Raw genomic sequence first — 57,671 nt, forward strand, 5'->3', positions numbered from 1 at the left:
TAACGAAGCCTTGTTAAATGAGCTAGAGCGACTGGATATCAAAGCCACCTTTTTCCCAGAACCGCTGGCCCGAAAGAGTGACAAGATGAGCGGGCAGAAACGCGGCAAATGTAAAAAACACCGGGAAATCGCCTCCGCCCATGCGCGCCGGGAAATTGATGGCGCCAAGCGGATTTTGCGCAATCTGGGCGAACGCAATCCCAGTGTTCTCATCCCGTCATTTACCCGACTACCTGAAAAGCTCGGACCGGACCTGGCCGACACCGGCTACTGGAATTTCCCCGGCGACAATCTGACAGAGCCGGACGACCCACAGGAAATCGCCGACCTTTTGGCCGAAAATGCCTTCCCCGGTGCGGTGGTGATCCTGCATCCGCTGTACAATCAGCGCGAACACATTCTCCAGGCGCTGCCAATCATCAGTGAGCGGCTGAAGGCGGAGGGATATGAATTTGCCACGCTCTCCGAACTGATGGAGCCCAAAAAGCCGTCGATACTGACCACCTGAGTACTACCTCAGCGCAAAAAAAAGGGCTGCATCCGCAGCCCTTTTTTTTGTGATTAATTCAGACCAAGCGGCGACGTCCCTTCTGCCGCACCACATGTAATGATTTTCACGCCAAACCAGAGGAATAATATTCACTTTCCCAACCTAGGCATAAATAATTCTTGACTGCACAAAATTTGCAAAATATTTTATTCCCCGCGATAGCGCTGTCTTTCTGTCGTAAATAACTCCATAACAAACGCGCGAGGGATAAGGATGCTCAAGCTTCCTCAGGCCATACAATCGGCTAACCGTTCTCTTATTCGCCTGGGCTCATTGAGCGCCCTGGCTATTGTTTCCACCGGGGCGCTGGCACAAGGCACTAGCGAAAGCCTGGAAGAAGTCGTTGTTACCGGGATTCGAGCCAGCCTGGAACAGAATATCGATATGAAACGCAACGCCGATTCGGTGGTGGATGCGATTACTGCCGAGGATATCGGCAAGTTTCCGGATAAAAACGTGGCCGAAGCGCTGCAACGTGTGCCCGGGGTATCCATTGACCGCGATTTCGGTGAAGGCGAGAACGTCTCCATTCGCGGTACCGACTCCTCCCTGAACATGACCCTGCTGAATGGCCAGACTGTTGCCACTTCACAGTGGAAGGTGTTGAGCGCGCTATCGCGCGGTTTCAACTACGCCATGCTGCCCTCGGATCTGATCGCCAGTGCCGAGGTGTACAAGACACCACAGGCGGATATTGACGAAGGCTCCGTAGGCGGAACCGTTATTCTGCGTACCCGTAAGCCACTAGACCTGGATTCCGGCACCGCATCGGTGAGCCTGGAAAGCCAGTACAGTGAGTTGCCGGATGTCTGGGACCCTTCCGGTTCTGCATTCGCTTCGTGGAAAAACGAGGCGGGAACATTTGGCGTATTGGGTGCGGTGGTATTCCAGGACCGCTCCGTGGAGCGCCATGGTGCCGAAGTACTTAGTAACTATGTACCCACGAATGCGCAGGATACCGGTGAAGAGGTCTACGTACCCTGGGGCCTGGGATCTGCGCTATTCCAGCAGCAGCGCGAGCGCCGCGGTATTGACCTCAACCTGCAGTATGCGCCGAACGAGCAGTTCGACGCGACCCTGCACTACCTGGCTTCCGAGCTGGGCGCGTCCAACATGAACCAGAATTTCCTGCCGTTGTCCCGCAATGCGGTGCGCGACGGTGGCACCAATACCCAGACTAACGGCAGTGTGGTGACGTCTTCCGATATCGATGGGGCACTTGCCGGCGGTCACGTCGCTTACGATGTGATTTATCGCGATGGCTCCAGTATGGATACGGACGTACTGGATCTGGAAGCCAACTACGATTTGGGCTTCGTTCGCCTGCACGGGCAGATAGGCCGCACCACCTCAGAGGGCAATGCTAACGACTGGTTCTATGAGTGGTTCAATCAGGCGAACGATGATCGGGTCAACTGGACCTATACCAACAATGGTCGCCCCAGCGCCAGCTTCGAAAACAGCGATTGGATTACCAATCCTACCGATGAGCTGGTGTTGAACGGTTACTTCGAGTCGCAGATCACCATGACCGATGAGGAGGCCTATGCGCAGATCGATGCGGAGTTCGATGTGGAGGTGGGCCCGATCAACCTGATCAAGGTGGGTTACAAGACCCGCGATCGGGACACCGGTCAGGACCGGGTCCGCACCTACGCTTCCAACTTGGGAGCGAACGGTAACGATGCATATTTCGGAACTGCCGCGGATTTCTGGAGCGGCGCTGTAGTAAGTGGTTTGCACGGTGAAACCGGCTTCGGTCCGGCGGCTTACTTCGATCCTGATCGCAGCAAGCTTAATGCGTACTTCGATGCACTGCCCGATTGCGCCGCCGGCAGTACTGAAATCTGTTCGAACCGCGACACCACCTGGTATCCCTCTATCTTCGATATCAACGAAAAAGTGGATGCGCTCTACGTGAAGGCGGATTTTGCCGATGATACGACTGGCCTGCGCGGCAATCTGGGCGTGCGCTATGTGACTACAGATACCACCTCCGGTGCCTGGAGCTTCTCTAGTGCGCAGGGCGAGTATGCGTACGATGAAGTGAAAGCGAAGTACTCCGACGTTCTGCCCAGCCTGAACCTGGCGTGGGATGCCAGCGACGACGTGGTATTGCGTTTCGCCGCAGCCAAGGTGATTGCCCGCCCAAGTCCAAGCCAGCTGACGTCTTCGGTATCGCTGACCCCGGAATCAAGTTCCGGCTCTGGCGGTAACCCGGAATTGGAACCCTACCGTGCGACACAATACGACCTTGGAGCGGAGTGGTATTTCGCCGAAGGTGCCATGGCCGCGGTGACTCTGTTTACCAAGCAGATTGACGACTATGTTTTCGATGAGATCCGCTCAGAGCAGGTTATCAGCCCTGACGGTGTACTGCAGATTGACTCCATGCGCCGGCCACAAAACGGCCCCAGTGTTGACCTGAACGGTGTGGAAACCCAGCTGCAATACAGCTTCGATAACGGCTTTGGTCTGGTGGGTAACTACACCTATACCGATGTCAGCGACGCGGAAACACAGAGTGGCCCGGTTACCCTTCCGGGCAATAGCGAGAATATGTTCAACATCAGTGGTTTCTATGAAAACGAACTGTTCAGCGCGCGTCTCGCGTACAACTACCGTTCGGAATTCTTCCGTGCGAAGACGGCCGTCGGCAGCCTGTACCGAGATGAGCAGACTTCGCTGGATGCCCAGTTCAGCTACTACGTTAACGACAAGCTGAGCCTGCGCGCCGAAGCCCTGAACCTCACCAACGAGACGGTGAACGATGTCTTCGCGCTGGATGGTGGCCCCACCCTGCAAGCGAGCGAATGGGAGAATGGCCGCCGTTTCTTCCTGGGGGCCAACTACAAATTTTAAGGGCATCCGTTGCTGAGGCTACGGGCTGATCTCTTGTTAGGCCCGTGGGTAGTCCTCTCGTTGTTTTCCTTGCCGGCACTTTTGTGCCGGCTTTTTTTTGCCAGAACTGGCCTACCCGGTGTTGGCGTTTCGCCCCCCACTACTCCTGACAATCAGTCGTGCACAAGCGAACCAGTCAGGTGTGCCCGCTTTCCGCCGACACTTGTGACCGAAAATACGGTGGTGTGGTCGCCTTGCTGCGACTGGAAACACACCTCTGTGGGAAGAAAAACCGGTTTGATAAATGCAACGTCCAGCGTAAATCTGTCCGGCAGGGCTCCAGCAAAGGTCTCGGTTTCCAGTGCTGCCAGGCAGCGCGCCTTGGTCCACATACCGTGGGCGATGGCACGGGGAAACCCGAACAATTTTGCCGTCGGTGCGCACAGGTGGATGGGGTTGCGGTCGCCGGAAATACTCGCATAGCGACGACCGGTATCGGCCGCTACCCACCAGGTGGTGCTGGTGGCCTCGCTGAGATCCGGTACGCCGCCGGCCTGCCCCGCAGAAGCGCCGCGCGACTTTGGTCTCTGCTGATGCTGCGCCCGGCTCAGCAGAGTGCTCACACACTCCCACACCAAATCACCGGCCACACGTACGCTGGTAATAAGTTCAAATTCATACCCCCGCTTTACCGCCACCGGTGGGCACAGGTCGCAGCGGATTTCCATCACGTCATCATCCCGCAGCGGGCGGTGCTGTGTGATGCGATTGCCGGTATGGACCACCCCCAATACCGGGAAGGGAAACGCCTCACTCACCAGCAGTTTCAGCTGCAGCGGCATAGCCAGAACAAAGGGATAGGTCGCCGGCAGGTACTGGCCGGGAGCAAAGCCGCAGACCTCGCGGTAAGCCCGCAGCAAAGCGCGGTCAATTGGCTGGTTGTGCAGAGTGACGCTGGCGAGAACCTGCTCCTCATCACCACTGAAGCTACCGGGCTTGCGGGCAGTCAGGGCGCGGAAATACAGTGGCAATATGGCCGGGCGGGTACTGAGATCAAACTGTAACGGCATGTGTGTATTTGCTGCGCGGGGCGCAGTGGCAATCCTGTGCATCTTAACAACGGGCTCCGCATGATAATTCGAATGGGAACGGGCAGGTAGCCTACTCCGACGCCATTCTGCCGCTCGATCATGCCGCATTAATGACAAAACCCGGCGATGGCCGGGTTTTGCGTAGAAAAATGCGAAAACGGATAAAGCCCGCAATCAGCTCTGGGGCAACTCGGTCACACCCATGTTGTACAGGGTGAATCCAAAGATATCCGCATACTGCTCAATGGACTTGGACACCGGGGTGCCGGCACCGTGGCCCGCATTGGTTTCGATGCGGATCAGGGTCGGCGCGTGACCTGCCTGCTTGGACTGCAACTCGGCGGCAAACTTGAACGAGTGCGCCGGTACTACGCGATCATCGTGATCCGCAGTGGTGACCAGGGTCGCCGGATAATTCACACCGGCTTTCACGTTGTGCACCGGGGAGTAGCCCTTCAGGTACTCGAACATTTCCTCGCTCTGCTCGGCAGTGCCGTAGTCGTAGGCCCAGCCGGCACCAGCGGTGAAGGTGTGATAGCGCAGCATGTCCATCACGCCTACCGCGGGCAGCGCCACTTTTACCAGGTCCGGGCGCTGGGTCATGACCGCACCCACCAGCAGGCCACCGTTGGAACCACCGCGAATCGCGAGGTAATCGCTGGAGGTGTAGCCCTGCTCCACCAGGTATTCACCGGCGGCAATAAAGTCATCGAACACATTCTGCTTCTGCAGTTTGGTGCCGGCATCGTGCCAACGCTTGCCGTACTCACCGCCCCCGCGCAGGTTCGGCACCGCGTACACACCGCCCAGTTCCAGCCACACCGCATTGGGGATGCTGAAGGACGGGGTCAGGCTGATATTGAAACCGCCGTAGCCGTACAGGATGGTCGGATTCTTGCCGTCGAGCTTGAGGCCTTTTTTGTAGGTGATCAGCATCGGCACCTTGGTGCCGTCTTTGGAGGTGTAGAACACCTGCTTGGATTCATAACCCGCCGGGTCAAATTTTGCACCGGACTCGCGGTACACGCTGGACACACCCTCTTCCACGTCAAACGCGAAAATGGTGGATGGGGTCTTGTAGTTGGTGAAGGTGTAATACAGTGTTTTGTCTTCGCGCTTGCCGTCCGGAGAGCTCACACTGCCCGGTCCCGGCAATGCGATTTCACGCACCTGCTTGCCGCTGTAGTCGTACTGATAAACCTTGGAGAGTGCGTCCACCATGTACTCGGCAAAGAAGTAACCACCGCCGGTGGAGGCCGTCAGCACATGCTCGGTTTCAGCAATGAAGTCTTGCCAGTTTTCCGGTGCGGGATTGGTCGCATCTACGGTCACGATTTTTTTGTTGGGCGCGTCGCGGTCGGTCACCAGGAACAGCTTGCTGCCCTGATTGTCGATCACGTAAGTATCGGAATCAAAATCGGTTACCACCGGCACCAGCGGTGCATCAGCCTTGGTGAGATCGACAATAAACAGGTCATTACCAGAGGTGGAGGTGGCTCCGGAAATCATCAGGTAGTGGTCGTCTTCGGTCACGGTACCGGAAACATAGCGGCGCTTCTGCGCTTCGGTGCCGCCGAATACCAGCACATCTTCAGACTGAGCCTGGCCCAGCTTGTGGTAGTAAAGCTTGTGCTGGTCAGTTTTGGCAGAGAGTTCGCTGCCTTCCGGTTTGTCGTAACTGGAGTAGTAGAAACCTTCGTTCCCTTTCCAGGAAATACCGGAGAACTTCACATCCACCAGCGGTTGCTCGAGAACCTCTTTGGTCTCGGCATTGATGATGTAGATCTTGCGCCAGTCGCTGCCACCTTCGGAAACCGCGTAGGCGGCGATGGAGCCGTCTTTGGAAAACTTCAGGGTGGCGAGTGAGGTGGTGCCGTCTTCACTGAAGGTGTTGGGGTCCAGGAATACCTCTGCTTCACCGTCGCCCTTCTTGCGCCACACCACGTACTGGTTCTGCAGGCCGTCGTTGCGGTAGAAGTAGGTGTAATCGCCTTCCTTGAATGGCGAACCCACTTTTTCATAGTTCCACAGGGCTTCCAGGCGCTGCTTCAGGGTGTCGCGGTAAGGAATTTGCTCCAGATAATCGAAGGTGACCTTGTTCTGGGATTTCACCCAGGCTTCGGTCTCCGCGCTGCGATCGTCTTCCAGCCAGCGGTAAGGGTCGGCAATCTGGGTGCCGAAATAAATGTCGCTAATATCGCCCTTGCGGGTCTGCGGGTACGTCAACGCCGCCATTTGCACCGCGGGAGCCGCCACTGCGGTTTCACTCATGGACTTGGTTGCCTCCGGGGATTCTCCCGAGCAGGCGGCCAGTACGCCGGCCACTGCCAGTGCGGAAAGTTTTTTCATTATTCGGGTTCCTCCGGGTTGTTCCCACTGTATTGAATGGATTTTGCAAAACCGATAGGAAACCCAATTCCGGCGCCCAGATCAAGGAAATGCCAGAAAGCGGGCAGTTACCATAGATTTATCGGGAGGCACAAAAAACCAAAAGATAATTACCTGCCAAACTTCAGGAGCACCAATCAATCGACTACGCCAGCATCACCCCGCACACCCCGGCAATCACCAGGGAGGCGAGCAGGCTCAGTACCGCGCCCTCGCGCACCATTTCCTGTATCCGCAACTTGCCGGTGCCGTAGGCGATGGCATTGGGGGCAGTGGCCACCGGCAGCATAAACGCGCAGCTCGCACACATGGCTGCGGGAATCATCAGTACCATGGGATCAAGCCCCGCACTGGTGGCGACCACCGCAAGAATCGGCATCAGCAGCGTGGCGGTGGCCGTATTGCTGGTGATTTCGGTAAGGTAAGTGACGGAAAGGCATAGCAAGAGCAGCATCAGCCACAGCGGCATCGTGGTGAGGAAGGTGAGCCCCTGCCCCATCAGGTCGCTGAGACCGGAAATTTCAAAGCCCTTGGCGATGGCAATACCGCCGGCAAACAGCAACAACATGCCCCAGGGAATGCTTTCCGCAGTGGGCCAGTCCAACAGGCGACCGCCCTTGCCATTGGGAATCAAAAACATCAACACCACCGCGCCAAGCGCTACGGTACTGTCCCCCGCGCCTTCCACCCCCAGCAATCCGCTCCAGCCACCAAACGGCTCGCTGCGCGTAACCCAGAACACGATCGCCAGCGCGAACACCAGCAGGGTCCGCACTTCTTCCGGTCGCCAGTCGCCGACGGCTGGGGATTCCAGGGATTTGTGCAGGCGGATTCCACGGGTAAGCCATATGGCCATCAGAGGCAGCGTGATCAGCACCACCGGCAAACCGATTTTCATCCAGCTGAGGAAACTGAACTCGCGCCCGGTAACCTCTTCATATATCCCCATAAAAATCACATTTGGCGGCGTGCCCAGCGGGCTGCCGACACCGCCGAGGCTGGCGGCATAGGCAATGCCCAGAATCAGCGCCACACTGAGGCGATGATTGTCCGCGCGGGAGAGGATCGCCAGCGCAATGGGCAGCATCATCAGGGTGGTAGCGGTATTGGAGATCCACATACTGAGCAGCCCCGAGGCCAGCATGAAACCCAACACCAGCTGGCGTCCGCTGGAGATACCCACCAATTTCAGCATATAGAGTGCCAGCCGCTCGTGGGCACCACTTTTTTCCAGCGCCTTGGACAGCATGAACGCACCCATCAGCAACAGGATCACATGGCTACCCAGTGACGATGCCACCAGCTTGTGATCCCCCACCCCGAACAACGGCAGCAGCACGAACGGCACAATAGAGGTCGCAGGAATCGGCAGCGCCTCGGTGATCCACCACACCACCGTCAGCAGGGTGATCGCCGCAGTAACTGCCGGCAGGTAGGACATACCGAGCGAGGTCAGCAGAAAATATCCGCCCGCCGCAACTGCGGGGCCAAGGAGCACAAACAGGGTTTTGGACATGATCAATCCTGGGTTTCTGCAACGAGTTCCTTAACTTCACGCGGCAGCTCGCCAATCGGTTCTGCAACCGGTTCGCGGCCCGGGGAAGCAGTCATATTTGAAGCTGGGGTGCGCCGTCGCAGCAGGAAATCCTCCGGTTCCCAGTCATGCTTGGGTATACCATCGTCATCCCGCTGATTTACGCTCCAGCAGCGAACGTGCACGTTGATTCCGTCTTTTACACGGGAAAAATTCAGCGTGGCGAAATTGTTATCGGAGATATGGCCGACGAATTTTTTGCGCGCGTTTCCCACTCTCAGGAAATCCACCGCTGTGCGAATCCCTGCGATGGGTCGATCAGGAAAAATTACAGGTTTCTTTTCCGGCTTGCTACCCGCGCTCGGCAGGCAGGAGAGTGCGGTGGATACCACCTCAACCACCTGCTTCCCGTTCAGTTCCATCTGGGCGAGGCGACTATAGTGCACATCCCCTGCCAGAATCAGAATATCCTGTGGGCAATCGTTCAGTGCCTGCACCAGAGGCTCGTATTGACTGGTGTCCGCCAGCGAGTGATCGCCAAACCCCATCTTCACTGCCAGTGCGGAAATTGTTCCCTTGAGATTGTCCTTGAAGCTCTTGCCCTGGCGCAGGTGCCAGTTGGTCAATAGCGGCGCGGGCAATACCAGTACTCCGGGACATGTTAACTCCCGCAGCCAGGTACACACCCGTGCAAGGGTGACGGCATCAGTAAACTCGGTGTCGTACCCCGGCTGCCGTTGCAGACAGGTGTCGAGATAGAAAAATTCCAGCTCATCACCAATAGCAAACTGACCCGAGGCGTTGCCCGCGGGCAGCTGATAAGCGTCAAACATCGCCTGTGCGCACTCACGCCAGGTCTGCTGCAGATTTTTTTGCTTTAGCCCGCCGAAAAAACCCGGAGCATTCGGGTAGTCGTTCCAGAATTCGTGATCGCCGGCGAGGAAATGGTGATTACCAGAGCGCAGTACCCGATACAGTCCTTCGCCCCAGTTGTTGCGATACTCCTCGGAAAAAATCCTGTTCAACTCCGCCTTACAGGCGCTATCACTCATACGGGCGAGACGCTGGGACTTGAACAGGCTGAGCCCTGGAATCGGCCGGAACCCCCAACCTGAGGTGGCGACAGCGGTATCCAGGTACACCTGGTCGCCCCCCAGAAACGATACATCCGGTCGGCAATTTGGCGGGAGCGCGTCGAACGCTGCTCCCAGCGCCCCCCCGTCCTCCTTGCCGTAAAAACAGGAGCCATACCAGACATTGAAACCGTCTGCGAGATTGTCCGGGCGGGCGCGACACTCGGCGTCGGCGAGTTTTGCCGCTTCCCCGATTTTTTCCTCGCCCCACAGGGAAAGATGGTAACGGCGGCCGGCTATAACAGGTAAATGCAGCAAGGTGTAGCGCAGGGATGGCACCGCGCGCTCCAGCTCCACCGGGATATCCCCGTTGCTGGACTCGTGAGCTGGCACCGGCCCTGCATCCTGCGGTGTGCAACGCAACCACATCCGCTCGGGCAACAGCTCGCGGTGCGCCCCGATCCAAAGCTGTAACCTGCCCTGCTCACAATAACCGTGCGGCACCAGCATAAAACCTGAAGTTGTCGCATCCATACCCTGACATTCCTGCCTGTATTACATTTTTGTTGTGTTTTTCGCCCTGTTTAATACAGGCGCGCCACATGGTCGCAGAATATCACCAGAGGTCAACACAAGCGCCAACTGGGATAAACTGCCGGGTAAGTGATCTTTGCAGGGACTTGGTTTTGGAGACTGAGGTTTGGGAACTTTCTTCGCGATTATTCTGTTCGCCATCCTGATCTGGGTGGTGCCTATGATGTGGCAGCGCACACGCCGGCGCTACCTGCGCTCGCGTCCGCTGAGCCGCCAGCAGATAACAATCCTGGCGAACCGGCTCGCGCTGTTCCCGTACCTCCCGAAAGCAAGGCAGGAAGAACTGAAGCGCAATATCAGCCTGTTTTTGCGAGACAAGGAATTTGTCGGCTGCGACGGCCTCATTATCACGGAAGAGATGCAGGTGGTGATTGCTGCCCATGCGTGCCTGTTGCTACTCGAACGGGACAACAACTGCTATCCCGATCTGCGCACGGTACTGGTTTACCCCGGTGCCTATGTGGCAGAGGAAACCCACTACGATGGCCACATTCGCTCCACTCACACGAGTGCCCGCGCCGGCGAGGCGCATTACCGCGGGCCGGTGGTGTTGTCGTGGCATGACTTGCAGCAGGGACTTGCGCACCCCGAACGGGGGCACAACGTGGCGATTCACGAGTTTGCCCACAAGCTCGACGAAGAGGATGGCTATGTTGACGGGCGGCCGCCGTTTGCAAAAAGTGCCGACGGCAAAACCTGGGCACCGGTGATGCGGGAAGCCTTCGAGGAGTTGCGCCAGCGGATTCACGCGCTGCGCGGGGAAATTACTTCAGATAGTGGGGGCATAGATACCCCACCGTCGGTCCTGGACACCTACGGCGCCCAGTCCCCGGCGGAGTTTTTTGCGGTGGCAACCGAGGCTTACTTCGTTATTCCAACGGCGATGGCTGCGACTCACCCTGCGCTGTATCGCGAGATGCAAAAATTTTACCAAACAGATCCTGCCGCACTGCTGCATGGAAGTCGTCCGGGCGATTGATATCACAGTTGATCGCCGGGTCTGGAACTTCCACGTCGTACACCGCATCACTGTAGATACGCAGCACCTTTTCCACGCCGGTGCGACGGAGGCGTGAAAGCGCGGTGAGATAGCGGCGGCCGATGGCGATGGGATAGCCGCGGGTTCCGGCACACACCGGCACACAGATGCGGTCTTCCCGGACCGCTTGCAGCAGTGTCACCATGGTTTCCGGCTCGACGAAGGGCATATCCCCGAGGCACACCAGCACGGCCTTGGGATTTGCCCCCTGTCGCTGGATCTGTTCGACACAGGACGCGAGACTGGCGCCGATACCCACGGGCCACACCGGCGCATGGAGAACCTGTACCGGCATTTTGCTGAGGCCGTTGGCGATCACCGGGTCGCGGGCGCGAATAACCACTTGCACCCGGGTATTTTCAAGGATGGAGGCTGCCGCCAGGGCGGTCTGCAGGGTGCGCAGCAACATGGGTTCACCCTGAATGCTGGCGAGGCGCTTATCACCACCGAATCGATGGGAGTAACCGGCGGCCAGGACGACAATCGAATATTCCATTTCGTTTTCTCCCATCGTTTTTTATCACGTATTTTTAACGTTCATTTTTTATAGACGGTCAGTAATCCTTCTTCCACTGCAGTTCCACACTTCCGCCGCCACTTTCCTCGTTGTCTGCGGACTTGATATCCAGGCGCAAATTTTTGCGTAATTCGATCTGCATTTCCGCCCGCCAGGGGTTCAGCGGGTCGGTGCTGCGCTGCAGTTCGAGGTAGATACGGCTGGTGATGTACTTGCCGAGGCTCAGGGAGTACTGGTCCCCTTCGTCCGTGGCTTCCGATTCGAAATCCAGGGTATCGAGCCCTACCAGATCACGGGTACTGGCAAGCGGGTCGAATCCGGTGCCACCGGTCTGCAGAGTGCGTACCACGGTGACCAGGCGCACCGCCTGCAGCGGCGAGATATCCGTCAGGGACTTGCCAAACAGCAGCTGTGCAAAGATCTCGTCCTGGGCCGCATCCGGGCTGGAACTGAACTCGATTTTCGGGTTGTCGGTGGTGCCGGAAATCTCCGCAGTGATCTCCCCTTCCGGATAGGTATGCACCCCCTTCACATAGATGACCGCGACATTGTTCTGGAACTGCACCTGCCCCTCCTGCAGTTCGAACTTCTTGCCCAACAGGTCGAACTTGCCGCGCACGATGGTGAGGGTACCGGACGCCTGTGGATCGGCGGCAGTACCGGCGATCTCCACCTTGCCCTTGAGATTGGAATCGAGCCCGAGGCCGCGCACGTAGGATTGCTGGTCCAGCACGATTTCCAGCGCCAGGGCGATATTGCCCATGAGCGGGGAAATCTCCTCCTGCTCGCCACCGTCTACCTGCACTTCGATCACATCGATTTCCGGCACGCTGCTGCCAATAAAGTGCTCCACCTGCACTGCCAGCGGCCGCAGGTTCAGGGAGCCTGCCAGCAGGGCATCTTCGGTGTTGCCGGTAAGGCGCAACTCACCGGAGAAGGCACCCTTGGCGCCTGGCATATTGAGCAGATGCGCATTGCGTGCGGTCACTGAAAAATCCAGTGAGGGCGGCTCTGGCGCGTTGAAGGTCACTTCACCGGCGAGATCCACGCGCCCGCGGTCGCCATCGCGCGCGCCGGCCTCCACCACCCGCCAGGCTTCCGGAGTTAGATCGGCAACGAAAACGATATTGGTCAGGCGTGTATTGCTGGGGCGGTGCTCGTAGGAGCCCCCCTGCAGGTTGATCTTGCCGCGGGCGTTGGGTGCCGCAGTGGTGCCATCCGCCACCAGGTTGAAGTCCAGCCGGCCACGCATGGTGTGAATTTCCGGGTCGAAGAAGGCACCCAGTGCCGCCAGATCGGCGGTGCCATTGGCTTCCAGGTCGATGGGCAGTGGTGGCGATTCGCCCGCGGGCTTCTCGCGAAACAGCTGTTCGAGGATCGGGGCGATGGCGAGGGTAGCCTGGGCATCCGCAGCGGTGCGGCTGCCGTGGCTGGCATCCAGGTTCATTTCCAGGTCGCCATCCCGCGTCTGCCATTCCAGCGCCAGGGTCAGGGGCGACTGCACCAGGGCGTCATCGCGCAAAGTGGGCGCGCGGCCACTGATGCGCAGTTCACCAGCAAGGTCCGGATCTTGCGGGGTACCGCGAGCGGTGGCCCACAGGTTCAGCTCGCCGCTGTCACTGATATCGGCGCTCAGCCACTCCTCAAAATCCGCCAGCACCGCCTGGGCGCGCAGTTCGAGGTCCAGTGAATCCGCACTCAGGCTGCCGTCGGCGGTCAGCTGGTTGCGGCCAGCCCACAGCAACTTCACGTCCGACAACTGCACCTGTGCCTTGCCGTAACTCACGTCCCCCTGCGCCTGCCAGGGCTCGCCGCGATACTCCCCCAGCCCCAGGATATTGGCGGTGGCCTCGGGATCACTGAAGGGCCCTGTAAACTGGCCGTCGATACTGAGCTCGCCGCGCAGGGACGGCGGCAGGTTCACCCCCGCAAGGCGCGCAAGCCGCAGTGGAATATTGCGCCCGGCCACACTGCCGTTGGCGCGTTGGGCCTTGGGTTCCACCACGCCGTTCAGCTCGAGCCAGGCATTGCCGCGCTGGCGCGCCTGCTCGGACTCGGCCGCCAGCGCCGCAGTGCCGACTACACGCTCCGGTGATTGCGCCAGAGGATTTTCCGGGGTGGTCTCGGGCTTTTCGTCTGGCAGCAGTGACTGCTCTGGAGTTTGCGGCGAACCCACACCAGCACTGGCGACGGCTGCCGCCGCAGCACCGGTGAAAAGATCCAGGCGCAAGTGATCGAAGGTGATGGACTCGGCATTGCCGGCGGCGCCACCGCGCAGGCGATAGCGGTACTCGCGGTACTCGCCATCAGATGACAGGCGCGCCGACATTTTCGGGTTATCCCAGGGGCCGCTGACCGACACCACCGCATCCATACTGACCTCGGTGCCCTCGTCCACCGGCAGCCCGAACTGTTCGGCGGGTCTCAACCCGCGCGCGGCCACATCCAGCTGGAACTGCAGCGCCTTGCGCTCGACATTCACCTCGCCGCTGCCGCCTACCCTGAGCCCTTCACCCTCCAGCAGCAGATCACTCACGACAAATTTATTCAGGTTGCCCTCGGCCCTGCCCTGCAAGCGCGTCTCCAGCTCCTGATACTGCACATCACCTGCGAGCTTTACCCCAAGGCGCGGGTTGTTCCAAGGGCCGACGGCGGTCACCTGCAAGCGCTCGATGGTGCCATCCAGTTCCGGGGGAATCTCCAGTTCGCGGGTTTCCTCGAGAGACGCGAGAATCCGGCGGATTTCCATAAACGGCAGTTGCGCAATCTGCCCTTTCAGATCGATGGACTCACTGCCAATGTCCACGCTGCCGCTGGCATCCAGTTGCGCCTTCGCCAGCCGCAGGCGCGCCGTGCGGAGGTAGATCTTGTCGCCGATGGTTTCCACTTCACTGGTAAGGTGCAACGGCTGCTTTTGATAAGAGGTCTTGAGCTCCAGGCTGCCGTCCGCATTGGGTAACGCCAGCGGGCCTTTCACCGCGAGGTCGGCGCTCAGCCACCCGCCCTGAACAAAGTCCTGCCACGGCTGGGAAATGGCGACCGGCAGGCGATTCAGCAGCACCTTGAGGTCCATCGCCTCGCCGTCGATGCGACCGCGAATGCTGTGGCGGGTGTCGTCCACCGTAAGCGTCAGGTCGTCGGTAGTCACGGACCAGGGCGCCAGCACCACATCGCTGTGCCCACTCAATCCGAAGCGGTGCTCCACCAACGGCAGAGAAAAGCGCTCGGCGGTGACTTTCAGATGATTATCACCGACAAGCTCCAGCAGGAACTTGCCGTCCGCATCGAGGTTCTCCCCCTCCGGCAGCAGCAACATACGCGGCAGGAAGCCCCCCGCCATCTCACTGGCAGACAGGGTGAGTGCATACACCGTATCGCTCTGCATCTGACCCTTGAGCTGCAGGTGCAGCTGATGCCCCGTCCCATTGCCGGACTCACTCACTGAGACTTCGGCAACATCCAGGGTCAACGCGGATTCACGCCCGGGCCAGTGGTAACTGCCCTCACCGTTGACCGCCACCACAGGGAAGTCCTTCAGGCCCTTGTCGATGACCGTGAGCTGCTGCACCGCCAGGCGCTCGAGCCAGATGGCCGGGATCGAGGGGGCTCGCGCCTCTTCCACCACCTCTTGCACGTCGTCTTCGCTGATGTGAGCTTGCAGGTATTCCCCCAGCAGCGTGTTGTCGAACAGAAAGGTCTGCGCGCTCAACTCGGGAATATGAATCTGGTATTGCCGCAGGCGCTGCATATCAAGGTGCAAGGTAAGCTTGCGCCCCTCCACCATGGGCTGGTCCTTGTAGCGCACCTGTAACAGTTCGAAGTACCAGCGCCCCAGTTGCGGGCTGCCGATGCCCTCAGCGTCGATGGCAAGATCCGGCAGATAGTGGCGGGCGATGGCGAGACCACCGTTGGTCAACGCCACCCTACCGTTCTCCGTGCCCACCAGGAAAATCGCCCCTAACAATGGCAACAGCAGAACAACGGCGATCAAAGTAAGGCGTGGCCAGTACCGGCTTCGGCGCCGGTTGCCAGGTCCGGGCTCGTGCGGGGTGGGCGTGGACTGCTCGGACATCATCAGAATGCCTGCCCCAGGCTCACGTAAATCTGGTAGCTGCTGTCATCCAGATCGTCGCGGCGGTCCAGCGGAAAGGCGATATCAAAGCGCAGCGGTGCGAAAGAAGTCATGTAGCGCACACCCAGGCCCGCGCCCCAGTAGAGATCATCAAAACTCGGTTGCGGATCCGCATAGGCATTACCGCCATCCAGAAACAGCACGCCGCCCCAGGTCTCGGTAAAGCGGAAACGGCCCTCGAACGACACTTCGCTGAGCGCCCGCCCGCCGATAGGGTCGGAAAGTGTCGGCGGTTCACCGGGGACGGTGGAAGGTATCAGCCGCCGCGGTCCCAGGGCCTGGTAGCTGTAGCCGCGCACAGAGCCGCCGCCACCGGCGTAGAAGCGTTCGTCCGCGGGAATATCCAGGTTGTCGATGCCGCTGATCACACCGGCCTTGATGCGCACCGCCAGGGTCGGATCAAAACGGGTCTCCTCGGCGGTGAGGTAGCCGGTGGCCACCAGGGTATTTTTTACAAAGCGGGTGCCGGTGCCCTTGAGGTCAAAATAGGGTTTGACCTCCATCGCCACGGTGGCGCCGCGATGGGCGTCCAGCAGGTTGTCGGTGGTGTCGATCTTGATGCCCAATGGAAACGCCAGCAGGTTGTAGCTTTCGCTTTCCTGCCCCTCTTCCTGCACATCACTGAACTTCAGCTCGCCACCGACACTGAACGTGCGATTTCTCGTATGGCGACGGGAAAGAGTACCGCCAAAGGTAATGGCCTCAGACTGGTAGGAATCGCGGTCTTCATTGGAAGCTTCGGCCTTGGCGGTAAAGTCCTGGTCATCGCGGAAAAAGCGCGGTACCAGTAGCTCGCCCTTTAAGGACTGTTTCACCTCATTGACCCGGGTTTCCACCTCGATTTTTTCACCGCGCCCGAGAATATTGCGGTGCTCCCAACCCGCGGAGACACCTGGTCCCTCATCGGAGGTGTAACCCACACCGAGGCGCACGGTGCGATGTTTGCGCTCGATCACCAGAAAGGTAATGTCGACGGTCCCCTCAACGGGTTCGGATACCTCAGCGTTCACACCGGCAATCAGGTTGGTGCGCAGCAAGCGCAGTTTTGCGGTATCCAGCTTGTTGCGACTAAAGCAGTCTCCCGGCTTCATTTGCAGGCGCTTGCGCAGGAACTCCTCGTTTACCGTTTCCACCCCTTGCACGTGCACCTGCCCGATATGAACTTCGGGGCTCTTCGCCACCCGGTATTCCAGACGCGCCGCGTGCTCACTGTGAATGACGGTCGCCTGGTATTTCACATCCACATTGAGCAGGCACGCGTTTTCCGCGAGATAGGTCTCTATCTTTTTTACGCCGGCGGTGACCTTTTCCGCTTCCAGCGGATCGCCTTCCTGTAACCCCACCCCGGGAAAACCCGCTTTCAGGTGTGCCGGCATGCGCACATTGATGGATTTGATGCGGAACTGCTCCCCCGGTACCACCCGATAAAGGATCTCGCCATCGGTCACCGACTGGCGCACACGCCCATCGTAGTAGCCGCGGGAGCGCAGTAATTTCTCCAGGGTGCCGCGCTCGTAGCGCGCCACATCCACTGGATCTTCATAAGATTTGAGAACACTGCTCGTTTTGCGCTGTTCGTTCAGCTGCTCACGCAACCAGTCCTGCAACGTGCGATCTTCGGCCACGCGAATTTTGAATTTGGGAAGATTGTCAAAAAAAGGCAGCGCGAAGCCGTCCTGTGGTAGCAGCAATAACATCGCCGCCAACAGGATCGCGGTAAATATCGAAGGGAATACCGCTCTTCGAGCGAACTGGAAATCGCGCAACTCTACAACCCACTTGCCAATCATCACCACTGCGACGCTATTGGAGAAAGAAAGTTGCCAACGTTTTGACAACTTTACCGGTCTTTACACCCGCGCAATGGTTATTGTGCACAGGCGCGACCTCCCTCACCGATCCGCCAGTAGCCTCAGCGCCCCGGCGCTACCGGGCTACCCGCGCGCTCCATCAGCGGATTGCAGTTTTTGATGATGACCCGGCCTTCCAGCAGATTGCCCTTGGAGTATTCGCTGAAAATGCACTCGTTGGTGCGCGGATCGTAGTTCTCCACCCACAGGTTATCGTCTTTCCAGGTGGATCCCAGGTGCCGCTGCCCCTCCGGCACGCTGATACGCATGACACCACCAAAGCGTTTAACGAACACCTGTTCGAAGTGAAAGTAATAAGCGAGCCAACCAACAAGAAAAATGATGGCGGCGACGATGGCACCTTTACTGAGGCTGCCCAACCGACTGCCGGCAAACAGGCTCAAAATGACAAGAGCGATAACGGCGGCCCAATACAGGTATGTAATCATGCTTATCTTCCGTGACGTTATTGGTTTACGGGCACTGTTTTTTGCTACCAACAGGGTAGCGCAGATTGGCTGGCGCGGCATAGCGCCGATGGCAGGGAAACCGCTCAGGGAAAGGCTACGGAGTCTACACCGGTAGACGTTCGGCTCTACCTGAAGGATGAGCCGGGACCACAAAATCTACCACCGGCTTGATTTGGGTCAAGGGCGCCAGCGGGCGCCACTCTACACTGGGGACATGTAAAAACAAGTGATTATTTTCAACTCAGGAGGCCGTCATGGACGCAATGATCGATCTTTTCACCAGCTTTTCTGGCCTGTTGAGCCTGGGCATTATCGGGTTCGTATGTGTCATGGCCGGGTACTTTACCCGCATGGCCCTGAACAAAATGAACAAGGAGCTGGAGCAGCAGGCCAAATAGCCGTTCGCTCGCTCAATGACGGAGGTTACCCCTCCGTCAGTTCTGCCAGATTCTCATACAGCTTCAGCGCCTCAGGATTCGCCAGTGCCTCCTGATTTTTCACCGGCTTGCCGTGTACCACATTGCGCACCGCAAGCTCGACAATCTTGCCGCTGATGGTACGGGGAATATCCGCTACCTGGATCACCTTGGCGGGCACATGGCGCGGGGTGGTATTGGCGCGGATGGTGGCGCGGATCTTCTGGGTCAATTCGTCGTCCAGCGTCAGCCCCTGTCGCAACACCACAAACAGCACCACGCGCACATCGTCGCCCCAGTCCTGGCCGATACAGATGCTGTCCAGCACCTCTTCCACCTTTTCCACCTGGCGATAAATTTCCGCGGTACCAATACGCACACCGCCGGGGTTCAGCACGGCGTCGGAACGGCCGTAAATGATCACACCGCCGTGTTCGGTGATTTCTGCGTAGTCGCCATGGGCCCAGACACCAGGCCAGCTGTCAAAGTAGGCACCGTGGTACTTGCTGCCGTCGGCATCGTTCCAGAAACCGATCGGCATACAGGGGAAAGAGCTGGCGCACACCAGTTCGCCCTTCTCTTCCAGCACTGGCTTGCCGTCGTCGCTCCACACCTGTACCGCCATACCGAGGCCACGGCACTGCAGTTCCCCCGGGTATACCGGCAGGGTGGGGTTGCCCAGGGCGAAACAGGAGATGATGTCGGTACCGCCGGAGATGGAACTCAGGCAAACGTCGGACTTGATATCCCGGTACACATAGCGGAAGCCCTCATGAGCAAGCGGTGAACCCGTGGACAACACTGCACGCAGACGCTCGAGTTTGTGGCTCTCCCGCGGCTTGCAATCCGCCTTTTCCAGCGCGGCGATGTATTTGGCACTGGTGCCAAATACGCTGATGCCTTCCTCGTCCGCCATATCCCACAAACTCTGGGCTGCCGGGTAAAACGGCGAACCGTCGTACAGTACCAGCGTGGCACCACAGGCGAGACCGCTCACCAGCCAGTTCCACATCATCCAGCCACAGGTGGTGAAATAGAACAGGGTGTCGTCGCGGGAAATATCCGTGTGCAGGCGGTGCTCTTTGATGTGTTGCAGCAACGTACCGCCCACCCCGTGCACGATGCACTTGGGAACCCCGGTCGTTCCGGAGGAGTACATGATGTACAGGGGATGGTTGAATTCGGTTTGCGCAAAGGTGAGTGGGCGCGCCGGCGCCTTAGCGACAAACTCGTCGAGCTCAATCGCGCGATCCAGCCCGGCGATACTCTCTGCGGTCTGTTGTGCGGAGCGGGCTACGGGCACCACTACCAGCTTTTGGATCGAGTCGATCTGCTCGACGATCTGCTGGAGGCGCGGCAACGAGTCGATGACTTTGCCGTTGTAGAAATACCCTTCGCAGGCAAACAGGATTTTCGGTTCAACCTGGCCGAAGCGGTCCAGCACACCGTTGATACCGAAATCCGGGGAACAGGATGTCCAGATGGCGCCGAGACTGGTAGTGGCGAGCATGGCCACCGCGGTGTCGATGATATTCGGCATAAAGCCGGCAACCCGGTCGCCCTTGGCCACACCGGCAGCTGCCAGCGCAGCAGCGAGTCGCTCCACATTTTCAAACAGCTGGCCATAGCTCAGCTCGCGGCGACGGCCATTTTCCAGCCGCTCGACCAGCGCCGGCTTGTCATCGCGGAAGCGCAGCAGGTTTTCGGCGAAATTCAGTCGCGCCTCGGGAAACCACTCGGCACCCGGCATGGTGTCACGCCCCAGAATCTGCGAACCGCGAACACTGGCGACAACCTCACCGAAATCCCACAGCTGGTTCCAGAACTGCTCACGGTTCTCCACCGACCACTGGTACAGGGCGTGATAATCCGGCAGTGACTGCTGGTGCTGTTCGTTGACCTGGCGGCGAAACTGATCCATTTGGGTGGCGGCGATGGCCGCATCCGTGGGTTGCCACAGGGGTTGCACTGGGTTGCTCATCTCGGCTGGCTCTTCTCTTATTGTCGGTTTAGCGATCGGGCCTGTGGGGATTCACTGAAGAAATCATGCCCGTCTGAATGGTTGACCATTATTGGCCATCTCGCCATGTAGACAATCATGCCTTGGTCTAACACTTAAGACTAATTTAAACTTGTTAACATTCATTAAATTTTTCTTAAGTAAAAATCCAGGGTGAGCCCAGTGAGTACAACCGTCAAACAGTTGCGTGCCTTTGTGGCAGTAGCCAGAACGCGCAGCCTCGCCGAGGCCAGCGCCCAGCTACACGTATCCCAGCCGGCCATCTCCATCGCCATCCGCAGCCTGGAAGATTCCCTCGGTGGCCCCCTGTTCAGCCGCGACGCCCGCCAGCTGGTTCTCACCCCGGAGGGCGCCACCTTTGTCGAGCGCGCCCAACAATTGCTACACAACTGGGACAACACCCTGGACGCGGTACAGCAGCGTTTTCGCCTGCAACAGGGGCAGCTGTCTATTGCCGCCATCCCCGCTTTCGCTCTGAACCAGTTGCCGGAACTCTTGCGGGAATTTCACCAACGGCATCCCGATATCAATATCGTGCTGGAAGATATTGTGATGGAGCGGGTGGTACATGCGGTACAGCAGGGGCGCGCGGAACTGGGTATCAGTTTCCGCCCGGACGATCTCGGCAACCTGAGTTTTACCCCCATCGGCGACGACCGCTTTATCGCGGTACTGCCCGCCGGCCACCGGCTACAGCGCAGAAAGGCCCTGCGCTGGCAGGATCTCGCCCGCGAACCGTTTATTGCCATGAACCGGGGATCGGCAGTGCGCCGCTGGACGGATATCGCCTTCTCCCAGAATAAGGAAGAAGGCGCACAACCCCGGCTGCTGTGCGAGGCAAACCAGCTCAGCACCATCGGCAGGCTGGTACAGACCGGGCTGGGAGTGAGCGCCGTGCCCAGCCTGTGTGAAGCGCAAATGCAATCCTACGGGCTGATCTGCAAACCGCTGACCGAGCCGGCTCTCACCCACCAGGTGGGGGTTCTGGTGCGCGAATCCGGCACACTGTCTGCGCCGGCGCAGGCGTTTTTATCCGTGGCGCTCGGCAGCCCGCAAGCCGCGGAAAAATCCAAATAAACACCTGACAAATATGAACGGCTTACCGACTAAAAAAAACCGGCCAGAGGCCGGTTCTTGATTCGGTGCAGGGGCTCTGCCTACTGCGCAGTAGCCCGAAGCATCCATGCGGTTTTCTCGTGTACGCGCATACGGTCGGACACCAGCGCCGAGGTGGATTCATCATCGCCGTCCTGAGCTGCTTTTAGTACCTCGCGACAGGTTTTCACTACCTGCTCGTGGCCCTGGGTAAGGATACGCACCATGTCTTCCGCAGCCGGCACATCTTCCACCTCCTTGATGGAGCTGAGTCCCGCAAACGCCTTATACGTACCCGGCGCCACCACATCCAGGGTGCGGATACGCTCGGCAATATCGTCAACCGCCGTCGCCAATTCGGTGTACTGCTCTTCGAACATCAGATGCAATTCACGAAACAGACGACCGGTAACATTCCAGTGGAAATAGTGGGTCTGCAGGTACAGGGTGTAGGAATCTGCCAGCAGTCGCTTTAGCCCATCCGCGATTTTTTCACGATCCTTTGCACCAATTCCGATATCAATATTGCTCATCAGCAACCTCTTTTTCTGGCTCGGTTCAATCCTTTAGCGGAACTGGTCTGCCCGCAGATACTCTGCTTGGAGCAGTCGTTTTCCAGCCCGACAAACATTACCGGATGATGTCACTGGCATCAGTGGCATCATCTGATTTACATCAAGTCGTGCGTAATACTAACGTCAGTAATCGTTTTTCAAACCCCCGGCGCGATTGAGTATGAATATGCGGTCAATAGCCACACCCAATCGCCAACAGTGGATTACCAACCGCATTCGCGATCTTTGTTCTGCTCCTGCAGGTAAACCATCAGAGGCTGGAAGTAATCCACGATCGCAGAAGCGTCGAGTTCGCGCTGGCCGGTGAGAGCCTCCATGGCATCCGGCCACGGCTTGCTTGCGCCCATTGCCAGCATGTTGCGCAGTTTTTTACCTGCAGCTTCATTTTTGAATATGGAACAGCGGTGTAGCGGGCCGGTTTCCCCTGCGGCTTCGCACAGTGCACGGTGGAACTGGAACTGCTGGATACGCGCAAGGAAGTAACGCGCATACGGGGTATTGCCCGGAATATGGTATTTGGCGCCCGGATCGAAGTTGGCTTCACTGCGCGCGACTGGAGCCTGAATGCCCTGGTACTCTTCCCGCAGTTTCCACCACGCCTTGTTGTAGTCACCCGGCTGCACTTCACCGTTGAAAACCTGCCAGCGCCACTTGTCCACCAGCAGGCCAAAGGGCAGGAAGGCAATCTTGTCCAGCGCCTGCTGCATCAGATAGCCGAGATCCTTGTCCTCACCGGGGATTTCGTCCATCAGGCCGATTTGCTTCAGGTATTTCGGCGTGATGGACAGCGCAATAGTATCGCCCACGGCTTCGTGGAAGCCGTCGTTAGCGCCTTCTTTATAGAGGAAAGGTTGGTCGCTGTAGATGCGCTGATAAAAGTTGTGCCCCAGCTCGTGGTGGACGGTGATCAGGTCTTCGCCTGTTTTGTTGATGCACATCTTGATGCGGATATCGTCCTTGCCATCCAGATCCCAGGCACTGGCGTGGCACACTACATCGCGATCCCGCGGCTGCACAAACTGCGAACGCTCCCAGAAAGTTTCCGGCAGCGGCTTGAAGCCCAGGGAGGTAAAGAACGTCTCCCCCGTCTTCACCATATCCTTCTCACTCATGCCGGAATCCACCACCAGCTGGGTGAGGTCGTAAGGCGCCTGCATATCGTCATCTTTGACGATGTCGTAAATGTTGCCCCACTCCTGGGCCCACATGTTACCCAGCAGGTGCGCGGGGATCTTGCCGGTAGCCGGGGCCACTTCATCCCCATAGTGCTCGTTCAGTTTTGCGCGCACGTGGCAGTGAAGCGCCTCATACAGCGGCTTCACCTTGTTCCACTGATTGTCCATATCCGCGGCGAAAGTATCCGCCGGCATGTCGTATTTGGAGCGCCACATCACACTGAGGTTGTCGTAGCCGAGCTCGTTGGCACCGGCGTTGCCGATCTCCACCTGGCGCTCGTACAGCGGCTTCATCGGCGGTGCTACCTTGCGCCAGCCTACCCACAGGTCCTTCAGCTGTTTCGGGTCGCGACTGTTGGCCATGATCTGGCCCATTTCGGTCAGGGTGTAACACTTGCCCTCGGTTTCAGCGCTGCCCTCCCCTTCCTGCTCAGCAGCCTTCTGGTCGGGGCAGTATTTGCCGGCGCCGTACATGCCCTGCAATTTTGAACCGATCTGGGCTAGCTCCGCGGTCAGCTTGGGATCTTTCGGCGCGGGAAATACCAGCCCCTGCTTCAGCATGGTAAGCATGCGGCGGGTTTCCGGGTCCAGGTCGGCGCCGTCAAACTTCGCAGCCTCCTGTGCCAGCTCCACTGCAAGCGCGGTATAGCGCTCAACCGCCAGCGCCTCGGTGTACTGGGAGTCCATATTGATATAGGTGGAAGCTACCCAACTGGCATGGCTGACCTCCTCCGCCATTTTCTCAAGACGCTCCTGGGCGCTGTCGAGAAATGCCTTGGCATCGGCGCCGGAGGTACCGGTCGACGCAGACTGGGTGCCGGCCGCAGCGGGGGCCGGGGCGGCGGCTGCGTCGGCAGAGGCATTATCGGCAGTCGTGGCGACTTCCGTTTCCAGCACTTCCGGTTTGTCGCTTCCACGATCACATCCCGCTACCGCCAGGGTGGCAGCAGCAATTACCAACGCGAGCTTTTTCATCGGCATCCTCTGGTCTTTTTTCGAATTATTTACGGAGTCAGCCCCAAATACGGGGAGGAACAAATTGAATGACTGTCGCGGTTTATAGCACATGCACCGGATCCGCCGGGACGACGCCACAGCACAAGCGAACACATCGGCACAATATTCCCCATATCACCGAGGGTCTGGGGAATAATGTTGCACGATCAGGCGACAGGCACAATCAACGCGAAAGCGGCGGCGAGCGGAATCTGGTCAGACTGCCGATCAGTGGCAAAAGAGAAAAGTTTGAACGAAAGAAAGGGAAGGAAAATTGGAGGCAGCCCAACCAGCACACCCTCGGCACATGATGTCACTGCTACCGTTGCTCCCTTCCGGGCCTGGCGGGGTTCACAGCTAATCATTGCGAGGAGACCGGAAGGGCCGCCATCACGCTCGAGCACTCAGATTAGCGCAGCCTGTTGCTGGTGCAAGAGCTGCTCTGCGGTCGGTAACTGCCTTGTGGCATAGACCGCCGTACTCGAAGAGGGCGCGATTATAGAGACTCAAGGCGCCAGGTGCCAGCCCCAATTCCACTTTGTTGACGCGACAATGCAAAATCCTGGGTCAAAAGGTCAATTTGGGCCCTCAAATGGCTATACTGTGCCGCGCCCAAAACCGGGCGAGATGTCACTGTTACCGGAATCAATATGCACCTGTTTGTCGACAGCCTTACCAACGTGGACTTCAGCTATCTCCACCACAGCCGCGGCATCGTGGGTGAAACCTGGCTCGCCAACGCCGCACTCGACGGCGCGCTGGATCATCAGGGCATGGTGTGTGATTTCGGCATCGTAAAAAAGACCCTGCGCAACTGGCTCGACAGCGAGCTGGACCACCGTTTGTTAGTACCTACGAACGCCCCCAATCTGAAACTTACCGAAAACGGCGGACAGATTGAGCTGGAATGGAAACTGGAAAGTGGCAAAACCATTTCGGTCAGCGGACCTGCGCAAGCATTCGCACTGGTGAGCGCCGACAGCATTGCCCCTGAATCCGTGGCCGCCTGGTGTGTGCAGCAGCTGGATGGCGTTTTCCCCACCAGCGTCGATCGCCTGCGCCTGGATTTCACCAGCGAAATTATCGACACCCCCTACTACCACTACAGCCACGGCCTGAAAAAACACGACGGCAATTGCCAGCGTATCGCCCATGGCCACCGCTCCCGGATTCGCATCGACCTGGATGGCGAGCGCAACAGTGCGCTTGAAGCCGAGTGGGCCGAGCGCTGGAAAGACATCTATCTCGGCACCCGTGAAGACCTGGTCAAACAGGATACCGACACACTGCACTTTGCCTACCAGGCGCGGCAGGGGGATTTCACCCTGAGTATTCCCGCAAGCTGCTGCGAGCTGCTGGACTGCGACACCACGGTGGAACAACTGGCCCAATATATTGCCGAACAACTCGCCGCGGCCAATCCCGGACGCGACATATGTGTGCGCGCCTACGAGGGTATCGGCAAGGGCGCCGTGGCCAGCGCGAGGCGCTGAGGCCATGAACCTGGTCATTCTTGAGCCCGGGGATTTTTTATCCTCCGCGCCCACGTCCCCGCAGATCGCTCTGCTTCGCGGCCGGCGCCTGCAGCATATTCTCGAGGTACACCGCGCCGAGGTGGGCGATGTACTGAAAGTCGGGCTGCTCGATGGCGACATCGGTGAAGGCAGAGTCCTGAAGCGCGAAGAAGGCGGAGTCACCCTGGAGGTTACCCTGCACCGCGCGCCGCCTCCCCCGCTGCCCCTGACCCTGATTCTGGCGCTGCCGCGCCCGAAAATGCTGAAGCGCACCATCCAGCACGCGACAGCGCTCGGCGTAAAGAAGCTTTACCTGATCAACAGTTACCGGGTAGAAAAATCTTATTGGCAGAGCCCCTGGCTTGCCACCGAACAACTGCGCGAGCAGTGCCTGCTGGGATTGGAGCAGGCTGTGGATACCGCCATGCCACAGCTTGAGCTGCGCAAACGCTTCAAACCATTTGTGGAAGATGAGCTGCCCGCAATCGCTGCGGACTCCCTCAAGCTGGTCGCCCACCCCGTCACCGACACACCCTGCCCGGTGGACATTCAACAACCGACCACCCTGGCAGTGGGCCCGGAAGGCGGGTTCATTCCGTACGAAGTGGAAAAGCTGCAGGAAGTCGGATTCCAGTCGGTGCACCTCGGGCCGAGAATTCTGCGAGTGGAAACCGCACTGCCGGTATTGCTGAGCCGGCTTTTTCCAGGGCGTTAATGGCGTTTTCCGGGGCGCCAGGAAAGCCGCACACGGAAAACAAACAAGACATAAAAAAGCCGCGCTAAAAAGCGCGGCTGCAAAGGCAGATAAGACACTGCCGGGTCTCACAGAGCGGGGCGTGGGGACGCCCCGGAAGAGAACCTGTATGAAAATGTTTTGGCGTAGTTACCGCGATCAGGCGGCCGCGTCGGAGGCGATCGCGGACTTCTGCAGTGCCAGTTTCGGGTCTACGAATTCGTAGCCCAGTACATCGGCAACCGCCTTGTAAGTCACCATCCCAGCGTGCACGTTCAGGCCTTCCAGCAGGTTGGCGTCGTCCAGCAGCGCCTGCTTGGCACCTTTGTTCGCCAGCGCAACCGCAAACGGCAGGGTCGCGTTGTTCAGCGCCATGGTGGAAGTACGGGCAACACCGCCGGGCATGTTGGCCACGCAGTAGTGCACCACGCCGTCTACGACGTAAGTCGGCTCCTGGTGAGTGGTCGCCTTGGAGGTTTCGAAGCAACCGCCCTGGTCGATGGCCACGTCCACTACCACCGCGCCTTTCTTCATGCGGCTGATATGATCGCGGGTCAGCAGTTTCGGTGCGGCCGCACCGGGGATCAGAACCGCGCCAATCACCAGATCCGCTTCCAGAGCGTGCTGCTCAATGGCGTCATTGGTGGAGTATTCAGTGCGCACTGCACCGCCAAAAATATCGTCCAGCTGACGCAGACGCGGCAGCGAGCGATCCAGAATGGTCACATCCGCGCCCATGCCCAGAGCCATCTTGGCTGCGTTGGCACCAACCACACCGCCACCGATAATCAGTACTTTTGCCGGCGCAACACCAGGCACGCCGCCCAGCAGTACACCCAGGCCACCCTGAGCTTTTTCCAGGTGGTGAGCACCGCACTGCACGGACATACGGCCGGCCACTTCAGACATCGGCGCCAACAGCGGCAGGCCGCCAAAGCGATCGGTTACGGTTTCATAGGCGATGCAGGTCGCGCCGGACTTCACCAGCAGTTCGGTCTGCTTGGGATCGGGCGCCAGGTGCAGGTAGGTATACAGCAGCTGACCCGGGCGCAGCATTTCGCACTCGTGGGGCTGGGGCTCTTTTACCTTCACGATCATATCCGCAGAGGCAAAAATTTCTTCGGGGGTGTCGATAATCTTGGCACCCGCCTGCTCATACATTTCGTCGGTAAAGCCAATGGCTGAACCGCCATCTTTCTGCACGATTACTTCGTGGCCATGGCCTACCAGTTCACGGACGCTGGCCGGAGTCAGACCAATACGATACTCGTGGTTTTTGATCTCTTTCGGGACACCGATCAACATAGCAACTCTCCTCAATACTCTGTTTAGTGAGCGCAATCTGGTGCGCCCCTTCTTTGTTGGATTTGTGCAGTATAAGAGCGCTTAACGAGTGGATTTCAGTACATTTTCAACTGTTACCAGTTGAATCAACTGGTTAATTGGCGCAAAGTACGCTTTTTCGCCAAAAAGAACCCATGTCGGGGGTTGAGACATGTCAAGTAGGCAAACCGCGACCATCCCGTCACCAAAACAAACAGTGATTGACGGCCGATGGCCAACTTACGGAGCAATACATGAAACGGCGTGCCAATGAGCTCAGCACCATTGATCGCAATATTCTGCGCGTCCTGCAAAAGAACGGGCGCACCAGCTATGCAGAGCTGGCCCGTCAGGTGGGGCTCACCCCCACACCCTGTGTCGAACGTGTAAAAAGAATGGAATCCGATGGTGTGATCCAGGGATATACCGCCCTGATCAATCCGGAATTTCTCGATGCCGCACTGGTGGTGTTTGTCCAGATCAGCCTGAATCGCTCAGCCCAGGACGCCTTCGAGGCATTCCGCAATGCCGTCTCCGCGCTCCCAGAGGTGCAGGAGTGCTATCTGGTGTCGGGAAATTTTGATTACCTGATCAAGGCACGGGTGGCGGATATGAGCGCTTACCGCAGATTTTACGGTGAAACCCTGCTGACCCTGCCGGAAGTGCAGGAGTGCACCAGCTATGTGGTAATGGAACAGGTGAAGGAAACCCTGGAGGTACCGGTCCACTACAACCGCTAAAACCGCTAACTCCCATCAAAGTGGCGCTGACCTTGTCCTCGCAAAATGAAGCGCCACCACTACATTGCAGCCCTTGGCGCCACACCAAGCGCCGATTTCATGAAATGTGCGCCGAAACAAGAATCTAGCGCCAACTATCATTCCACTCCGCAACGCTTAACCCCATACCCTCTAGGATTAAGGGAAGTAGGTTTATTGACTCAAGTTGCGGGAAATGATGTACCAATCTCTACGTAACCTCTTTCACTGGCGGAATGTTTTATTTGCGGCGTGCCTACTTCCAGCTGGCTGCGGAGATAAAGAGGCCGCCAAACCCACGCCGCCCCCGAAAAAAGTCGAAGTTGTTGAAGCCAAATTCATGAGCTTCAGACCGAGCTTTGAAGTACCCGCCGTGGTAGAAGCCGTGGAGACCGCGCAGATTTTCCCTCTGGTCGCTTCAAGAATCCTCTATCAAAACATCTCACCCGGTAAGTATTTCAGGCAGGGGGAGGAACTTGTAAGACTGGATCCGTACCCCTTCGAAACGAAAGTTGCCACGGCGGAATCCAGCATCGCTGAAGCGATGTCAAATTATGAACAGGCGAAGGCCAACTTTATTCGCGCACGGAACCTGCGCCCCCAGGGTTATATATCCGCTAAAGATTTTGACACTGCAAAATCCGCCATGCAGGCAGCGGAAGCGCAACTCAACACAGCGCAGACCTCGCTTTACCAGGCAAAACAAGACCTTTCACACACTTCGATTGTCGCGCCCTTTTCCGGACGTGTGGGGCATCCCAATTACGCCGTAGGCGACTTTTTCATCCTCCCCAACTCGGTGCCAATTACCCAGCTGGTCAAGGTAGACCCGGTGTACGTACTTGCCCACATCGGCCAGAAAGCCTACAACGAGTTTTACAGTGCAGTGGAAAAACTGAAGCAACAGGGCCGCGCAATTCCGAATATGGAGCTGTATATCGTCCTGCCGGGCGATACCGTATATCCGTTCAAGGGCGAGTTCTTTTCCTGGGACGCCACGGCCGCCGCCACCCGCGGTACCGTCGCTGCTCGTGTGCTGTTCCACAACCCCGATGGCCTGCTTCTCCCCGAGGAAAACGTCACGCTACACGGCAAACTCCTCGAAGAAGTTCAGCGTATTGTCATCCCCCAGAAAGCCGTATCGCAGGACCAGCAGGGGCACTTCGTCTATCTGCTCGACAAGGAAAACAAGGTCAAACGGGCCAATATTGAAGTCGGCATGCGCATCGGACCCAACTGGGCCGTGCCAAAGGGCCTGAAAGTCGGTGACAGGGTGCTGGTGGAAGGCCTGCAGAAAGTGAGCCCAGGGGATGAGGTCGAAGTCACCCCGGTTGAAATCAAGCAATTCGAAGAGCAGACGCCTCCGAGTCTGCGTCCCCCGCCCCACTCCCTGCGCGAACAGCTGCGCAGAGAGCGGGAGGCTTTCCAGGAATATCAGAAGTCGAGCATGGAAGTGAATCAGGGGAACCAACCCGGCGACGTCTATATGCCCGAAGACATCGGCAAGTAACACGGACGGAAGCGTTGTGAGCGAAAACACACACTTGTTCATCCGCCGCCCGCGATTTGCCTTTGTAATCGCCATCCTGATTACCTTCCTCGGCCTGCTCTCAGCACTCGTGATGCCGGTGGATCAGTACCCGGATATCGCGGCGCCAAAAATTTCCGTGGTTGCGGTTTACCCCGGTGCGGATGCCGAAACGGTAAAAAACGCGGTCGCGATACCCATTGAAGAGCAGGTAAACGGTGCCGAGGGTATGGTTTACATGACCTCCAACTCCGGTAGTGATGGCACTTACACGCTGTTCATGACGTTCGACATGGATACCGATGACGACATGGCGCAGGTGGATGTGCAGAACCGGGTGGCACTGGCAGAGCCATCTCTCCCTCCAGAAGTATTGAAGCGCGGCATCAAGGTCCGCAAACGCTCCTCCGACATGCTGATGGTGGTCAACCTGTTCTCTCCGGACAACCGCTTCGACGGCGTATTCCTGTCCAACTTTGCCTCGCTCAACCTGCTCAACGAACTTGCCAGAGTACCGGGTGTAGGGGAGGCAAATATCATCGGCCCGCTGGATTACGGTATGCGGATCTGGCTCGACCCGGTGAAGATGGCGAATCTTGAAATTTCCGTGCCCGAGGTCCTGGGCGCGATTCAGGAACAGAACATCCAGGCCGCGGTCGGCCAACTCGGTTCACCGCCGTCGCCGGAGTCCACTCAGTTCCAATATGTGCTCACCACCAAAGGCCGGCTGAACTCGGAGGAAGAATTTGGCGAGATCGTACTGCGCGCCGATGAAAAAGGCGGTGTCGTGCGCATCAAGGACATCGCGCGTGTTGAGCTAGGTGCCCAGATATACAAAGGCTACGGCGAATACAACAATGGCCCCGGTGTTCTGCTGGCGATTTACAAATTGTCCGATGCCAACGCGTTGGAAGTGGCCGAGAATGTCAAAGCGAAAGTGGAGGAACTTTCGCAATATTTCCCCGAAGGGGTTGAAGCGGTCATCGGTCACGACACCACAGAGTTTATTGCCGTATCTCTGGAAGAAACCGTTTTCACTCTGATTATGACCATCATCCTGGTCATCATCGTCACCTACCTGTTCCTAGGTAACGTGCGTGCGGCGTTAGTGCCTACCCTGGCGGTGCCAGTGTCTATTATCGGCACGCTCGCGGTACTCAATGCGATGGGAATGACGATCAACACCGTGACACTGTTCGGCCTGATCCTCGCAATCGGCGTGGTGGTCGACGATGCCATCATCGTCGTCGAGGACGTAGAGCGGATCATGCATGATGAAGGGCTGGATAAGCGCGCCGCCACCGCCAAGGCCATGAAAGAAGTATCCGGACCGATTGTGGCCACGTCCATGGTGCTGGTGGCCGTATTCGGCCCCACCATGTTACTGCCGGGCATGACCGGGCGAATGTTCGGCCAGTTCGGCACCACCATTACGGTTTCGGTACTGATCTCCATGGTCAACGCACTGACCCTGAGCCCGGCGCTGTGCTCGACCATTTTGAAGGAGGGCCACAGCAAGCCCAATCCGGTGATTCGCGGCTTCAACTGGGGCTTTGAAAGGGTTTCCAGGGGTTACCTTAAAATCGTGGACTGGCTCGCCCGGCATATATTGATCAGCCTGGCAGTTATTGCCGGCCTGTTCGTCTGCCTGTTCCTGCTGTTTCAATCCGTGCCGCGAAGCTTTATCCCGGATGAAGACAAGGGCTACTTCATGATCGACATCTCACTGCCGGAAGCCGCGTCACTGGAGCGTACCGCCGCGGTCGTCGACCAGATCAATGAAGTTCTGATGCAGGATCCCGCCATCGATAAGGTGCTGTCAGTGAATGGTTTCAGTGTGCTGAACGTCATGCTGCAATCGAATGCCGGCATGGTGATCGCCAAGCTTAAGCCCTGGGACGAACGCAAATCACCGGATGTGTCTCAGCAGGCATTGCAACAAAAATACCAAGCGCAATTCGCGCAGCTGCCGGAGGCCCAGGTGCTGGTATTTGGCGCACCCGCCATTCCCGGTCTCGGTACCATGGCCGGCTTCTCATTTATGCTCGAAGATACCCAGGGGGTCGGCGCCCAGGAACTGTTCAAAGTGGTACAGGATTTCTCTGCGGCCGCCACCGAACAACCGGAAATTGCGCGCGCCTTCTCGATTTTCAAGGCTGGCTCACCGCAGATTCGCCTGGATATCGATCGGGTAAAAGCGAAGACCCTGGGGGTAAAAATCAGCGATATTTTCCTGACGCTGCAAACCCAGCTCGGCGCCATCTACGTCAACGATTTCAACCTGTACAACAAGACCTTCAAGGTCATGGTGCAGGCCGATTCCCGATTCCGCCAGCAGGAACGGGATCTGGAGAAAATCTATATCAGCAACAACAAAGGCGAACCGATACCGCTACCCGCCATCCTGAGTACCGAGCCGATTCTGGGGGCGGTGACCCTCAAACGGTACAACACCTATGACGCGGCGAAAGTCAGCGGTGGCCCGAATGTCGCCGGGGGCTTCAGTTCCGGAGACGCCATGGACGCGCTCGAACGCGTGGCCATAGAAACACTCCCCGAAGGTTTCAAATACGACTGGTCCGATTCCAGCTTCGAGGAACGCAAAGCCGGCAATGCGTCCACCATCGCCCTTGGGCTCTCTCTGATTTTCACTTTCCTGTTCCTCGCGGCGCTGTATGAGTCTTTCCTGACCCCGTTCGCGATTATCCTGTCGGTGCCAATCGCCATCGTCGGTGCCATTGCGGCACTGCTGATAGCCCGGGAGCCCCTCAGCCTGTACGGCCAGATTGGGCTTGTGCTGCTGGTAGCCTTGGCCGCGAAAACCGCGATCCTGATCGTCGAGTTCGGCAAAACCCAGCGCGAGATCGAGAGACTGCCATTGCACGACGCCACGGTGACCGCAGCCCGCCTGCGTTTCCGTCCGGTCATCATGACAACCCTCTCATTCGTGGTGGGTTCCATCCCGCTGGTGATTGCCTCCGGCGCCGGCGCTGCCAGCCGTATATCCCTGGGCACCGCGGTTATGGGTGGCACAATCATGGCCTGTATTGCCGGCACTCTGCTGGTGCCGATCTTTTTCAAGATCGTTCAGGGCCTGCGTGAAAAAGTGCACGGCGGTGAAACCGGACCCAGCGCGAGGAGTTCGCGGGACGAAGATTCGTTGGGCACTGAAAGCTGATACTTTCGCGGGCAACGCCAATAGATTGGGATTACGGTACTGATCAAAACAAAGACCGGGCAATCGCCCGGTCTTTGTTTAATGAGAATCGCAAATCAGTATTTGATACCGAGCTTGCGGTAGAGAAAGGCAATCACCCAGGCCGGGCCGATTAGCAAGAACTGGATATCCTTGAAAAAAGAAGGCTTCTTGCCCTCGACGTGGTGCCCGATAAACTGAAACACCCACATCACCACAAACACCCCTACAGACCACCACAACACGCTCTGTCCAGCCGCCTGCAACGCACTGCAGACCCACAGACACAGTGCGGATATCCCCAGCATCCCGAGCGCCAGAGGAAGGGACATCAGCAGGTAAAACAGAATCGTCGGCACCATTGCCACCACCGCCCAGTTCAACCAGGACAACTGCGCCATCCATTGGGGCTGCGGGATCGACCATAACAGTCCGACTACGGTCAGATAGATCAGGGGGACGGCCACCCAGTGGATGGCCTTATTGGTGGGGTTCTGGTGGCTCTCGCCATATTCGCTGAACCACTGCTCTGCGCTGCGCATGGTTTTCCCTCGCCTTGGCTGTTATTCGGGTTGTTATTGGGATTGGCTCTGGGACGATGGTACTTCAAGTGAAATACAAAACCGAGCAGTCAAAATGCTCAAAAAACCATACCGAAATTTTCAATCGCACCGCCGCCGGCTTCACCTGCGCACACAGGCATCCAACTGTGCCCGGTACAGCTCGGCCATGCTGTCGTCATAACAGCAGAAAATAATATGGCGCGGTCCACCTTCTCGCTCCAGGTGATGCTGCACCTGCTCTACCGCAATTTCCACGGCCAGTTCGGGGGGGTAATCGTAAACCCCGCAGCTGATGGCGGGAAACGCGATGGAGTGGACATTTTCACGGCGGGCGAGATTCAGGCACTGGCGGTAACAGCTGGCCAGCAACTCCGGCTCACCCAGATTACCGCTTCGCCAAACCGGGCCGACCGTGTGATAGATACGTTTGACTGGCAGGCGGAACCCGGGAGTGGCACGCACTTCGCCCACCGGACAGCCACCAATCTGGCGGCAGGCTTCGAGCAATTCCGGTCCCGCCGCACGGTGGATGGCGCCATCCACGCCACCGCCACCGAGGAGCCTCTGGTTGGCTGCATTGACGATTACATCTACATGCAACCGAGTGATATCACCGAGGTGTACTTCGATCACTCCAACTACTCCAACCGCGGCACCAACCGTCAATTCCGCATCGCTGCGTCAGTGCCGCAATCAGACTGCTGCTACTGCCCCATTAACTGACGGTGGCGCGTGGATATTCCTTCGGGGCAATGTGTCACGGCACTAACTAAAACAATAGCAGCTGCGGAGAGTACAAAGCCCGGCAGAAGCTCGTATATGTCGAAGATTCCTCCGGAAAGCTGCTTCCACACCACCACGGTTGTACCACCCACCAGCACCCCGGCGATGGCACCGGCACCGGTCATGCGCGACCAGTACAGACTGATCAGGATCGCCGGGCCAAATGCTGCACCGAGTCCTGCCCACGCATAGGCCACCACATCGAGCACCTTGGAATCCGGGTCCATCGCCACGCCGACGGCAATCAGCGAGAGCGCAACCACCGCCCAGCGACCGACCTTCACGATGCTCTCGGAACTGGCCTTTTTACCGAACCAGACGTGGTACATATCCTCCGCGAGCGCCGCGGATGACACCAGTAACTGGGAATCGGCGGTACTCATGATCGCCGACAGAATCGCGGCCAGCAGAATGCCCGCTACCAGTGGGTGGAACAGAGCCTCGACCAGCGCCATAAACACACGCTCGCCGTCCGGCAGTGTCTGCGCCAACTCCAGATGCCCGAACAATCCCACGCACATGGCGCCGAGGAAACCGGCCAGCGACCACACCGCGGCCACCCCCGCTGCGATGGGCATATCATCCGGGTGCCGCAACGCCTTGAAACGCGCAAGGATATGCGGCTGCCCGAAATACCCGAGCCCCCAGGCGAGCGAACTCAGAATCGCGGCGACGCTTAATGTGGCGCCGGTATTGTCCATCATCCAGTGCATCAGCTCCGGATGCTGCTCCTTCATCGTTGTCCAGGCAGTGCCCAGACCGCCTTCATCGGAGATCACCATCACCGGTACGATCACCAGCGCCAGGCTCATCAGCAACCCCTGGATCACATCCGTCCAGGAAACCGCGAGAAAACCACCGAACAGCGTATAGGAAATCACCGCCAGCGCGCCGATGATCACCGCCCACTGGTAGTCCCAGCCGAACACGGTTTCAAACAGCTTGCCGCCGGCAATCAGACCGGAAGCCACGTAAAACAGGAAAAACAACAGGATAAAAAAGGCACAGATGGTGCGCAGATACGGATGCCCGAGATTAAAACGACGGTGCAGGTAGGCGGGCACCGTGAGCGAATCGTCCAGCGCGTAAGAATATATCCGCAGGCGCCGAGCCATCGTCGTCCAGCTCAGCAAAATGCCACTGAACAAACCGATCGCGATCCATCCGGAAGAGAGGCCAACCGTATAGGCCGCTCCCGGCAGGCCGAGCAATAGCCAACCACTCATATCCGAAGCGCCAGCGCTCAGTGCCGCCACCGCCGGCGGCAGCGAGCGCCCGCCGAGAAAATAGTCGCTGGCATCCTTGGTGCGCAGGTATGCGTAAACACCGATTGCAAGGATCAAGGCCAGGTAGGCGATAAACGTTAAGGCGATTACCCATTGTCCGGACATGTAGGATTCCCCGTCAGAATTGGCAGACCCGGCCATCTTTGGCGAAAGAATAGGCTGAATCCGTCGTTATTAGTCTTTATTGCGCGCAAATCTACCTATTTGCTGGCGGTTACTCAATCGGCAAACTAAACCAAGGGTTAAGAACAGTAACTGGAAGCTACCACGGATGACGTTTCCAGACTGAGCAGTAAGGGAATAGCAAAGAAATATGGGTATTTGTCTCGACGAACTGCGCCTGCTCGTCGTTCGTCCCACACTCAAACAGTTGCGTGCCTGGTCACCGGGGATGGAATCACTGCTCCTCGGAACCGCAGCACAGGAATCCGAACTCGGATTCCACCTCAAACAGGGCTCGCGCCACGGTATGGGCATATTCCAGATTCTGCCCAGTACCCACCGACAGGTATGGGACAGATACCTGATCAACTTCCCCGCGCTCGCCTCAAAAGTACGCGGGCTCGCCAGCCAGCGAGACTTCCTGCAGCACCCCCACGCCGAACTCGCCACCAACCTGCGCTACGCCACCGCCATCGCCTGGCTGGTGTACCGCGCCGCTGGAGTGGAAACGGTCGAGAGCGGCGATCTGCCGCGTATGGCCAAACTCTGGAAAAAACACTTCCATCACGGCCCCAGTGCCCGCCTGCGGGATTTTGTCGACAGCTACTGCAAACTGATTAGACCTTCAGAAGTTTCGCGGCCCGAAAACAAAACAGCCGCGGACAAAACCGCGGCTGCATCGAAAACGGACACGTTGCTGTTAGAGGACGAGGCAACTACAGATTGCGCGCCTCAATATACAGCGGCCGCGACTCCTCAGCAGGAGCCAGCTCACTCTCCAGATCCTCATCGCGGGCATCTTCGGGAATCCAGGAATCCACATACTGCTCGATCGAACGCGCGTCCGCCGCAGGTGCGGGTTTAGAGCGGTCGAGCTCCAGGCTCTCGAAGTCGTACAGATCCCGATCCGCCAACTGTGACGGAGACACGCGTGTGAGCGCGGCGAAAATATTGTCACTGCGACCGGGGAATTTCCGCTCCCAGTCATTCAGCATGCCCTTGATCGCTTGGCGCTGCAGATTCTCCTGACTGCCGCACAGGTTGCACGGAATGATCGGGAACTGCTTGTGGTCCGCAAACGCGATCAGATCCGTCTCACGGCAGTACGCCAGCGGGCGAATCACAATATTGCGCCCATCATCGGCACGCAGTTTCGGCGGCATCGCCTTGAGACGGCCGCCGTAAAACATATTCAGAAACAGGGTCTCGACGATATCGTCCTTGTGGTGCCCCAGCGCCACCTTGGTGGCCCCAATCTCCTCGGCGAAACCGTACAGCGTGCCGCGACGCAGGCGTGAGCAAAGGCCACAGGTGGTCTTGCCCTCCGGTATCACCTCTTTCACCACACTGTAGGTGTCCTTGTTCACGATGTGATAAGGCACCCCGATAGACTGCAGGTACTCCGGCAGAATGTGCTCCGGAAAACCCGGCTGCTTCTGGTCCATATTCACCGCAACCAGCTCAAAATTTACCGGCGCGGTCTTTTGCAGATTCATCAGGATTTCCAGCATCGCGTAGGAATCCTTACCGCCAGACAGGCACACCATCACCTTGTCGCCCTCTTCAATCATGTTGAAGTCGGCGATCGCCTTGCCCACATTGCGGCGCAGGCGCTTTTGCAGCTTGTTGAACTCCAGCCGGTCGCGGCGGTTTTCCAGATCAGACATGGGTAAATCTCGAAAAATCTTCAGGCTCCCCTCGCAGGTCAGCAGGGAAGGAATACTACGATGCGAAGGCGCTGTCGGCGTGGAAGCCTTTGCGGGACCTTCCGCGAGAGGGACCTCGCGGAAGAGCCCCCATGGATGGGTTCACGGCGTGTCCCGCGAAGGCTTCCACGGCGACAGTGCCGCCTCGAACCCGACTACGGAGTTCCCCCCGAGGGTCCAAAGAAAATCAGGGCGCGATTGTACGCTTTCCGATCAAGAAGTGCACAGGCTATTGGACCGGGTGTCCACATTGCCTTTCATTATGGATTCCAGACACGGCCACACATGCTCCAGCAGCGCCGGCTGGGCCTTGGCGGTGGGGTGTATACCATCGTTCTGCATGGCCCCCTCCACCAGCGCCACCGTCTCCAGGAAGAACGGCACCAACGGCACCTGCTCTGCAGCCGCCACCTGCGGATATACCGCCGCAAACGCCTGGGTGTACGCCTTGCCGTAATTGGGCGGCATCTGCATACCCAGCAGCAGTACCTCAGCCCCCTGCTCCCGCGCCAGTTGCACCATCCGCACCAGATTCTGTTGCAACGCCCGTGGCGGATAACCCCGCAAGCCGTCATTGCCCCCCAGCTCCACCACCAGCCACTTTGGCCCGTGCTCGCTAAGCAGTCGCGGCAAGCGCGCCAGGCCACCGGCGGAAGTCTCCCCGCTCACACTCGCATTCACCACCTTCACCGCAAGATCTTTCTCCTCAAGCCGATCCCGCAGCAACTGCACCCAGCCCTCGCGCTCGTCAATGCCATAAGCCGCGCTGATACTGTCCCCAAGAATCAACAGTGTCTTGCTACCGTCTGCGGCCCCCTGTGCATCCGCTTTCGCCACACCAGCGTAAACAAGTGCGATCAACAGCAGACCACGCGGGATAAAACCGGTGGTGAGATACCGGAAAAGAACTGCCGTCATGTCATACTCTCCAACTCACAATCAACGTGCATTTTGCAGGAAATCCAGGGACTTGCCATGTCAGTGATGCTCAAAGCCGAAAACCTACACCACCGGGTCAATACCAGCGAAGGCCCGCTGACACTACTGAATGACATCTCCCTGCAGCTTCCCGCCGGCCAGAGCCTCGCCATCACCGGCGCCTCCGGCTCTGGCAAATCCACCTTGCTGGGCCTGCTGGCGGGGCTCGACCGCCCCAGCGAGGGCAAGATCTGGTTGGCGGGAGAAGAAATTACCGCCATGGACGAAGAACAGCGCGCAGCCCTGCGGGCCCGCTGTGTGGGCTTTGTGTTCCAGACCTTCCAGCTGCTGCCCGGCCTTACTGCCCAGGAAAATGTCATGCTGCCCAGCGAACTGCGCGGAGAGCGCAACGCCGGCAAGCGCGCGCAGGAATTCCTTGAACGGGTCGGCCTCGGCCACCGCCTGCACCACTACCCCCGCCAGCTCTCCGGCGGCGAGCAGCAGCGGGTGGCCATCGCCCGCGCGTTTTGCAGCATCGCCAACACCGGTTCGACCACCGGCAGCGGCATCCTGTTCGCCGACGAACCCACCGGCAGCCTCGACGCCCACAACGGCGAAAAGGTCATCGACCTGCTGTTTAACCTCAACGGGGAAATCGGCACCACCCTGGTACTGGTCACCCACGAGCAGCGCCTTGCCGCGCGCTGCGGCGCCCACCTGCGCATGACTGCGGGAGAGATCACCGCCGGCGACCTTCCCGGCTCACTGGCGGAGGTATCCGCCTGATGCTGCCGCTAAAACTGCTGGGCCGTGACTGGCGCGGTGGCGAACTGGCACTGATCGCCACCGCCCTGGTGCTGGCGGTGAGCTGCGTCACCGCCATCGCCCATTTCTCCGATCGTCTCACCCGCGCCATGTACATCCAGTCGCAGAGTTTTCTCGCGGCGGAGCGGGTGGTGCAGAGCAGCACCGAAGTCCCTGCGGAATGGCTGACCAAGGCGGGGGAAATGGGCCTGCAGCAGGCAGAGACCGTCGAATTCGCCTCTATGCTGTCTGCCGGGGACGAATTCCAGTTCGCCTCGGTAAAGGCGGTCAGCGACCGCTATCCGCTGGTGGGCCATCTGGAGATGCGCACAACTCCGGACGATGAACCCCGCGAAACCCGCCAGGGCCCCGCCCCCGGCCAGGTGTGGCTGGAAGCACGCCTGCTGCCGCTGATGAACCTTGCAATCGGCGACCCGTTGCAGTTGGGCGACAGCAATTTCACCGTGGCCGGCATTCTTGACCACGAACCGGACCGCGGTACCAACCTGTTTTCCATGGGCGCGCGGTTGATGATGAACCAGTCCGACCTCGCCACCACCAATATCCTGCAACCCGGCAGCCGGGTCACCTACCGCTATCTGTTTGCCGGCGATGACGCCGCACTGAAGCAATACTTCCAGTGGCTGAAGCCCCAGCTCACCGACCACCAGCGGGTGATCGACCTGGAGGAAGGCCAGCCGCGGGTTGCGCGCACCCTCGACCGCGCCGAGAGTTTCCTGTTCCTCGCCGCCAGTCTCGCGGTATTGCTGGCGAGCGTCGCTGTCGGCCTCGCCGCCCGCCGCTACGGCCTGCGTCACGCCAACTATGTGGCGGTGATGAAAAGCCTCGGCGCCGGCAAAAACAAAATCCTCGGCATCTACCTCGGCCAGATGACCGCGCTCGCGCTGATCGCCACAACCGTCGGTCTCGCCATCGGCTCGCTGATCCAGTCCCAGGCAGTAAACCTGCTGGAGGGCTTCTTCCCGGTCACCCCGCCCCCCAGCGGCTGGCAACCGCTGCTGGTCGGTCTCGCCACCGGCATCGCCTGCGTGATCGGCTTTGCCCTGCCCCCACTGTTCCGCCTGGCCCAGACCGATCCAATGCAGACCCTGCGGCAGGACTGGAGCAACCCGGACAAACGCGAGTGGCTGGGGCTGATCCCCGGCCCACTGTCCATGCTGCTACTGATCTGGTGGCTCTCCGGCAGTATCGCCATCACCGTGGCCCTGCTCGCGGGACTTGGCTTGCTAGTGGTTGGTGCCGCCGTAATCAATCGCGTGCTGGTGCGCGGCAGGCTCGCGGCCCTCGGCGGCAGCTGGCGCATTGCGCTCGGCAGCCTGCAGCGCCGCGCCGGCTTCAACACCCTGCTGATCGCCGCCTTCGGCACTGGTCTGCTCGCCATGCTCGCCATGTTCTACGCGCGCACCGCGTTGATCGACGAGTGGAAAATGCAGCTGCCGGAAAACGCCCCCAACCACTTCCTCATCAACATCGCGCCCTACGAACTGGACGGTGTTAAACAGAAAGTCGAAAGCAGAAATCTCGAGGGCACCGAGTTCTACCCCATGGTGCGCGGCCGCCTGATCGCCGTAAACGGCACCCCGGTGGAGGAACGGGAACAGAAAGACGGCGCCATCCGCCGCGAACTCAACCTCAGCTGGACCGACACCCTGCCCGCCGACAACAAAATCGTCGCCGGTGAATGGTGGAACGACAACCTCGATGAAGGCGTATCGGTGGAAGTCGAAGTCGCCGCGCGACTCGGCCTCAGCCTCGGCGACGTACTGCGCTTTTCCATTGGCGGCCTGGAAACCGAAGCCAAAATCACCAGCCTGCGCACCCTCGACTGGAACAGCATGCGCCCCAACTTCTTCATGCTGTTTGCCCCGGGTAGCCTGGATACCTTCCCGGCCACCTACATCCAGAGCTTCTACCTGCCGCCGGAAGACAAGCTGTTCATCAATGAACTGGTGAAAAACTTCCCCAGCGTCAGCATCATCGAACTGGACAAAATCCTGGAAAACATCCGCGAAACCATCGGTCAGGTCGCCATCGCCGTGGAATCCGTGCTCGCGCTGATGCTGGTAGCCGGCGTACTGGTACTGATCGCCGGCGTGCGCGCCAGCATCGCCGAACGTTTGCAGGAAGCCGCCGTAATCCGCACACTGGGCGGCCGCCGGCAGTTGCTGATCCGCAGCCTGGTGATTGAATTCGGCCTGCTCGGTATCGCCGCAGGCCTTCTCGCCGCCATCGGCACCGAAGCGACCCTCGCCGTGCTGACCCAGCGGGTATTCGATATGCCGTTCCACTTCCATCCGGGACTGTGGCTGCTGGGGCCCCTGGCGGGTGCACTGCTGGTAGGTACTGCCGGCACACTGGCGTGCCGAAGCGCGGTGAGCCAGCCGCCGCTCAAAGTTCTGCGGGAACTGGCATAAACCAAAATCAGCGAGCGCTAACGAAGCTCAGAAATCAGATGCGAAGGTGAAGTGCCGGGGATCTGTTTTCGGAAGCGTCGGCGACAGGGACGTCGCCGACGCAGCTTACAGGGATGTATTCATAGCGGTTCCGAAAACAGATCCCCGGTGCTTCGCCGCTAGCAAACAAGACCAAAGCACCCCGACATGATCGATTTAGAGTTCGACAAAAACCATATCTGGCACCCCTACTCCTCCCTTATCAACCCTCCGCCCGTCTACCCGATCGCCAGAGCAGAAGGCGTGCGGATTTATCTGGAAGACGGCCGCGGCCTGATCGATGGCATGAGCTCCTGGTGGAGCACCCTGCACGGCTACAACGTTCCCGAGCTGAATGCCGCCATGCAGAGCCAGATGGAAAAAATGAGCCACGTCATGTTCGGCGGCCTCACCCACGAGCCCGCTGTCGAACTGTGTAAAAAACTCGTCGCCCTGACACCCGAGCCACTGCAGAAAGTATTCCTCGCGGATTCCGGCTCCGTCTCCGTCGAAGTCGCCATCAAAATGGCACTGCAATACTGGCACTCCCAAGGTAAACCGGAAAAATCCAGACTGCTGGCACTGCGCAACGGCTACCACGGCGACACCTTCGGTGCCATGGCCACCTGCGACCCCGTCACCGGCATGCATCACCTGTTCGCCAGCCAGCTCACCCAGCACCTGTTTGCGCCCGCTCCCGCACCAAAATTCGACGAACCCTGCAGCGCACAGGACACCGCCGAACTGCAACAGCTGATTGAACAGAATCACCAGAATCTCGCGGCGGTCATTTTGGAACCCATCGTCCAGGGCGCCGGCGGCATGCGTTTCTATTCACCGGAATACCTGAAGCGCGTACGCGAACTCTGCGACCAGTACGACTTGTTGCTGATCGCCGACGAAATCGCCACCGGCTTCGGTCGCAGCGGCAAACTGTTTGCCTGTGAGCACGCGGGTATTTCCCCGGATATTCTCACTCTCGGCAAGGCGCTGACCGGCGGCACCATGACCCTGGCGGCAACACTGTGTACCGACAAGGTAGCGAACGGTATCTGTAGTGGTGAGGCCGGCGTATTTATGCACGGTCCTACATTCATGGGGAACCCGATGGCCTGCGCCGTGGCCAATGCCAGTATTGATTTGTTGCTGGCGCGCGACTGGCAACAGCAGGTAATCAACATCGAGCAGCAACTTAAACAGGAGCTGGCGCCGTTGAAAGACGCCAGCGGGGTTGCCGATGTCCGTGTACTGGGAGCGATCGGCGTGGTGGAAATGAAACAGCCGGTGGACAACAGGACCTTGCAACAAAGCCTGATCGAGCGGGGCGTATGGCTGCGCCCCTTCGGCAAACTGGTTTACACCATGCCCCCCTACATCATCAGTCAGCAGGACCTGAGCCAGCTTACCCTCGCCATGACTGACACCCTGAGAGACATCAACTAGCAATGCCCAGCGCTGCCCGGCTTTACGCCGGGCGAGGTGCACGAACTCAATACTTGACGCTACAACCGTAAGCCCGCGAGGAGGTCACCTCTACCGCGCTGCCCGCCAGTGAGGCATCCAGTGCCGCGGCCACATAGTTGGCAGACTGGGGAATCACCGCGGGATTGGCAGAGTCGTTATTGTCGATGGCACCGGCGTAAACCACCTGTCCCTGCGGATCGATGATGAACATATGCGGGGTGGTTTTGGCACCGTAGGCGCGGCCCATACTGCCATCGCTATCCAGCAGGAACGGCGCACTGGCGTGGAGATTGTGGCTCTCCGCCACCTCCAGCGCCTGGGCCGGTTCCAGGTAACCCTGTTTGCCCTTGGCGGAGGAGATGACGGTCAACCAGTTGATATCCTGGCCGGTGTATTTTTCCTGCAGCGCCTGCATATTGCCGCTGCCGTAATGCTTTTTCACATAGGGGCAATCTTTGTTAAACCACTCCAGCACCAGCCACTGGCCTTTGTAATCCGCCAGGCTGTGGGTTTTGCCCGCCGCATCCACCTCGGAGAATTCCGGGGCTTTCTCGCCGGGGGTGGCGGCGGCCATTACCAGGGCCGGCGCCGCGATCAGAAAGGCACCTACCGCGTTAAGAAATTGTTTTGCACGGAATTTTTTTATATTCATCTTTCGATCCTCTTTCCATTTTCACTTACCTGTTAACTACTCGGTTTCTGAAGCAAACAACGCCTCGATCATGCTCGCCTGTAGAATCTGCGGCAGTAACACCGGGGATTTTTCACCCGGGGCATACCAGGCATAGACCGGAACCGAGTTGCGCCCCAATTCTGCCAGCGCGGTGGTAATTGCAGGGTTCTGATCGGTCCAGTCCGCCCGTACAAGATAGACCTTGTTCTTTGCAAACAGTGCAGCCACTTCATCCGTATCCAGCACCAGTTTCTTGTTCACCTGGCAGGTGATACACCAAGCCGCGGTGTAATCGATAAATACCCCCTGCCCGCGAGCCAGTGCTTCACCAATGGCAATCCTGTCGTACGGTTGCCAACCTTCTGCCACTGCGCCCACCGCAGTCTCTGAACCCGGACGATGTTCCTGCAGATAGTTGGCGCCAGACAGTCCCAAAACAATGACGACCAGCACCGACAGCCACGCAAACAGTTTGCCAAACCGCTGCAGGTGTTGCGCCAGCCACAGGGCGAGCACCACGCCCAGCATCACCAGGCTGCCCAGGAGCCAGCCGTCTTCACCGACGAGACGCCCCAGTACCCACAGCAGCCAGATCACCGTGGCATAGAGCGGAAAGGCGAGAAACTGGCGCAGGGTTTCCATCCACGGGCCCGGCTGCGGCAATCGCTGTAGCAATGCCGGGAACAGGCACAGCAGCACAAACGGCAACGCCAGACCAATACCCAGCCCGATGAAGATCGCCATGGCCGAAGCCGTCGGCAACAGGGTCGCAGCCCCCAGTGCCGCCCCCATAAACGGGCCGGTGCAGGGCGCAGCGACAAATACGGCGAGCACGCCGGTGGCGAAACTGCCACCGCGACTGTGCCCGGCGAGATTCATCAGCCGGTGACCGAATTCGTACACCCCGCTGAAAGACAGCGCCATCAGCCAGAACAGCAGGATCAGCGCCAGTACCACCGGCGCCGACTGCAACTGGAACCCCCAGCCGATAGCAGCACCCCCGGCGCGCAGTGCCAACAACAATCCGCCGAGCAGGGCAAAGGTCACCAGTACGCCGGCGCCATACAGCAGGCCCGATTTCACACGTTCCTGCGCAGACGTGCCGGGTCCCATCAGGCCGAACAGCTTGATCGACAGCACCGGAAACACACAGGGCATAAGATTGAGAATGGCGCCACCGGCGATGGCGGCGAGAATCAATAACCACACAGGCTGACCGCCGCCCACAGCCGGAGGCACGCTGGCAGGAGCGGTCTGAATTTCGAGATTGTCCAGCTGCCAGGCACGTGTGCCGTCGCTTATGACAAATCCAGTTGTCGGCGATGCTGTTGGCAACAGGGGCGCCCCCGGAACCCGCTCGAATGTGTAGAGGATGATATTGCCGGATTGTTCTACCTGCGGCGCCTTGGCGGTCAACAGCCCGCCATCCAGGGGAAATACTTCGGGCGGCGACACTTGTGAGCCGCCATTGGCCGCCATCAATTCAAGCTGCAGTGTGCCCTGCTCTGCACCAGCACTGACACGTTGCACGGTCCAGGGAAAGTTGCCCGGCATTGCCGCTTCAGGAACCTGTGCGGCAAACCGGTCGCGCAATGCGAGATCCTGCGGCAGCCACTGCGCCTTGTCCGCAACTTCGCGGGACAATGACATGTTGCCGTATCCAGGGATGCAATCCACCTTGCACACCAGCCATTCGAGATTCACCACCAGTTCCATACGCGGTGCATCGGGTGTGACCGAAAACAGGTAGGCGACATCGCCTTCGTAGCCAAGATTGGTGAGATGCTCGATGGGCAGACGCACTGGCGACGGCCACTGGATTTCCCCGACTTCACCACTGGCACCGACAAAATCAAAGCGCGGCGCCGCGCCGGAATCACCGGCATTGCGCCAGTACACATGCCAGCCGGGATCGACTTCGAAGTAGAAACCGATGGTTTCCGTCGCCGGACCAAATTGCTCCGGAGCCAGCCAGCGCACACGGACATGATCGCCGCTGGCGGTATCTTGGGCCTGAGCCTGACTTACTGAAACTGCCGCACAAAAATACACCAGCCATAGCAGTGCACGGTAAAAAGCCTTAAAGGGTAATATCCGCGTCAGCACGCAATCCTCACCTGAGCGTAAAGCCTGAAATACTGTCTTCTACGACGGCATTCATTCAAATGGATTACGCCGGCGGCTGCAAGCGGGAGACTGCTTGACGGGTTTTCAGCGCAGCAATTTTTCGGTGCGGTGCGCCAACCATAGAAACAACCCGGAAAATGCCACCAGCGCGAGATTGACCGCCAACGCTGCGCCGTGCAGCCCGTGGGATTTGAACATCACCAGATGCGACAGCGCCATCAGCATCAGCAATACCGCGGTGATCCGTTGCAGCCAGTATTTACTACGCGCTTCGTTATCAAGACACAGTCCAAAAACAGCCGTCGCTAGCAGCGGCAGCCAGAAATAACCCGCCGCGCCACTGTTCAGTATAAGTGCCGCCAGACCCGAAATGGCGATAGCGAGTGGAGTGCCCCACACCAGCCCGACCCAGACATTGTTGATGAAATCCCGTTTCTTGCGCTTCACCAGCCAGATATTGATGCCGGTGACAGACACCACCGCGAGGGCGATCCCGAAAACCACATACAGGATCATTACCGGCAATCCACCGAAATGTCCGAAGTGCAGACGGTACAGAGAAAACAGCACTTGCTTGCCGGGCTCACCATCGGAGTAACCGACCTTATCCAGATAATTGCCCTGCTGGTCAAAGCGATACTGCTCGACGTAGATCAGGCTGTCCGGGTGCTGGGCACCCAGCAAAATGTATTGCGAGGGGGAATTGGCGTTCTCCACATTGAAATAGATCGGGCGCGCATCCGGTGCGATGGTTGCCATGGACTGCAGCGCGCGCCCCACATCCGCCATCTGCACAATTTGTTCTAATTTTGGCGCGGAGCCGTGAATGGACTCGATGGCGGCATCGCGGTCACCGCCGAAAAACACATTGCCATAGAGGGTGTACATCAGGATAGACAGACCGAACCAGGCGCCGGTCAATCCGATCACCAGATGAAAGGGCGCGCCCCAAACGCTCAGGCGGTTGTGAATATCCGCCTGTTCCAGATGCCGCGAGCCTCCAAGGCGGAAATTGAACGCGTCGCGGAAAATCCGCGGGTGTGCGAGAAAGCCGGACACGATCAACCCGCACAGCATCACCCCCAAAACACTGACCAGGATTTCGCCCCAGTCGCTGGGAATATGCAGTGCATCGTGCAGACCCACCATGGAATTGCTCCAGGGCGTGGAGATGTCACCGCCGCGGCTGCCATCTTCATTCAGGTAGTAGACACCGCCGGCGGATACCAGCATGCCGCGCGGCTGATCGTCCCGCGGCAACATCATCAGGATATCCCCGGAAATATCCGGCTTGCGGGCCAGCAGCTCCTGGTAGGCCGCGGTTGCGGCGGCCGGCACAAGTGTCTGGTATTCCGCTACCGCGGCCTGCTCCCAGCGCTTCAGATAACCAGAGAACACCACCAGACTGCCGGACACGCAGATCAGGTACATCAGAAACCCCACCAGCAGGCCAATCCAGGAATGACTTGCGAGGGAGCTTTTGACCAACGCGGGAGAGAGGCTGAATTTCATCGCGAAAACTTTTTCAGATTAATCCCGCGGCCCGGATTACCGGTTTCGGACCGCGAGAAAGAGGAAGGTCAGTATATGGCGACCGCACTCACGAGTAACACGGCAAGGTGTGTCGCTGCGGGTCGCAGGGGACGGGAGTCCGCGCACTGCCAGTAGGCGCCGCAGCCCCAGAGCACTGGCGCCAGCAGCATGGCAAAGCTCAGGGCATTGCCCTGCTGCCAGGGCAGAACAGTGGCCAGGGCAGTACTGCCGTACAGGGCCGCAGCGCCCGCAAGCGGCACCGTGCCCAGCAGCAACAGCAGGTGTTTACCCAGGGCCGACAGTGCCGGCCAGCGCACTTTACCGGCGGCCAGCAGCGGCGACCGCTGTGGGCGCCGTTCGCGGTTATACCCCACCAGCAGCCAGGCGCAGGCGGTGAGCGCAAGCAGTGCATAGCTGATGCCCAGCGCAACACTGGCTGCGCTGCTGGCCCAAAGGAAACAGGACAGCAGCAGCAAACTCCAACCCACCAATGTGCCCCAGCGTTTTAGCAGCGACCAGTTGCGCCAGCTACCGTAAAGGCTGAACAGCCCGGCGGCACTGGACGCAGTGGCGAGGATCATACCCATCCGTCAGGGCTCCGGATCAAAAGTCCAGGGATGCGGACAGCAGGAACGTGCGCGGCTCGCCGAGCACCAGGTAATTGGCACCGGGGTAACCACCCACGGATACCCAATTATTGTCGTCCGCCACATTTTGCACCCGCGCTTTCAGGGTCATCGGCTTGTCGCCAATAGCGGTCAGGTAGCGTGCACCCAGGTCCACCCGGTTCCAGCTGCCCACCTCGATGGTGTTGGCCGCATCCGCGTACTGAGAACCGGTGTGCAGGCCGCGGGCTTCCAGGGTCAGCCCGGGAACACCAGCAAGATCCCACTCCGCATTCAGGTTGAACTGAACACGCGGCGCGCCAATGGCATCGTTGCCTTCATACAGATTGCCTGCGGTGCTGGTCATTTCCGCGTTCAGCAGGGTAGCGCCACCGATTAGACGGACATTCTCCAGCGGCTGGCCGAACAGGCTCAGCTCCAGGCCGCGGTTGCGCTGCTCGCCGAAGGTATCGAACACACCGTCTTGCACAAAGCTGCTCGGCTTGCTAGTGGTAAACGCGCTCAGGCTGCCACCGAAGCTGCCGCCATCGTATTTCACCCCGGCTTCGAACTGCTCACTGCTGTAAGGCTCGAGCACTTCACCGGCGTTACTCACTGGCGTACCGCCGCTGGCCGCGGGTGCAATCTCACCCGGCTGCAGGCCCTCGATGTAGTTGGCGTACAGAGAGATCGTTTCACTGGGCTTCACCACTACCGCGGCAACCGGGGTCAGTGCGCTGTCATCATAGGAAGACAGGGGCGAACCGGTGTTGTAGTCGAAGGAGCGGGTTTCGATGTTCTGTTGGCGCAGGCCGAGAGTCACCAGCAGGCGATCATCCAGCAGCGACAGCATGTCGGAGATCGCGAGACTGGAAACATCGGTTTTTTCCGTGACATGGGGATTGGTCAGGGAGCCGCCCACGAAGAAATCCGCCGCCGGCGCATCCTCCACTACCGGGTTGTACAGGTCACCGGCAAAACCGGCAAAGCTCGAGAAAGCGTAAGCATTGGCAGACTCCAGCGCAAAGGTCGATGCGGAGACGGTCACGGTATGACCGACGCTGGCGGTATCGAAGCTGGTACGGATACCGGTTTCACCGGACAGCACCTTGTCTTCGCGCGCATTGTCGAACCGGTAGGCGGAGGTCACTCCATCGGCCATCGCGCTGGGATTCGCCAGCACGTTGCTCTCGGTTCCGTCGCGCATCCCCAGCGCCAGCCAGGCGCTGGTGCTGTCGCTCAAGTCGTACTCGCCGCGCACCACACCGAACAGTTGCTCTTCATCGGTGTAGGTCCAAGGCTGGGCGAAGTTGGTATCCGCGTCCGGTGCCTTGGGAATAGCGCCAAGCGGTGTCACCGCCGGACGCGGCGCATCGATGTGGTGATTCTGATAACCCAGGTCTGCAGACAGACGCAGACGCTCGCCAGTGTAGTCGTAGCCGACGGAGAATACGCTCAGATCGCGCTCCTGATTCTCCACCGCGGTCTCGCCGCCCCGCTCCAGCAGGTTAATACGCACACCGGAGCTGTTGTCTTCACCAAAACGACGTGCCAGATCCAGCGCCCCGTAGACATTGCCATTGCCTTCAACACCGGCAGTCACGCGGGTCAGGGCCTCTTCCGGTGCGCGCTTCGGCACCAGGTTCACACCGCCGCCGAGGCCACTGCCGCCGGGTGCAGCGCCGTTCAGAAAGGCGCTGGCACCGCGGAAGACTTCCACCCGCTCCAGCAGCTGGCTCGCCACAAACTGGCGCGGCAGAATGCCGAACACACCGTTGTAGGTCATATCGTCGGAGAACACCGGGAAGCCGCGAATCAGATACAGCTCCTGGAAGTTGCCGAAACCCTTGGCCACGCGCACCGTAGGGTCGTTCTGCATTACGTCCGCCACGCTAACCGCCTGCTGGTTCAGCATCAGGTCGCTGGTGTAGCTGGTGCTGGAGAACGGCGAATCCATCATGTCCAGGTTACCGAGCATACCCGCACGGCCGCCGCGGGCTACCTGACCGCCGGCGTACTCCTTTGACAGCACTACCTGGGAACCATCTGCGGTAACCTCCACCTCTTCCACCGCCCCCGCTTGGGCTGGCGTTTCCTCGGCAAACGCGGCACCTGCGAACAGGCCAACAACGCCTAAGCCAGCAATTCTGATGGCTCGAGTCAATTGATGAACAGAGAAAAACGCATCCGATGCATACAGGCTGGAAGGCATGTCCGGTTCCCCTTGAAAAAGAGTCGATTTGAATAATTGTTACGGGCAATCGCCGATCGCCCGCCATGCAATGCAGAAACTGGCACTAGCGCACCAGCATTCTGATGCTGCGCATACTATTGCGAAGCATTCTCATTATCAAGAAGATTACATCGATTGGGAGAAATGACTACCGCACACGCCCCTTCCAGTGCGGATACCACTTCCGCACCGGATTCGCAGATAGGCAAGTGCGCTCGGCGTGTAGTCTGTCAGTGACGAATATCTGCCGGGATATCCAACATGCTCGACACGTGGCTGATCTCAGCCGCCAGGCTCGCAACCGCCAACGCTTCGAGAATATCGGCATCCGCCGCACCGGCGTCCCGCGCGTGATTGATATACCGCTCCCCGTGGTCGTAGGGTGCCAGGTTGCCGTGGCGGGCGATCTCCAGCAGCGCGTGATCGCGGGCTCCCAAATGGGCGTGATCCGGGTCGGTGCGCACCCGCAGGATTTCATGGGGGTCCATGCCGAGCTGCCGCAACGCACTGCTATGCAGGGTGATGCCGTAATCGCTGTGCTCGTCCTCCGCCACCATCAGGGCAATTTCCTCCTTCAATCGCCGCGACAGACCACCGGTCAGCATGGTGTGCTGGTAGCGGTCCCAGAGTTCTGACAGTAGGGTGGGATTGTGGGCGTAAGCCCGGAACAACATGGGTACAAAGCCGAGCTGCGCCCGCACCTCGTCGAAAATATCGGAAACCTGCTGCTCCACTTCGCGATCCATCAGGGAGATTCTGCTCATTACCTACCTCCTCACTTACCTCGTCTATTCGCCGCCCCGAATCTGGCGTTCACCGAATTCGGTTGGCCAACTCCAGATACTGGATATAATCCCAGCATGCGAAAGATCATCCACTGCGACTGCGACTGCTTCTACGCGTCGGTAGAAATGCGAGACGACCCCAATTTACGGGGGCGGCCTATTGCCGTGGGCGGAGCCAGCGATCGTCGCGGAGTGATTTCTACCTGCAACTACGAAGCGCGCAGTTTTGGGGTGCGCTCGGCGATGCCCACCTCACAGGCGAAAAAACTGTGTCCCGACCTGATTGTAGTGCCGGGTAATATGAAAAAATATCGGGAAGTGAGCGCGCAAATCAGGGATATTTTTCTCACCTATACCGATGCAATTGAACCCCTATCCCTCGACGAGGCGTTTCTCGACGTTACTGATAGCGCGCACTGCAATGGTAGTGCAACTTTGATCGCACGCGAGATTCGCGCACGGGTTTTCCAGGATCTGGGAATTACCATTTCTGCCGGCGTTGCGCCCAATAAATTTCTGGCCAAAATCGCCAGCGACTGGCAAAAACCCGATGGACTCACAGTCATTCGCCCGGATGCGGTTGAGGATTTTGTCCTGCGACTGCCGGTCAAAAAAATTCACGGGGTGGGCAGGGTTACCGCGGAAAAAATGCACCGCGAGGGTATTCACACCTGCAGTGACCTGCGGCGTTATTCCCTGGTGGAACTGGTGCAGAAATACGGCAAGTTCGGCAACCGCCTCTATCAACTCTGTCGCGGCCAGGACGACCGGCCGGTTAGCGGCGATGGCTCGCGCAAAAGTGTCAGCGTCGAACACACGTTTACCGAAGACCTGGATAAACATGGGGAATGGGTTGAAGAAATGACCAACCTGTATGGGCGCTTGCAGGAGCGACTGGAAAAACTCGACGACCGTTACGAAATCAGCGCCGCCATCATCAAGGTCAAATATGCCGACTTCACCCAGTCCACCCAGGAGCGAGCCAGTAGCGCCGCTCGCATCAGTGAATTCAAACAGCTGTTACAACAATGCTGGGACAGGCGTAGCGACCCCATCCGACTGCTCGGAGTCGGGGTAAAACTCAGAGATTTACGCGCCGATTTGGGACCGGAACAGCTGCGCCTCCCACTTCGCGAGCGAATGGGCCCGGCGGCCTGATTCTACTCGCTTCGCAGTCTACTCCTGCGCCGCGTCTTCGGACGCCCGTCGGGACTTATCGACATTCCCGCGCCACCATCTGCGTTTTTTCACACGCGGAACCTTTTGCCCGAACGCTGGTCCACCGGCTCCGAGCTATACTCCCATCAAGGTCCTGAAAGCATTTTCAATCACCAGCCTCCATCACCAGTAACGGGAACTACATGAAGCGCGTTCTCCCCAGTGCCCTGGTGGGCTGGTTTCTCAACTATGCTCGCAGGCTCAAACATCCCCAGCTGTTCAAGTGGATCTGTGCACTATTTCTGATTGACTTGATCATTCCCGACCTGGTGCCCTTTGTGGATGAACTATTGTTGGGGCTCGCCACGCTGTTTCTCGCCGCGTGGAAAAAGCACAGCCGGGTGGAACAGGAAGGACCTGTTTCCCCGCATCACGCAAAATCAGATAACAACAAACAAGAAAAAGTAGTTACCGGTTATGCGGAAAAAGTTACCGACGCGGACGAGGCGCCGGAACAGCAGGCTGGAAACGGTAAACACTGAATCAGCTAGTGGCATTCTTCACTACTGAATTTGTGAGCGAAATAAATTTAAAAACAGATTACTCGTTTATTGAATTACCTGCGGACCGGATATGTCCCGGGGTGTGCAACCGGGTAAGTGGCAATGGGAATTAAAGCCAAGGAGGCAAGTCCCATGTTTGCGGACAAGTTGTGCAGTCTCAGTGATGAAGACTTGGTCAAACAATACTGTGATACCCGCTGTCAGCGCGTATTTCGGGAAATCTACCGGCGTTACAAGGATGCCCTGTTCCGTTATTGCGCACAGATGGCACCTCGACAATGCTCCCAATTGATGGAGAATTTCTGGGGAGCGTTCATGCAGGCGCCACCGAAATTGGGTAGCCGACGTCTGAAGAACTGGCTGTTTATCAGTATCAACCGACAGCTGCAGAGTCCCGATGCCATGCCCGACGAAGCTGGTACCGAAGACGACTCCCTGCGCTCCGCACTGGAAAATACCGAGGTACTCCGCGCCATCCAGCAACTGCCGCGCCGCGAGCGCAATGTATTCCTGCTGTTTACCGAGTGTGGTCTCTCGCTTGCCACGGTGGCGGATATCGAGAACTTACCACTGGCGCTGTGCCGCAATGTGCTGAACCAGAGTCGCCAAATGGTAGAGTTCACCATTCACGGGAGCGCACGCAAACCGTGGAAATCTACTGCCACCCTGGCGAAGGAGGCCGCAGCTCTTGCCGCGGCTCAACAGGAAGCGGCAAAACAGGCCGCAGCAACACAGGAGGCAGAATCCGCGACGACACCGAAGAAGCCGGCCCTGGTGTTCCGTTGGAAAAAGGCTCCAAATATTGCAGCAGCCAGTGTCGCGGCTACCGATCCGTCGATCGAGGTGGTGTGAAATATGAACTGCCATGACTGGGAGTCGTGTTATCGGCGAGAGAGGGAAAAGCTGCGCACACCCACTCCTCTCGAAAAGAAAATTCTCGCGGATATCCGTGCGGTTAGACCTATTCACTCTGCTGGTCGTAAGGCTGGCAGATTGCTGTCTCGCGCGGCGTCAGGGTTCGGTGCGGTGGCCTTCGCGATAGTGCTGCTAAACCCGGCTCAATACATCGGCGCTGCGCCCGGTCAACTGACGCCGCCACAAAATACAGATGCAAACGGGCACGATCAAATTCGCCCCCAGCCCGCCATGATTCAAACCAAAGCCGATGCTTGGCACGCACTGCGCACGGAAGTGGATACCGGCAATTATGTGGGCCTCTGCGCGCAGTGGCGACGGCAGCAGCACTCAGCGGATACAGACCCACTACCCAAAGAGCTGGCCGCTACAGCGCGCAAACACTGCAGAATCCTTCCCTGAGCGCCCTTCCTGAATTTTCTCTAACTATTTCTGAGCTTGTTATAAAAAAGGGAGTGATACTACATCACTCCCTTTTTTTATTTCGCACGTATTAACGATCAATGCGATCAGCTCTGGGGCTGCCCCATGGTCAGAACCACCTTGCCTTTCGCACGGCGCTCGTTAATGGCCGCAAATGCGCGGGTAAAATCATCCAGATCGTATACTTCGGTGGTCAACGGCTGCAGACGCCCCTGCTGTACAAAGCCGAGCAGCTCACTGAAGTTCTGCATATTGCCCCTGGGGTCCCGCGCAGCCCAACCACCCCAGTAAATTCCGAGAATATCCCCGGCTTTCAACAGCGGCAGATTCAGTGGCAGGCTGGGGATATTCCCTGCAGCAAAACCAATTACCAGGTAGCGCCCGCCCCAGGCAATGGAGCGGTAAGCCTGCTCGCTAAAATCGCCGCCCACCGGATCGTAGATCACATCCGCACCCTTGCCATCGGTAAGTTCACGAATACGATCCTTGAGGTTTTCCCTGCTGTAATTGATGGTTTCGTCTGCACCCAGGTCACGACAAAATGCCAGTTTCTCATCGGTTGAGGCACAGGCTATTACCCGCGCCCCCATCAGTTTGCCCAGCTGTATCGCAGTGACACCTACACCACCAGCAGCACCCAGCACCACCAGGGTTTCCCCCTCTTTCAGTTGCGCGCGTTGCTTGAAGGCGTAGTAGGAGGTTGCATAGGTGATACAGAAACCAGCCGCCTGCCGGAAATCCAGCTCGGCGGGCATGGGCATCAACAGCTTGTGGTCCACATTGACCGCTTCAGCAAATGCCGCGAGCCCGGGCATGGCAATCACTCGGTCGCCCACCTTGAACCCTTTGACCGATTCGCCGACCTCACGAATGATGCCCGCACACTCGCCGCCAGCGACGAAGGGCAGTTCAGGTTTTACCTGGTATTTCCCCTGCACCATCAGGCCATCGGGAAAATTCACACCCGCCGCGTGAACTTCGAGGCGAACCTCGTGCGGTTTCAGTGCCGGCAGCTGCCAGTCACGGACGTTCAGATTTTCTACCGGGCCAAAGGCCTCGCATACCAGAGCTCGCATATTTTGCCTCTATTGTTATTTCGTACTGACCTTCAGCCTTTAAACAACTTCGAACAGTCCGGCTGCACCCATTCCGCCGCCCACACACATGGTCACTACCACATACTTCACGCCACGGCGCTTACCTTCGAGTAGTGCATGACCCACCATGCGTGCGCCACTCATGCCATAGGGGTGACCGATAGAAATAGCACCGCCGTTGACGTTGAGCTTGTCGTTATCGATACCGAGTTTGTCACGGCAATACAGCACCTGCACCGCAAATGCCTCGTTCAGCTCCCACAAACCGATGTCGTCTATTTTGAGGCCGGTGCGAGCGAGCAGTTTTGGAATGGCAAAAACAGGGCCGATGCCCATTTCATCGGGTTCGCAGCCCGCCACCGCCATACCGCGGTAAATGCCCAGCGGGTTCAGGTTGCGCTGCTCTGCCAGTTTGCTGTCCATCAGCACCATGGCCGCCGCACCGTCGGAAAGCTGGGAGGCGTTACCGGCGGTGATCACGCCGTTGTCGCGCACCGGATTCAGGCTGCGCAAACCGTCGATGGTGGTGGACGGACGGTTGCCTTCATCGAGCGACAGGGTGACCTGTTTCTCGGACTGCTCTCCGGTTTCCTTGTTGACCACGGTCATGTTGGCAGTGACCGGTATGATTTCGTTGGCAAACAGACCAGCCTGTTGCGCGGCAGCGGTGCGCAGCTGGGATTGCAGCGCGTACTCGTCCTGAAGATCACGACTGATACCGTAGCGTTTAGCCACAATTTCTGCGGTATCAATCATCGGCATATATATTGCCGGGTGCATTTCCAGCAATGCCGGATCGGCAGCACGGAACATATTCATGTTCTGATTCTGCACCAGGGATATGGACTCCATGCCACCGGCAATAACGATGGGAGAGCCGTCGTTGGTAATCTGCTTTGCCGCAGTGGCCACCGCCATCAGTCCGGAAGAGCACTGGCGGTCGATGGTCATGCCGGCAACGGTGGGCGATAGACCCGCGCGCAGTGCGACCTGGCGTGCCACGTTGGTGCCGGTAGTGCCCTGCTGCAGTGCCACACCCAAAATGCAGTCGTCCGCTTCGCCCGCCTCGATACCGGCGCGCTCAACAGCCGCACGCACCGCGTGGGCGCCTAGGCTTGCGCCCTCCAGATTATTGAATGCGCCGCGGTAGGCCTTGCCGATGGGCGTGCGTGCGGTGGAAACGATCACAGCTTCTTTCATAGCGAATTCTCCGTATTTTCCCGGCTCAGCCGCCCAGTTTTATATCCAGGCCCCGGGCCGCTTTCTGCAAAAATTTCACCGTCTGGTTCAATCCACCCACCAGTTCCTGCTGGCCTTTTTCATCGGCAATGGCATCGAGATTGGCGAGTACATTTTCCGCGGTCTGTTGCTCCGGCGGCAGGTAAATGCCGTCGGTTTCCAGAATACGCGCCTTGGCGTAGGCACCGGCGCCCGCGCAGAGAATAAAGCGGTTGGGAGCATCCTCGGCCACCAGGGCAATCAGGCCCGCAGTTACAGATTCCGGGGTCAGCAATTCCAGCGCTTTCGGGTCGGGAATAACATCTTCGGTCATACGGGTAGCGGCGGTCGGCGACAGGCAGTTCACCTTGATGCCGTACTTCTCGCCTTCCAGGCACAGGGTATTCATCAACCCCACCACGCCGGTTTTCGCCGCACCGTAGTTAGACTGGCCGAAGTTGCCGTACAGGCCGGAAGAAGATGTGGTCATCACAATACGACCGTACTGCTGCTCGCGCATGATTTCCCATACCGCCTTGGTGCAGTTCACGCTACCCATCAGGTGCACATCCACCACCAGCTTGAAATCGTCCATGGGCGCCTTGGCGAAGGATTTGTCCCGCAGGATACCGGCGTTATTCACCAGAATATCCACGCGACCCCAGCGTTCCGCAGCCTCTTTCACCATTTCTTGAACCTGCAGGAAGTCGGTGACGTTGGCACCGTTGGCGATGGCCTCGCCGCCGGCGGCGATGATTTCCTGCACTACTGTTTCCGCGGCGGTCAGTGAGCCT

General features: G+C 58.6%; 43 protein-coding genes and 1 other RNA gene (1 of these 44 running past the window's edge). 16 read left to right on the forward strand and 28 right to left on the reverse strand.

Annotation, left to right across the window (positions count from 1 at the left end):
- Both VIL80_RS05475 and VIL80_RS05480 read left to right on the forward strand, forming a co-directional pair.
- On the forward strand, nucleotides 1-508 hold a 508-nt coding region (locus tag VIL80_RS05475), incomplete at its 5' end, for a polysaccharide deacetylase family protein (RefSeq protein WP_332035140.1).
- Nucleotides 509-763: 255 nt separating this feature from the next.
- Nucleotides 764-3,412 carry a TonB-dependent receptor gene (locus VIL80_RS05480; protein ID WP_332035141.1) on the forward strand — a complete coding sequence of 883 codons (2,649 nt, stop codon included), beginning with the start codon at nucleotides 764-766 and terminating at the stop codon, nucleotides 3,410-3,412.
- Nucleotides 3,413-3,564: 152 nt separating this feature from the next.
- On the opposite strand, the gene VIL80_RS05485 is transcribed toward VIL80_RS05480, so the two are convergent.
- From VIL80_RS05485 to VIL80_RS05500, 4 genes are all read right to left on the reverse strand, one after another.
- Nucleotides 3,565-4,461, reverse strand: coding sequence for a MaoC/PaaZ C-terminal domain-containing protein (locus tag VIL80_RS05485; RefSeq protein ID WP_332035142.1), 897 nt, complete (start codon nucleotides 4,459-4,461; stop codon nucleotides 3,565-3,567).
- A gap of 195 nt (nucleotides 4,462-4,656) precedes the next feature.
- Entirely contained in the window at nucleotides 4,657-6,831 is a 2,175-nt protein-coding gene (locus VIL80_RS05490; protein WP_332035143.1) for a prolyl oligopeptidase family serine peptidase, read from the reverse strand.
- A 184-nt stretch (nucleotides 6,832-7,015) separates the two neighbouring features.
- A complete protein-coding gene (locus VIL80_RS05495) occupies nucleotides 7,016-8,386 on the reverse strand; it encodes an SLC13 family permease (RefSeq protein WP_332035144.1) in 1,371 nt (456 codons plus the stop codon).
- 2 nt (nucleotides 8,387-8,388) lie between these two features.
- Nucleotides 8,389-10,011 carry a metallophosphoesterase family protein gene (locus VIL80_RS05500; protein ID WP_332035145.1) on the reverse strand — a complete coding sequence of 541 codons (1,623 nt, stop codon included), beginning with the start codon at nucleotides 10,009-10,011 and terminating at the stop codon, nucleotides 8,389-8,391.
- 166 nt (nucleotides 10,012-10,177) lie between these two features.
- On the opposite strand from VIL80_RS05500, the gene VIL80_RS05505 reads away from it, so the two are divergent.
- Nucleotides 10,178-11,050, forward strand: coding sequence for a M90 family metallopeptidase (locus VIL80_RS05505; RefSeq protein WP_332035146.1), 873 nt, complete (start codon nucleotides 10,178-10,180; stop codon nucleotides 11,048-11,050).
- Here the strand turns inward: VIL80_RS05505 and VIL80_RS05510 are convergent.
- From VIL80_RS05510 to VIL80_RS05525, 4 genes are all read right to left on the reverse strand, one after another.
- Nucleotides 10,941-11,606 carry a nucleotidyltransferase family protein gene (locus VIL80_RS05510; protein ID WP_332035147.1) on the reverse strand — a complete coding sequence of 222 codons (666 nt, stop codon included), beginning with the start codon at nucleotides 11,604-11,606 and terminating at the stop codon, nucleotides 10,941-10,943. The two genes, VIL80_RS05505 and VIL80_RS05510, sit on opposite strands and share 110 nt — an antisense overlap.
- A 58-nt stretch (nucleotides 11,607-11,664) precedes the next feature.
- Entirely contained in the window at nucleotides 11,665-15,549 is a 3,885-nt protein-coding gene (locus VIL80_RS05515; protein ID WP_332035148.1) for a translocation/assembly module TamB domain-containing protein, read from the reverse strand.
- A gap of 152 nt (nucleotides 15,550-15,701) precedes the next feature.
- Entirely contained in the window at nucleotides 15,702-17,597 is a 1,896-nt protein-coding gene (locus tag VIL80_RS05520; RefSeq protein WP_332035149.1) for an autotransporter assembly complex protein TamA, read from the reverse strand.
- A 74-nt stretch (nucleotides 17,598-17,671) separates the two neighbouring features.
- Nucleotides 17,672-18,058 (reverse strand): hypothetical protein, encoded by a 387-nt coding sequence (locus tag VIL80_RS05525; RefSeq protein ID WP_332035150.1) that lies wholly within the window; start codon nucleotides 18,056-18,058, stop codon nucleotides 17,672-17,674.
- A 275-nt stretch (nucleotides 18,059-18,333) separates the two neighbouring features.
- Here VIL80_RS05525 and VIL80_RS05530 point away from each other — a divergent pair, with 275 nt between their 5' ends.
- Complete coding sequence (locus tag VIL80_RS05530) at nucleotides 18,334-18,477, forward strand: DUF3149 domain-containing protein (RefSeq protein ID WP_318953706.1); 144 nt, start codon at nucleotides 18,334-18,336, stop codon at nucleotides 18,475-18,477.
- Between the two features lie 25 nt (nucleotides 18,478-18,502).
- Here the strand turns inward: VIL80_RS05530 and VIL80_RS05535 are convergent, their stop codons facing one another.
- The gene (locus tag VIL80_RS05535; protein ID WP_332035151.1) at nucleotides 18,503-20,476 is read right to left on the reverse strand and encodes an acetoacetate--CoA ligase; all 1,974 of its coding nucleotides are present in this window, start codon (nucleotides 20,474-20,476) and stop codon (nucleotides 18,503-18,505) included.
- 201 nt (nucleotides 20,477-20,677) lie between these two features.
- On the opposite strand from VIL80_RS05535, the gene VIL80_RS05540 reads away from it, so the two are divergent.
- A complete protein-coding gene (locus tag VIL80_RS05540) occupies nucleotides 20,678-21,592 on the forward strand; it encodes a LysR family transcriptional regulator (RefSeq protein ID WP_332035152.1) in 915 nt (304 codons plus the stop codon).
- Between the two features lie 80 nt (nucleotides 21,593-21,672).
- On the opposite strand, the gene VIL80_RS05545 is transcribed toward VIL80_RS05540, so the two are convergent.
- The 3 genes from VIL80_RS05545 to ffs all read right to left on the reverse strand — a co-directional run bounded on the left by VIL80_RS05545 (nucleotide 21,673) and on the right by ffs (nucleotide 24,737).
- Nucleotides 21,673-22,143 (reverse strand): Dps family protein, encoded by a 471-nt coding sequence (locus tag VIL80_RS05545; RefSeq protein ID WP_332035153.1) that lies wholly within the window; start codon nucleotides 22,141-22,143, stop codon nucleotides 21,673-21,675.
- Between the two features lie 245 nt (nucleotides 22,144-22,388).
- On the reverse strand, nucleotides 22,389-24,335 hold the full coding sequence (locus VIL80_RS05550) for a M2 family metallopeptidase (RefSeq protein WP_332035154.1): 1,947 nt from the start codon (nucleotides 24,333-24,335) through the stop codon (nucleotides 22,389-22,391).
- A gap of 305 nt (nucleotides 24,336-24,640) precedes the next feature.
- Nucleotides 24,641-24,737: signal recognition particle sRNA small type (gene ffs / locus VIL80_RS05555), an RNA gene on the reverse strand.
- A 269-nt stretch (nucleotides 24,738-25,006) separates the two neighbouring features.
- On the opposite strand from ffs, the gene VIL80_RS05560 reads away from it, so the two are divergent.
- A complete protein-coding gene (locus VIL80_RS05560; protein ID WP_332035155.1) occupies nucleotides 25,007-25,849 on the forward strand; it encodes a 6-carboxytetrahydropterin synthase in 843 nt (280 codons plus the stop codon).
- Between the two features lie 4 nt (nucleotides 25,850-25,853).
- Nucleotides 25,854-26,585 (forward strand): 16S rRNA (uracil(1498)-N(3))-methyltransferase, encoded by a 732-nt coding sequence (locus VIL80_RS05565; RefSeq protein WP_332035156.1) that lies wholly within the window; start codon nucleotides 25,854-25,856, stop codon nucleotides 26,583-26,585.
- A gap of 177 nt (nucleotides 26,586-26,762) precedes the next feature.
- On the opposite strand, the gene ald is transcribed toward VIL80_RS05565, so the two are convergent.
- The gene (gene ald, locus VIL80_RS05570; protein WP_332035157.1) at nucleotides 26,763-27,908 is read right to left on the reverse strand and encodes an alanine dehydrogenase; all 1,146 of its coding nucleotides are present in this window, start codon (nucleotides 27,906-27,908) and stop codon (nucleotides 26,763-26,765) included.
- Nucleotides 27,909-28,180: 272 nt separating this feature from the next.
- Here ald and VIL80_RS05575 point away from each other — a divergent pair, with 272 nt between their 5' ends.
- From VIL80_RS05575 to VIL80_RS05585, 3 genes are all read left to right on the forward strand, one after another.
- Nucleotides 28,181-28,666 (forward strand): Lrp/AsnC ligand binding domain-containing protein, encoded by a 486-nt coding sequence (locus tag VIL80_RS05575; RefSeq protein ID WP_318953698.1) that lies wholly within the window; start codon nucleotides 28,181-28,183, stop codon nucleotides 28,664-28,666.
- A gap of 214 nt (nucleotides 28,667-28,880) precedes the next feature.
- On the forward strand, nucleotides 28,881-30,194 hold the full coding sequence (locus VIL80_RS05580; protein ID WP_332035158.1) for an efflux RND transporter periplasmic adaptor subunit: 1,314 nt from the start codon (nucleotides 28,881-28,883) through the stop codon (nucleotides 30,192-30,194).
- Between the two features lie 16 nt (nucleotides 30,195-30,210).
- The gene (locus VIL80_RS05585; protein WP_332035159.1) at nucleotides 30,211-33,390 is read left to right on the forward strand and encodes an efflux RND transporter permease subunit; all 3,180 of its coding nucleotides are present in this window, start codon (nucleotides 30,211-30,213) and stop codon (nucleotides 33,388-33,390) included.
- A 95-nt stretch (nucleotides 33,391-33,485) separates the two neighbouring features.
- On the opposite strand, the gene VIL80_RS05590 is transcribed toward VIL80_RS05585, so the two are convergent.
- The 6 genes from VIL80_RS05590 to VIL80_RS05615 form a co-directional block, all read right to left on the reverse strand.
- On the reverse strand, nucleotides 33,486-33,950 hold the full coding sequence (locus VIL80_RS05590; RefSeq protein WP_332035160.1) for an Mpo1 family 2-hydroxy fatty acid dioxygenase: 465 nt from the start codon (nucleotides 33,948-33,950) through the stop codon (nucleotides 33,486-33,488).
- 141 nt (nucleotides 33,951-34,091) lie between these two features.
- Nucleotides 34,092-34,604 carry an O-acetyl-ADP-ribose deacetylase gene (locus tag VIL80_RS05595; protein ID WP_332035161.1) on the reverse strand — a complete coding sequence of 171 codons (513 nt, stop codon included), beginning with the start codon at nucleotides 34,602-34,604 and terminating at the stop codon, nucleotides 34,092-34,094.
- A gap of 71 nt (nucleotides 34,605-34,675) precedes the next feature.
- Complete coding sequence (gene putP / locus VIL80_RS05600) at nucleotides 34,676-36,145, reverse strand: sodium/proline symporter PutP (protein ID WP_332035162.1); 1,470 nt, start codon at nucleotides 36,143-36,145, stop codon at nucleotides 34,676-34,678.
- 442 nt (nucleotides 36,146-36,587) lie between these two features.
- Nucleotides 36,588-36,767, reverse strand: coding sequence for a hypothetical protein (locus VIL80_RS05605; protein WP_332035163.1), 180 nt, complete (start codon nucleotides 36,765-36,767; stop codon nucleotides 36,588-36,590).
- Between the two features lie 151 nt (nucleotides 36,768-36,918).
- Nucleotides 36,919-37,869, reverse strand: a complete 951-nt coding sequence (gene ttcA, locus VIL80_RS05610; RefSeq protein ID WP_332035164.1) for a tRNA 2-thiocytidine(32) synthetase TtcA — start codon at nucleotides 37,867-37,869, stop codon at nucleotides 36,919-36,921.
- Nucleotides 37,870-38,121: 252 nt separating this feature from the next.
- Nucleotides 38,122-38,826, reverse strand: a complete 705-nt coding sequence (locus VIL80_RS05615) for an arylesterase (RefSeq protein WP_332035165.1) — start codon at nucleotides 38,824-38,826, stop codon at nucleotides 38,122-38,124.
- Nucleotides 38,827-38,883: 57 nt separating this feature from the next.
- On the opposite strand from VIL80_RS05615, the gene VIL80_RS05620 reads away from it, so the two are divergent.
- From VIL80_RS05620 to bioA, 3 genes are all read left to right on the forward strand, one after another.
- Nucleotides 38,884-39,612 (forward strand): ABC transporter ATP-binding protein, encoded by a 729-nt coding sequence (locus VIL80_RS05620; RefSeq protein WP_332035166.1) that lies wholly within the window; start codon nucleotides 38,884-38,886, stop codon nucleotides 39,610-39,612.
- Nucleotides 39,612-42,065: an ABC transporter permease gene (locus tag VIL80_RS05625; RefSeq protein WP_332035167.1), complete on the forward strand. Its 2,454-nt coding sequence runs from the start codon at nucleotides 39,612-39,614 to the stop codon at nucleotides 42,063-42,065. The genes VIL80_RS05620 and VIL80_RS05625 overlap by 1 nt, the downstream gene beginning before the upstream one ends.
- Nucleotides 42,066-42,251: 186 nt before the next feature.
- Nucleotides 42,252-43,526 carry an adenosylmethionine--8-amino-7-oxononanoate transaminase gene (bioA, locus tag VIL80_RS05630; protein ID WP_332035168.1) on the forward strand — a complete coding sequence of 425 codons (1,275 nt, stop codon included), beginning with the start codon at nucleotides 42,252-42,254 and terminating at the stop codon, nucleotides 43,524-43,526.
- Between the two features lie 46 nt (nucleotides 43,527-43,572).
- On the opposite strand, the gene VIL80_RS05635 is transcribed toward bioA, so the two are convergent.
- The 6 genes from VIL80_RS05635 to VIL80_RS05660 all read right to left on the reverse strand — a co-directional run bounded on the left by VIL80_RS05635 (nucleotide 43,573) and on the right by VIL80_RS05660 (nucleotide 51,482).
- Nucleotides 43,573-44,199, reverse strand: coding sequence for a thioredoxin family protein (locus tag VIL80_RS05635; RefSeq protein WP_332035169.1), 627 nt, complete (start codon nucleotides 44,197-44,199; stop codon nucleotides 43,573-43,575).
- 36 nt (nucleotides 44,200-44,235) lie between these two features.
- Entirely contained in the window at nucleotides 44,236-46,200 is a 1,965-nt protein-coding gene (locus VIL80_RS05640) for a protein-disulfide reductase DsbD family protein (protein WP_332035170.1), read from the reverse strand.
- A 231-nt stretch (nucleotides 46,201-46,431) separates the two neighbouring features.
- The gene (locus VIL80_RS05645; protein ID WP_332035171.1) at nucleotides 46,432-47,859 is read right to left on the reverse strand and encodes a PepSY-associated TM helix domain-containing protein; all 1,428 of its coding nucleotides are present in this window, start codon (nucleotides 47,857-47,859) and stop codon (nucleotides 46,432-46,434) included.
- A 68-nt stretch (nucleotides 47,860-47,927) separates the two neighbouring features.
- The gene (locus VIL80_RS05650) at nucleotides 47,928-48,467 is read right to left on the reverse strand and encodes a hypothetical protein (protein ID WP_332035172.1); all 540 of its coding nucleotides are present in this window, start codon (nucleotides 48,465-48,467) and stop codon (nucleotides 47,928-47,930) included.
- Nucleotides 48,468-48,483: 16 nt separating this feature from the next.
- Nucleotides 48,484-50,697, reverse strand: coding sequence for a TonB-dependent receptor (locus VIL80_RS05655; RefSeq protein ID WP_332035173.1), 2,214 nt, complete (start codon nucleotides 50,695-50,697; stop codon nucleotides 48,484-48,486).
- Between the two features lie 251 nt (nucleotides 50,698-50,948).
- Nucleotides 50,949-51,482, reverse strand: coding sequence for a carboxymuconolactone decarboxylase family protein (locus VIL80_RS05660; protein ID WP_332035174.1), 534 nt, complete (start codon nucleotides 51,480-51,482; stop codon nucleotides 50,949-50,951).
- Nucleotides 51,483-51,578: 96 nt separating this feature from the next.
- Here VIL80_RS05660 and dinB point away from each other — a divergent pair, with 96 nt between their 5' ends.
- From dinB to VIL80_RS05675, 3 genes are all read left to right on the forward strand, one after another.
- Nucleotides 51,579-52,661 carry a DNA polymerase IV gene (gene dinB, locus VIL80_RS05665; protein ID WP_332035175.1) on the forward strand — a complete coding sequence of 361 codons (1,083 nt, stop codon included), beginning with the start codon at nucleotides 51,579-51,581 and terminating at the stop codon, nucleotides 52,659-52,661.
- Between the two features lie 203 nt (nucleotides 52,662-52,864).
- Nucleotides 52,865-53,203 (forward strand): DUF6116 family protein, encoded by a 339-nt coding sequence (locus VIL80_RS05670; protein WP_332035176.1) that lies wholly within the window; start codon nucleotides 52,865-52,867, stop codon nucleotides 53,201-53,203.
- Between the two features lie 123 nt (nucleotides 53,204-53,326).
- Nucleotides 53,327-54,076 (forward strand): RNA polymerase sigma factor, encoded by a 750-nt coding sequence (locus VIL80_RS05675; protein ID WP_332035177.1) that lies wholly within the window; start codon nucleotides 53,327-53,329, stop codon nucleotides 54,074-54,076.
- Nucleotides 54,077-54,648: 572 nt separating this feature from the next.
- Here the strand turns inward: VIL80_RS05675 and VIL80_RS05680 are convergent.
- The 3 genes in view from VIL80_RS05680 to VIL80_RS05690 are tightly spaced (at most 39 nt apart) and all read right to left on the reverse strand, a layout consistent with a single transcriptional unit that may run on beyond the window.
- A complete protein-coding gene (locus VIL80_RS05680; RefSeq protein WP_332035178.1) occupies nucleotides 54,649-55,638 on the reverse strand; it encodes an NADPH:quinone oxidoreductase family protein in 990 nt (329 codons plus the stop codon).
- Between the two features lie 39 nt (nucleotides 55,639-55,677).
- Nucleotides 55,678-56,859, reverse strand: coding sequence for an acetyl-CoA C-acyltransferase (locus VIL80_RS05685; protein WP_332035179.1), 1,182 nt, complete (start codon nucleotides 56,857-56,859; stop codon nucleotides 55,678-55,680).
- 25 nt (nucleotides 56,860-56,884) lie between these two features.
- On the reverse strand, nucleotides 56,885-57,671 hold the 3' portion of the coding sequence (locus VIL80_RS05690) for an SDR family NAD(P)-dependent oxidoreductase (RefSeq protein ID WP_332035180.1). 140 nt of this gene lie beyond the right edge of the window; the window shows 787 of its 927 coding nt (coding positions 141-927); the start codon falls outside the window, past its right edge — the gene reads right to left on this strand; its stop codon occupies nucleotides 56,885-56,887.

The organism is Microbulbifer sp. (assembly GCF_036563125.1).
In the GTDB taxonomy this organism is placed as follows: domain Bacteria; phylum Pseudomonadota; class Gammaproteobacteria; order Pseudomonadales; family Cellvibrionaceae; genus Microbulbifer.

What these genes read in the sequence shown, in the direction of transcription:
- VIL80_RS05480 (WP_332035141.1), top strand. Translation starts at nt 764, where the DNA reads ATGCTCAAGCTTCCTCAGGCCATACAATCGGCTAACCGTTCTCTTATT.
- VIL80_RS05485 (WP_332035142.1), bottom strand. Translation starts at nt 4,461, where the DNA reads ATGCCGTTACAGTTTGATCTCAGTACCCGCCCGGCCATATTGCCACTG.
- VIL80_RS05490 (WP_332035143.1), bottom strand. Translation starts at nt 6,831, where the DNA reads ATGAAAAAACTTTCCGCACTGGCAGTGGCCGGCGTACTGGCCGCCTGC.
- VIL80_RS05495 (WP_332035144.1), bottom strand. Translation starts at nt 8,386, where the DNA reads ATGTCCAAAACCCTGTTTGTGCTCCTTGGCCCCGCAGTTGCGGCGGGC.
- VIL80_RS05500 (WP_332035145.1), bottom strand. Translation starts at nt 10,011, where the DNA reads ATGGATGCGACAACTTCAGGTTTTATGCTGGTGCCGCACGGTTATTGT.
- VIL80_RS05510 (WP_332035147.1), bottom strand. Translation starts at nt 11,606, where the DNA reads ATGGAATATTCGATTGTCGTCCTGGCCGCCGGTTACTCCCATCGATTC.
- VIL80_RS05525 (WP_332035150.1), bottom strand. Translation starts at nt 18,058, where the DNA reads ATGATTACATACCTGTATTGGGCCGCCGTTATCGCTCTTGTCATTTTG.
- VIL80_RS05530 (WP_318953706.1), top strand. Translation starts at nt 18,334, where the DNA reads ATGGACGCAATGATCGATCTTTTCACCAGCTTTTCTGGCCTGTTGAGC.
- VIL80_RS05535 (WP_332035151.1), bottom strand. Translation starts at nt 20,476, where the DNA reads ATGAGCAACCCAGTGCAACCCCTGTGGCAACCCACGGATGCGGCCATC.
- VIL80_RS05545 (WP_332035153.1), bottom strand. Translation starts at nt 22,143, where the DNA reads ATGAGCAATATTGATATCGGAATTGGTGCAAAGGATCGTGAAAAAATC.
- VIL80_RS05550 (WP_332035154.1), bottom strand. Translation starts at nt 24,335, where the DNA reads ATGAAAAAGCTCGCGTTGGTAATTGCTGCTGCCACCCTGGCGGTAGCG.
- VIL80_RS05560 (WP_332035155.1), top strand. Translation starts at nt 25,007, where the DNA reads ATGCACCTGTTTGTCGACAGCCTTACCAACGTGGACTTCAGCTATCTC.
- VIL80_RS05565 (WP_332035156.1), top strand. Translation starts at nt 25,854, where the DNA reads ATGAACCTGGTCATTCTTGAGCCCGGGGATTTTTTATCCTCCGCGCCC.
- ald (WP_332035157.1), bottom strand. Translation starts at nt 27,908, where the DNA reads ATGTTGATCGGTGTCCCGAAAGAGATCAAAAACCACGAGTATCGTATT.
- VIL80_RS05575 (WP_318953698.1), top strand. Translation starts at nt 28,181, where the DNA reads ATGAAACGGCGTGCCAATGAGCTCAGCACCATTGATCGCAATATTCTG.
- VIL80_RS05580 (WP_332035158.1), top strand. Translation starts at nt 28,881, where the DNA reads ATGATGTACCAATCTCTACGTAACCTCTTTCACTGGCGGAATGTTTTA.
- VIL80_RS05590 (WP_332035160.1), bottom strand. Translation starts at nt 33,950, where the DNA reads ATGCGCAGCGCAGAGCAGTGGTTCAGCGAATATGGCGAGAGCCACCAG.
- putP (WP_332035162.1), bottom strand. Translation starts at nt 36,145, where the DNA reads ATGTCCGGACAATGGGTAATCGCCTTAACGTTTATCGCCTACCTGGCC.
- VIL80_RS05605 (WP_332035163.1), bottom strand. Translation starts at nt 36,767, where the DNA reads ATGGAAGTGTTTTTTCCAGAGTTTGGCCATACGCGGCAGATCGCCGCT.
- ttcA (WP_332035164.1), bottom strand. Translation starts at nt 37,869, where the DNA reads ATGTCTGATCTGGAAAACCGCCGCGACCGGCTGGAGTTCAACAAGCTG.
- VIL80_RS05615 (WP_332035165.1), bottom strand. Translation starts at nt 38,826, where the DNA reads ATGACGGCAGTTCTTTTCCGGTATCTCACCACCGGTTTTATCCCGCGT.
- VIL80_RS05620 (WP_332035166.1), top strand. Translation starts at nt 38,884, where the DNA reads ATGTCAGTGATGCTCAAAGCCGAAAACCTACACCACCGGGTCAATACC.
- VIL80_RS05625 (WP_332035167.1), top strand. Translation starts at nt 39,612, where the DNA reads ATGCTGCCGCTAAAACTGCTGGGCCGTGACTGGCGCGGTGGCGAACTG.
- bioA (WP_332035168.1), top strand. Translation starts at nt 42,252, where the DNA reads ATGATCGATTTAGAGTTCGACAAAAACCATATCTGGCACCCCTACTCC.
- VIL80_RS05635 (WP_332035169.1), bottom strand. Translation starts at nt 44,199, where the DNA reads ATGAATATAAAAAAATTCCGTGCAAAACAATTTCTTAACGCGGTAGGT.
- VIL80_RS05645 (WP_332035171.1), bottom strand. Translation starts at nt 47,859, where the DNA reads ATGAAATTCAGCCTCTCTCCCGCGTTGGTCAAAAGCTCCCTCGCAAGT.
- VIL80_RS05650 (WP_332035172.1), bottom strand. Translation starts at nt 48,467, where the DNA reads ATGGGTATGATCCTCGCCACTGCGTCCAGTGCCGCCGGGCTGTTCAGC.
- VIL80_RS05655 (WP_332035173.1), bottom strand. Translation starts at nt 50,697, where the DNA reads ATGCCTTCCAGCCTGTATGCATCGGATGCGTTTTTCTCTGTTCATCAA.
- VIL80_RS05660 (WP_332035174.1), bottom strand. Translation starts at nt 51,482, where the DNA reads ATGAGCAGAATCTCCCTGATGGATCGCGAAGTGGAGCAGCAGGTTTCC.
- dinB (WP_332035175.1), top strand. Translation starts at nt 51,579, where the DNA reads ATGCGAAAGATCATCCACTGCGACTGCGACTGCTTCTACGCGTCGGTA.
- VIL80_RS05670 (WP_332035176.1), top strand. Translation starts at nt 52,865, where the DNA reads ATGAAGCGCGTTCTCCCCAGTGCCCTGGTGGGCTGGTTTCTCAACTAT.
- VIL80_RS05675 (WP_332035177.1), top strand. Translation starts at nt 53,327, where the DNA reads ATGGGAATTAAAGCCAAGGAGGCAAGTCCCATGTTTGCGGACAAGTTG.
- VIL80_RS05680 (WP_332035178.1), bottom strand. Translation starts at nt 55,638, where the DNA reads ATGCGAGCTCTGGTATGCGAGGCCTTTGGCCCGGTAGAAAATCTGAAC.
- VIL80_RS05685 (WP_332035179.1), bottom strand. Translation starts at nt 56,859, where the DNA reads ATGAAAGAAGCTGTGATCGTTTCCACCGCACGCACGCCCATCGGCAAG.